Source organism: Pseudomonas sp. NFACC51 (genome assembly GCF_900103575.1).
In the GTDB taxonomy this organism is placed as follows: Bacteria; Pseudomonadota; Gammaproteobacteria; order Pseudomonadales; family Pseudomonadaceae; genus Aquipseudomonas; species Aquipseudomonas fluorescens_Q.
Map to the genome: position 1 here is coordinate 233,094 of NZ_FMXH01000001.1, position 57,345 is coordinate 290,438.

Below are 57,345 nucleotides of genomic sequence, written 5' to 3' on the forward strand. Positions count from 1 at the left end.
CACCCAAATCGCCGCCGCGTTTGCCCGAAGGGCAGGTGGAGTATTTCTTGGCCAGCACATCGAAGGCTTCGCCCTTGGCGATGCGTTGCTTGAGCTGTTCGGCTTCTTCGGCGGTTTTCACCAGGATATGGCGGGCTTGGGCTTTCATTGCTGCGGTGACCTGAACGGTGCGACGGGGCGGCGATTATGCCTCAAGTCAGTTGCCATGGTTGATCATCGTCCGGATCTTGTTGGCCAGCAGATCCAGGGTGAACGGCTTGGCGACCATGTCCATGCCTTGTTCGAGGAACCCCTGGCGTTCGGCGGCTTTCTGCGCGTAACCGGTCATGAACAGCACTTTCAGCCCCGGGCGGTGCTGGCGGGCGATTTCCGCCAGTTGCCGGCCATTCATGCCCGGTAGCCCGACGTCGGTCACCAGCAGGTCGATGCGCTGGTCCGATTCCAGCATGGGCAGGGCCGTCATGGCGTCCCGTGCTTCCAGGGCGGTGTAGCCCAAGGCTTGCAACAGGTCGAGCACCAGCATGCGCACGGCGGGTTCATCCTCTACCAGCAACACGGTCTCCCCGGCGATGGCCGGCGGTACGACGACCGTCTCTGGCGTCTCGGGTGGTTGGGCCGACGAAGCGTGCAAGCGCGGCAGGTACAGCTGCACCCGCGTACCTTGGCCCGGCACACTGTCCAGGTTGAGGTGTCCACCCGACTGCTGGGCAAAGCCGTAGATCATCGACAAGCCCAGGCCGGTGCCTTGGCCGATAGGCTTGGTGGTGAAGAACGGATCGAAAGCCTTGGCCAGCACGGCGGGGGTCATGCCGCTGCCGTTGTCACTGACGGCGATCATCACGTAATCCCCGGCCTTGACCGGCTCCAGGGTGTTGATGTCCGTACCGTCGAGATAGACATTGGCGGTTTCGATGATCAATTCGCCGCCCTCGGGCATGGCATCGCGGGCGTTGATCACCAGGTTGAGCAGGGCGTTTTCCAACTGGCTGGCGTCGGTGTTGACCGGCCACAGCTCGCTGGCCAGTTGCAGCCGCAGCACGATGTGATCGCCGGTGGTACGGCTCAGCAGGTCTTCGAGCGAATGCACCAGGTCATTGGCGTCCAGCGGTTTGCGGTCCAGGGACTGGCGCCGGGAAAAAGCCAGCAGCCGATGGGTCAGGGCCGCCGCGCGGTTGGCCGAGGAAACCGCCGCTTCGGTGAAGCGCCCGATCTCGGCGGCGCGGCCGGCGGCGATGTAGCGTTGCATCAGGTCGAGGCTGCCGAGGATGCCGGTGAGCATGTTGTTGAAGTCATGGGCAATGCCGCCCGTGAGCTGGCCGACGGCTTCCATTTTCTGCGCATGGCGCAAGGCTTCTTCGGCGCGCTCGCGTTCGAACATCTCGCTTTGCAGGCGGTGATTGGCTTCGGCCAATTGCTGGGTACGGGCGATGACGCGTTCTTCCAGTGTTTCGTTGAGGTTGCGCAGGGCCTCCTCGGTTTTTCGGCTCTCGGTTTCGTCGATCACGAAGATGTAGAAACCGTTCACCGCACCGTCCGCGCCATGGCGAGGCAGGTAGTTGATCAGCGAATGGCGCGGGCGCCCGTCGCGATGGTCCATCTGCACGGTGAAGCTGCACGGCTTGCCGGCCAGGGCATCGGCGATCTGCTGGGCGCGGGCGGCATAGGCCTCTTCGCCGAGCACTTCACGGATGGTCTTGCCGTAGAGCTCCTGCGGGGTCAGGCCGTACCAGTCCAGGTAAGCGCTATTGTTCAGACGGAAACGCTCTTCGCGGTCCACGTAGCTGATGAGGATCGGCATGGCATTGATGATCAACTGCAGCTCGGTCTGGCTCTGGCGCAGGGCTTGCTCGGTGCGCTTGCGTTCGGTCAGGTCCAGCGCCGCGCCAAGAAAACGCTTGGGTCGGCCGTGGCGATCCTTGTAGCAACGGCCGCGCACGTACACCCAGCGCAACTCATCGTCGGGCTGCAGCAGTCGGTACTCCTCGGCGTATTCGGTGCCATGGGTGATGCAGTGCTTGATGCTGCGGGCAACCATCGCCCGGTCCTCGGGGTGCACGCCTTCGAGGTAGGCACTGATAGGCAACTGGCGTGACAGGCTGGGGTCGACGCCATGCAACAGGGCGAAGTGTGCATCGGCAATAAAGCGGTCTTCGCTGATGTCCCAATCCCAGGTGCCCAGCGCATCGGCGGCGGCCAGGGCCAATTGCAGGCGTTCTTCGCTTTCGTGCTGGGCCTTGAGGCTGGCCTCGGAGCGGCGTTCGAACTCCATGGCCAGGCGGCGGCGTTCGCTGGTCTCGATGGCGGTGACCAGGATGCCGGCGACGCTGTTGCTTTCGTCACGCACCGGGCTGTAGGTCAGGTCCAGCCAGACATCACAGAGACGGCCGGCGAAGGGTACGCGCCATTGCTGGTCGCGGCAGGAGTGTGTCTGGCCTTGCAACACCCGGTGATAAATCCCTTCGGTCGTACTCTTGAGTTCGGGCCATGCTGTATGGGTCGGTTGGCCGAATGCCCGGGGGTGCTTGTCACCGGCCAGTCGGCCGAAGGCGTCGTTGTAGAGATGGGACAGCTGCGGTCCCCACAGCAAGGCCATCGCCATGGGCGAATGGAGCATGATGTCCACGGCGGTGCGCAGGCTCTGGGGCCAGTTCTGGGCAGCGCCCAGCGGGGTCAGGGTCCAGTCCACCTGGCTGATCAGGCGCTGTATATCGCTGCCGGCGGGTGTCGCGTGCATCAGGCGACCCCTGGCTGTCGTGTCTGTACCACGGCGTCTACTATCCTTTGAGGAACGTAAGTGCAGGTGGGTCTGAAGAGGTTCATGTTCGGCTCAGCTTGTTTCATTGGTGTCTCGCGGAAGTTTCAGTCCATGGAAATCGATCCGTTGTTGCGAATCCTGGCGAGCCAGAATGGTTCCGACCTTTACATGTCCACGGGGGCGCCGCCGTGCGCGCGTTTCGAGGGGGTGCTCAAACCCTTGGGTAACGAGGCGTTCAAGGTCGGCGACATTGCCAGGCTCGCCGGGTCTCTGATGGACGCCGAACAGCGCCTTGAGTTCGATCGGGAGTTGGAAATGAATCTGGCGATCTCCCTGGCCGGCGTCGGGCGGTTCCGGGTCAATATCTTCAAGCAGCGCAATGACGTGTCCATGGTGATTCGCAACGTCAAGCTGGACATCCCGCGCTTCGAAGACCTGAAACTGCCTCGAGTGCTTTTAGACACCATCATGCAGAAACAGGGGTTGATGCTGTTCGTCGGTGCGACGGGCTCGGGCAAGTCGACCTCCCTGGCGGCGCTGATCGATTACCGCAATCGCAACAGCAGCGGCCACATCATCACCATCGAGGACCCGGTGGAGTATATCCATCGGCACAAGAAATCCATCATCAATCAACGGGAAGTCGGTGTCGACACCCGCAGTTTCCATGCAGCCCTGAAAAACACGCTGCGCCAGGCGCCGGACGTGGTGCTGATCGGCGAAATCCGTGATCGGGAAACCATGGAGCATGCCTTGGCCTTCGCCGACACCGGGCACCTGGTGATTTCCACCTTGCATGCCCATAACGCCAACCAGGCCCTGGACCGGGTGATCAATTTCTTTCCGGAAGAACGCCGGCCGCAATTGCTCAATGACCTGGGCAACAACCTCAAGGCGTTTGTCTCCCAGCGCCTGGTGCGTACCCGCACCGGCCAGCGGCGGGCGGCGGTGGAGGTCATGCTGGGTTCGCCGACGGTGGCCGACCTGATCCGGCGCAACGAGCTTGGCGAGCTCAAGGGCATCATGGAAAAGTCAGAGGAACTGGGAATGCAAACCTTTGACCAGGCCTTGTTCAATCTGGTGGTCGAAGGTGCCATTGATGAGGAAGAAGCGCTGAAAAATGCCGACTCGGCGAACAACCTGCGGTTGCGGTTGAAGTTGCATACCGAGTCGGGCGCGGTGCCACCGGTCGATCCGGCGGCGGGAGAGTGGGGGCTTATGGACTGATCGTGTCGGGGACCACCCCTGTGGCGAGGGGATTTATCCCCGCTGGACTGCGTGAAGCAGTCCCGATACAGTTGGCTCAATCAGTCTGACATGCCGGGGTGTCAGATTCAGGGGCTGCTTCGCGCCCCAGCGGGGATAAATCCCCTCGCCACAAAACTGCCTGTTGCGCTCAGTCGGCAAGCTCCGGTCGATCCCGAAACTGCTCCAACGCCTCGGGGTTGGCCAGGGCATCGGTGTTCTTCACCGCCTCGCCATGCACCACGTTGCGCACCGCCAACTCCACCACCTTGCCGCTGATGGTTCGTGGAATATCACTGACCGCGAGGATCTTCGCCGGCACATGACGCGGTGTGGTGTTGGCCCGGATAACCTGGCGGATCTGTTGCGCCAAGGCTTCATCCAGCGTCACGCCATCGCGCAGGCGCACGAACAGCACCACCCGGACATCGGCCTGCCATCGCTGGCCGATGGCGACGCAGTCCAGCACTTGCTCGACTTTTTCCACCTGCCGATAAATTTCTGCCGTGCCGATGCGCACGCCGCCTGGGTTGAGCACGGCATCGGAGCGGCCATGGATCAGGAAACCGCCGTGGGGCAGTTCTTCGGCGTAGTCGCCTTGGGCCCACACGCCGGGAAACTGGGCGAAGTAGGAGGCGCGAAGCTTTTCCTGCCGAGGGTCGTTCCACAAACCAATGGGCATCGCCGGGAAATGCCGGGTGCACACCAACTCACCTTTTTCACCGATGACCGGATTGCCGGCCTCGTTCCAGACCTGCACGGCCATGCCCAGGCTCTTGCCCTGCATTTCGCCCCGGCGCACCGGTGACAGCGGGTTGCCGTTGACGAAGCAGGACACAATGTCGGTGCCGCCGGACATCGAGGCCAGGCAGACATCGGCCTTGATGTCGCGGTACACATAATCGTAGCTATGGGGCGCCAGTGCCGAACCGGTGGAGAGCAGGGCTCTCAGGCTGTCCAAACGGTGCGTCTGGCGGGGCTTGAGGCCCTCGCTTTCCAGGGCGGCGAGGAACTTGGGGCTGGTGCCGAATACGCTGATGCGCTGCTGGTCGATCAGGTCCAGCAAGCGCTCGGGACCGGGGTGGAACGGCGAACCATCGTAGAGCACCACCGTGCTGCCCACGGCGAGGGCCGACACCAGCCAGTTCCACATCATCCAACCGCAGGTGGTGTAGTAGAACAGCCGATCCTCGGGCCCGAGGTCGACGTGCAGGCCATGTTCCTTGACGTGTTGCAGCAGCACGCCCCCGGTGCCATGGACGATGCATTTCGGCACGCCGGTCGTGCCGCTGGAATACAGGATGTACAGCGGGTGGTCGAAGGGCACGCTGACGAACGCCGGTTCGCCACCGCTTTGATAGAAGTCGTTCCACAACGCGACCGCGGCCGGGGTCTTGAAGTCCTCGACGCGGGCGTCAGGCTGGGCATAAGGCAGTACGATCAATTGCTGCAATGACGGCAAACGTTCAAGGATTTCGTTGACCTTGGTTCGCTGGTCGATGACCTTGCCCGCGTAGCGATAACCGCCGCAGGTGATCAGCACCTTGGGTTCGATCTGGCCGAACCGGTCGATGACCCCTTGGGTGCCGAAGTCCGGTGACGAGCACGACCAGATAGCCCCCAGGCTGGTGGTGGCGAGCATGCCCACCAGGGTTTGCCAGGTGTTGGGCATGCACGCGGCCACCCGGTCGCCCTGGCTGACGCCAGCGGCTTGCAGGCTTTTTTGCAGGCCAGCGACATGGGCGGCGAGTTCGGCCCAGGTCAGTTGTTCCTGGCCGCCGTTTTCGTCGAGCGCCACCACCGCGACGGCGTCATCGCGGCGGCGCAGCAGGTGCTCGGCGAAGTTCAGGGTGGCCCCAGGGAACCACTGGGCGCTGGGCATCTGCGAACCTTCCACCAACACCGCGTCGGGCGCGTGGTGAAAGCGAATCTCGAAAAAATCGACAATGGCCTGCCAGAAGGCTTCGCGCTGGTCGATGCTCCAGGCGTGCAGGGCGGGGTAATCATTCAGTTGCAGGTGATGCCGCGCGTTGACGAACTGGCGAAAGGCGTTCATGCGCGACTGGGCGATGCGTTCGGGGCTGGGTTGCCAGAGGATGTCGGACATGGGGTGCCTCTTGTTTTTTCGGGCTTATAAACATTGCAGCACAAGGCGTTATTTATGGCGAGAACCGCTTCTGTGGCGAGGGAGCTTGCTCCCGCTCGGTTGCGTAGCGGCCGCCTAATGGGCCTGCTGCGCAGTCCAGCGGGAGCAAGCTCCCTCGCCACAAAACCGCGTTTGCCAGAGGATAGTGGGGTTATTGAGCCAGCCACCCACCATCAATATTCCACGCCGCGCCGCGCACCTGGCTGCCGGCTTCGCTGCATAGGAAAAGCACCAGTTCCCCCAGTTGCGGCGGGGTGACGAATTCCAGGGACGGCTGTTTCTCGGCCAACAGGTCATGCTGGGCCTGTTGCGGATCGACGCCGGCGGCAATGCGATCATCGATTTGCTTTTGCACCAGTGGCGTCAGCACCCAGCCCGGGCAGATGGCGTTGCAGGTCACGTTGCTGGTGGCGGTTTCCAGGCCGACCACCTTGGTCAGGCCAATCACCCCATGCTTGGCCGCGACATACGCCGCCTTGCCCACCGAGCCGACCTGGCCATGCACCGAGGCGACGTTGATGATCCGCCCCCAGCCCTTGGCCCGCATGCCCGGCAGGCTCAGGCGGGTGGCGTGGAACACCGAGGACAGGTTGATGGCGATGATCGAGTCCCAGCGCTCCACGGGGAAATCTTCCACGGCGGCCACGTGCTGGATCCCGGCGTTGTTCACCAGAATGTCAACGCCGCCGAACTCGCGCTCGGCGTAGGCGAGCATGTCGGCGATCTGCGCCGGGTCGCTGACATCGGCCGGATGATGACCGACCTTGCCGCCGAACTGTTTCACCTCGGCGATCACCGCCGAGGCATCGCCAAAGCCGTTGAGGATCAGGTGGGCGCCGGCCTTGGCCAGGCTCAGGGCGATGCCCAGGCCGATGCCGCTGGTAGAACCGGTGACCAGGGCGGTCTTGCCCGAAAGAGGGGATGTCATAGGAACCTCACACAATGCCAGTGGCGTAGAACACACCGATCACGAAGAACACCGCGAGGGTCTTGATCAGCGTAATGCAGAAAATGTCTTTGTAGGCTTCGCGGTGGGTCAGCCCGGTCACCGCCAGCAGGGTAATCACCGCGCCGTTGTGGGGCAGGGTGTCCATGCCGCCGCTGGCCATGGCGGCCACCCGGTGCAGCACTTCCAGGGGAATGTTGGCGGCGTGGGCGGCGCTGATGAAACTTTCCGACATCGCCGCCAAAGCGATGCTCATGCCGCCCGAGGCGGAACCGGTGATGCCCGCCAGCAGCGTGACGGTCACCGCTTCGTTGACCAGTGGGTTGGGAATACTCTTGAGCCAGTCGGCCAATACCAGGAAGCCCGGCAAGGAGGCGATGACCGCGCCGAAACCGTATTCCGAAGCGGTGTTCATTGCCGCCAGCAATGCACCGCCCACGGCGCTCTTGCTGCCTTCGGCCAGCTTGCTGCGAATGGCCCGGAAACCGAATATCAGGACCATGATGATGCCCACCAGCAACGCCGCCTGCACTGCCCAGATTGCGGTGAGCTTGGCGATGTCGCTGGTCACTGGCGTCGCCATGCCCGGCAGCGCCAGGCTGTGGGTCTTGCCGTACCACTGTGGGATCCACTGGGTGAACAGCAGGTTCATGATGCCCACCGCCAGCAGTGGCGAAACGGCGATCCAAGGGTTCGGCAGCTTGATGTCTTCGGCGGTTTCCGGCTCGTTGCGCAGTTCGGTGCCGTAACCTTCGCCCATACGCTGGGCCTTGTTGCGCTGGCGCTGCAGGAACAGCATGCCGAGGCTGAACACGAAGATCGTACCGATCACACCCAGCCAAGGTGCGGCCCAGGCGGTGGTGTTGAAGAACGTGCTGGGGATGATGTTCTGGATCTGCGGCGTGCCGGGCAGGGCGTCCATGGTGAACGAGAACGCGCCCAGGGCAATGGTGGCCGGGATCAAGCGCTTGGGAATATTGCTCTGGCGGAACATCTCGGCGGCGAACGGGTACACCGCGAACACCACCACGAACAGCGACACGCCGCCATAGGTCAGCAGGGCGCAGACCAGCACGATCACCAACATGGCCTGGCGCGTACCCAGCAGGCGAATCGCCGCGGCGACGATGGAGCGGGAGAAGCCCGACAGCTCGATCAGCTTGCCAAACACCGCGCCGAGCAGGAACACCGGGAAATACAGTTTGATGAAGCCGACCATTTTCTCCATGAACACCCCGGTGAATGCGGGGGCGACGGCGGACGGGTCGGTGAGCAGGACGGCACCGAGGGCGGCGATGGGGGCAAAGAGGATAACGCTGTAGCCACGGTAGGCGGCGACCATCAGCAGCGCGAGGGCTGCCAAGGCAATGATCACACTCATGGTGTGTCTCCTGGATTGTTATTGTTGTGATGAAGCTGTGGGAGGGGCTTTAGCGAGTTTTGTGCCAGGTATGTAACTGACTGAAATATAAGGAAATTAATTGAGATTGTAGGGCGCGAATGAGAGGTATGTCTCTGTTTTGAGAATTTTGTGGAGTGTGCAGGCCTCATCGCGAGCAAGCTCGCTCCCACAGTTGACCGCGTACTTCAGAAGAACTCCTATCCCTGTGGGAGCGAGCTTGCTCGCGATGAGTGCAAAGCGCTCCAAAACCACAAGTCTATATTTTGAGAATGAAGTCTCTCTATTGAGACTCTGCAATTCCCAGAGCCACCATCTTCTTGTACAACGTCGACCTCCCCAACCCCAACCGCTCGGCCGCTTCCACCACCTTGCCCCCGCATTGCGCGAGGGTGGTTTCGATCAACTGTCGGTCGAAGCGTGCCCGGGCCTGGCTGAAAGTTTCTTGCGGCAACGGCTCCAGGCTCGGACTCGCCGGGCGGGTTACCGGTATGAACGTGCCGATGGCCGCGCGGATGTCCGCCGCCGTGAGCATCAGGTCGTCGCTGAGCAACGCGGCGCGTTCCAGCACGTTGCGCAGTTCGCGGATGTTGCCCGGCCAGGCGTGTTGGCGTAGCAGGGCGAGGGCGGTGGGGTTCAGTTCGTGCTGGCTGCGCAACTCTTCCAGGATCGCTTCGCTCAGGGCCGGCAAATCATCCAGGCGTTCACGCAAGGGCGGAACGTGGATCGGCAGCACGTTGAGGCGGTAATACAGGTCGGCGCGAAACTCTCCGCGCTTGATCGCCGCCTCCAGGTCCATGGAGGTGGCGGCGATCACCCGCACGTCGCTTTGCAGCACCTCGTTGGAACCCACCGGTTCGTATTCCTTTTCCTGAAGCACCCGCAGCAGCTTGCTTTGCAGCGGCAGCGGCATGTCGCCGATCTCGTCGAGGAAAAGCGTACCGCCCTGGGCGATCTGCAGTTTACCGGCGCGGCCCTTGCGGTCGGCCCCGGTAAACGCCCCTGGCGCGGTGCCGAAGAATTCGGCTTCCAGCAGCGATTCAGGAATCGCCGCGCTGTTGATGCTGACGAACGCCTTGTGCGCCCGCGGCGAAGCACTGTGGACGGCCTGGGCCAGCAGTTCCTTGCCGGTGCCGGTTTCGCCGAGCAGCAGCACCGGCGAATCGGCGCTGGCGCTGCGCCGGGCACGACGCTTGACCTCAAGGCCGGCGTTGCTGGTGCCAATGAAATGGGCAAAGTTGTACTTGGTCTGCCGCGCCCGCAGCAGCGAGCGGGTGGAGGCCAGTTCTTCCTGCATGCTCAGGTAGCGCTTGAGCATCGGCGACAGGCTGCGCAACTCATCGAACAAGGCAAAGCCGATGGCACCGATCACCGCACCCGCGCTGTCGTGGATCGGTAGGCGCATCACCACCAACGGCTCCTTGGGCGTGTCTTGCATGTCCAGCAGGATCGGGCGCCCGGTGCGCACAACCTCCCGCAACAGGCTGCCGGGAATCACGCTTTCGCACGCCCGGCCAATCGCCTCATGCGCCGAGTTCAGGCCGAAGCGCCGGGCGTAGCGTTCGTTCATCCAGACAATGTTCGCGTCACGGTCGACAATCACCGTGCCTTCGCTGGACTGCTCGATGATCTCGAATAACGAACGGATCGCCAGCGTGCGTACGCGCTTGTAGTCCTTGAGGCTTTCGGTGGGGTTCATCGGGCATTTCCAGAGAGGAGGGATTTGCCGGCAGCCATGGACGGGTGCCAAGAGCCGCATTATGCCGGGGGAAATTCCAGGATCGAAGCGCCGCTGTTGCTTTCTAGCTAACTTGTACGGTTAGAAGCTCTCCAAATGGACGGCCCCGGCCAAGCCGCCCGGAGCAATCAAATACTTATCCGCCCGCGTGGTCGTTACCACCGTGCGCGGCGATGAACATGGCAACGGCCGACCGGCAATAGGATTCGATTTCGTTGTCGTCCTCTGCTCTGGCCTCATCGAAGCGCGCGATCATCAGGAGATCGGATCCTTTGAAAAGCGCGGCAAACAAGCGGGCGGACCCCAGAGGATCGGGCACGTTCAGCACCGCCTTCGCGTGCAACTGACGCAACAGGGCCTCGATCTGGGCGATGACATAGGCGGGGCCGGCTTCGTAATGGCGCTTGCTTAACGATTTTTGATTCGTCTTGTCGGCCATGATCATGGCTTCGACACTGCGCACGTCGGGGCTCAACAACGTGCGCAGCAGGGATGTTCCCACCGCCATGAGCTGATCTGCCGCCGAACCGCCGACGCCTTCAATAAGGGCCTGCGGTGCAAATTGATGGCAGTGGGCCGCGATGGCCGCACTGAACAGCGCCTCCTTGTTCTCGAAGTGCCGATAGATGCTGAGCTTGGAGATCTTCGCCCGCTGGGCGACCTTGTCCATGGTCGTCGCTTGAAAACCCAACTCCACAAAAAGTTCGCCCGCAGCGTCGACTATAGTTTGGCCAAGCGCCTCGTTGGCAGGACGGCCGCGCCGGGTCTGGTTGTTTTCGGTCATAAAAAATTCCAGTACTTGACAGTATTCTAATTCTTGAATTACGGTACTTCAAAGTATCTTAAAGTTGCAAGCCAATCTCCCTTCATCCACAGCGCGGAGCCCATCACCATGAATGACGTCATCATCATCGGCGGTAGTTTTGCCGGCCTCGCCGCCGCCTTGCAGCTCGGCCGTGCCCGCCGCAAGGTCATCGTTCTCGACACCGGCCTGCCGCGCAATCGCTTCGCCGACCACTCCCATGGCGTGCTCGGCCACGACCACAAGCCACCGCTGGAGATCCTGGTCGAGGCGCGGCAGCAGTTGGCACGCTATCCCACGATCCAACTGGTCAATGCCCGGGCCGAGAGCGTCTCCGGCGCCATCGATGATTTCTCCGTCCTCACGAGCGAGGGCGAAACCCTCAGGGCGCGCCGCCTGATCCTGAGCTATGGCGTTGCCGACCAGATGCCTGAAGTTCCCGGCTTTGCCGAAGGCTGGGGCTCCTCCATCGTGCCTTGCCCTTATTGCGACGGCTTTGAAGTTGCCGGCCGGCACTGGGGCCTTGTCTGGTCCGGCCCAATGTCGCATAACTACGTCAGGCTGTACCACGATTGGACTGACACGTTGACGGTCTTCGCCAATGGTCACGACATTTCACCCGACATCCGGGCCGATCTGGCGCGCCGTGGCATCCCTGTCGTCGATGGCCGGATCACCGAAATCGACCATGACGAGACCCATAACGCCACCGTCAGGCTCGACGTCGGCCCCTCTGTCGCGGTCGACATCCTGTTCGCGCATCCGCGCAACAAGCCGTCCGCACGCCTGCATGAATCGCTGGGTCTCGCCACGGTCGAAACGCCCCAGGGCATCGTCCTCAAGGTCGACGAGCGCCGCGAAACCAGCGTGCCCGGCATCTACGCTGCCGGCGACCTCGCCAACCCCGCAATGCCCTCGGTCACCACGGCATCATGGCAAGGCGCGACGGCGGGCATCTCCGCTCAGCAGTCGATGCTGGTTTGAGGGCAAGCAGCATCGATCTCCCCAGTTTCAATTGCACAATAGACAGGAGCGCCGCCATGCCCGCCATAAAACCATTCAAACCTCTAGACGAGAAATTTCCATTTGACCGCCAACTCGGTATCGCGGCCGCTCCTCTCGTGCTTATCAACCTCTTCATGGTCGTCGATCCCGCCGATGAAGCGGGCTTCCTGGATGCTTTCAAGGCAGCTGCCGAAGTCATAACGAAGCAACCGGGCTTCATTTCCATGCAACTGCATCGAGCGATCGGCGATAGCCCGACTTACCTGAACTATGTGGTGTGGGAATCCACCGAGGCGGTCCGCGCCGCCTTCACTGATCCCGCGTTCCTCGCGAAACTTCCTGCATATCCGTCATCCGTTGTAGCCAGCCCGCACCTGTTCCAGAAGGTCGCCGTCCCCGGCTTTTGCGTGGCCTGAAGAACGACTCAAGACGAGGAGATGTCATGACAGAGCAAAATGCCCATCAAGTCGCCGACTGGAATGGCCAAAGCGGTGAGTACTGGGCCGCCAACCAGGCCCGGCTCGACGCCATGTTTGCGGTATTCGGCCAGGCCGCGATCGAAGCCGCCGCGCCCGCCATGGGCGAACGCGTGCTGGACGTCGGCTGCGGCGCGGGCGCGTCGAGTCTGGAACTGGCTGGCCGCGTCGGTGCGGGCGGCCATGTGCTGGGCGTGGACATATCCGAACCGTTGATCGGCCGAGCGCGCGCACTGGCGCCACAGGATACGCCGGCCCAGTTCCGGGTAGCCGACGCCAGCAGCACCGAGCTGCCCGAGGGTGCGTTCGACATCCTGTTCTCGCGCTTCGGAGTCATGTTCTTCGACGATCCCACAGGGGCCTTCACCCATATGCGACGCGCGCTCCGGCCCGGCGGGCGAGTCGCTTTCGTCTGCTGGCGCGGCGTGGCCGAGAACGATTGGCTACGCCTGCCGATGGGCGCGATCAAGGACATCGTCCCGCTACCCGCGCCGCCCGGTCCCGAAGCACCCGGTCCGTTCTCGTTCGGCGACCGTGGGCGGGTGACACGCGTCCTGACGGCAGCCGGCTTCACCGATATCGCTCTCACGCCCTTCGATGCTGCCATCCCGTTCGGCGAGGGTGGGACGCGGGACGCGGCGATCGACGACGCGGTGAAGATGGCGTTCGAGGGCGGCCCGCTGTCGCTTGTGTTAGCTGATCAGTCCGACGACATCCGCACCTGCGCCTGGGCCGCGGTTCGTGCCGCCTTCGCGGGCCTCCCTGGTGAGCGGTCGGTGATGATGGACGGCGCGGCGTGGATCGTCACGGCACGCAATCCTGCAAGCTGACAGGATTACCCCGGATGCGCCGCCGCCAACAACTCCTTGGTATAGGGATGCTGGGGTGAGTCGAACACGTCATGACTGGCGCCTTGCTCGACCACCTTGCCGTCCTTGATCACGATCATGTCGTGGGCCAGGGCGCGGACCACCGCCAGGTCGTGGCTGATGAACAGGTAGGTCAAGTCGTACTTCTGCTGGAGCTGACGGAGCAGGGCGACGACTTGTTTCTGCACGGTGCGATCCAATGCCGAGGTGGGTTCGTCCAGCAAAATCAACGCTGGCTTGAGCACCAGGGCCCGGGCAATGGCGATGCGCTGGCGCTGGCCGCCGGAGAACTCGTGGGGGTAGCGATGACGGGTCGAAGGGTCAAGTCCGACCTCCTTGAGGGCCTGGATCACTCGGGCTTCACATTGTTCGGGGCTGGAAGGCTGGTGGACCTCCAGGCCCTCGCTGATGATCTGCTGCACCGACATCCGTGGGCTGAGGCTGCCGAACGGGTCCTGGAACACCACCTGCATCTGCTTGCGCCACGGCCGCAGGGCTTTTTGCGACAGGTGATCGAGGGCCTGGCCCTGGAAACGAATGCTGCCTTCGGACTCGATCAGGCGCAGGATCGCCTGGCCGAGGGTGGACTTGCCGGAGCCGGATTCGCCGACGATGCCCAGGGTCTTGCCGCGCTGGATGCTCAGGCTGATACCGTCTACGGCGTGCAGGTATTCCTTGCGCCGGAACAGCCCACCGCCCAGGGGAAAACTCACGCGCAGGTCTTGCACTTGCAACACTTCCTCGCGGTCGTCCCGGGGCAGGGCCTCGCCTTCCGGTTCGGCGTGCAGCAGCTCACAGCTGTAGGGATGTTTTGGTGCGCTGAACAGGGTTTCGCACGGCGCCTGCTCGACGATTTCCCCGGCCTTCATCACACACACCCGTTGGGCAATGCTGCGCACCAGATTGAGGTCGTGACTGATCAGCAGCAAGGACATGCCGAGCCGTTGCTGCAAGGACTTGAGCAGCAGCAGGATCTTGCGCTGCACGGTCACGTCCAGCGCGGTGGTCGGTTCGTCGGCGATCAACAGTTCCGGCTCGCAGGCCAGGGCCATGGCGATGATGACCCGCTGTCGCTGACCGCCGGACAGTTGATGCGGATAGGCCTTGAGTCGCTCGACAGGGTTTTGAATGCCAACCAGGGTCAGCAGTTCCAGAATCCGCTGGCGCGCGGCTTTGCCCCCCAGGCCCTTGTGCAGCATCAGCGTTTCGCCGATCTGCTTTTCGACGCTGTGCAGCGGGTTCAGCGAAGTCATTGGCTCCTGGAAGATCATCGCGATGCGATTGCCGCGCAACTCCCGCAGGGTCGTGGGATCGGCCCCCAGCAGTTCCTGGCCGTGGTAGCGAATGCTGCCGGTGGTGCGGGCTTCTGTCTCGGGCAGCAATTGCAGGATCGAGTGGGCCGTCACTGACTTGCCGGAGCCGGACTCGCCCACCAGCGCCAGGCACTCGCCGGGGCGGATGTCCAGGCACAGGTTGCGCACCACCGTCTGGTCGTTGAAGGCCACGCTCAGGTTACGGATTTCGATCAGGTTGTCGCTCATCTCAAGGTTTCGCTTCATGGCTGTTTTCAAGAGCGTGGGTCGAACGCGTCTCGCAACGCCTCGCCGATAAACACCAGCAGGGAAAGAATCAGGGCCAGGGTGAAAAATGCCGTCAGCCCCAGCCACGGCGCTTGCAGGTTTTGCTTGCCTTGGGCGATCAGTTCCCCCAGCGACGCGCTGCCGGCCGGCATGCCGAAGCCGAGGAAATCCAGGGCGGTGAGGGTCGAGATCGCCCCGGTGAGGATGAAGGGCAAGTAACTCAGGGTGGCGTTCATCGCGTTGGGCAGGATATGCCGCATGATCACCTTGCGATCACTGAGCCCCAGGGCCCTGGCCGCCTTGACGTATTCCAGGTTGCGCCCGCGCAGGAACTCGGCACGGACCACGTCCACCAGGGCCAGCCAGGAAAACAGCGCCATGATCCCCAGCAGCCACCAGAAGTTCGGCTCCACGAAGCCGGACAAGATGATCAGCAAGTAGAGCACCGGAAGCCCGGACCAGACTTCCAGCAAGCGTTGCCCGAGCAAATCCACCCAACCACCGTAATAGCCCTGCAACGCACCGGCGGCGATACCGATCAGCGTGCTGATGGCGGTCAGTGCCAGGGCGAACAGGATCGACACTCGCGCACCGAAGATCACCCGGGCCAGCACGTCCCGGGATTGGTCATCGGTGCCCAGCCAGTTCACGGTCGAGGGTGGGCTCGGGGCCGGCTGATTGAGGTCGTAATTGGGTGTATCGTCGCTGAACGGGATCGGTGGGAACCACAGCCAGCCGCCGTCCTTGTGGATCAGGTTCTGCACGTAGCTGCTGCGGTAGTCGGCCTGGAACGGCAACTGCCCACCAAATTCCTGCTCGGTATGGCGTTTGAACACCGGGAAATACAGCGAGCCCTGGTAGCTCACCACCAGCGGTTTGTCATTGGCGATCAGTTCACCGCCCAACGTCAGGATGAACAAGCCGATGAACAGCCACAGCGACCACCAGCCCCGACGGTTTTTCTTGAAACGCTCGAAGCGCCGACGGCCCAAGGGGGAAAACTTGAACATCAGGCGTTCCTCGCGGCGAAGTCGATGCGCGGGTCCACCAGGGTGTAGCAGAGGTCGCCGACGAGTTTGATCAGCAGGCCGAACAGCGTAAAGATGAACAACGAGCCGAACACCACCGGATAATCCCGGGAGACTGCGGCCTCGTAGCTCATGCGTCCCAGGCCGTCGAGGGAAAAAATCACCTCGATCAGCAGCGAGCCGGCGAAGAACACGCTGATGAACGCCTGGGGAATACCCGATACCACCAGCAGCATCGCGTTGCGGAACACGTGGCCGTACAGCACCCGGCGTTCGCTCATGCCCTTGGCTCGCGCGGTGACCACGTACTGGCGGGTGATTTCATTGAGGAACGAGTTCTTGGTCAGGATCGTCAGGGTGGCGAAGCCGCCGATCACCAGCGACGTGACCGGCAGCACCAAGTGCCAGAAGTAGTCGGCGATCTTGCCCAGTGTCGACAGCGACTCGAAGTTATCCGACACCAGCCCGCGCACCGGAAACCAGTTCAGCGAAGTGCCGCCGGCGAACACCACGATCAGGAACATCGCGAAGAGGAACGCCGGCATCGCATAGCCAATGATGATCGCCGTGCTGCTCCACACATCGAATGCCGAGCCGTGATGCACCGCCTTGCGGATGCCCAGGGGGATCGACACCAGATAGGTGATCAATGTTGCCCAGAGCCCAAGGGAAATGGTCACTGGCATCTTTTCCAGGATCAGGTCGGTAACCGTCGCGCCGCGGAAGAAACTCTTGCCGAAGTCGAGGCGGGCATAGCTGCTGAGCATCAGCCACAGACGTTCATGGGCCGGTTTATCGAAGCCGTATTGTTTCTCGATGTCCTTGATCAGTTGCGGATCCAGGCCGCGACTGGCGCGGGAGCTGTTGGTCATGGTATTGCCTGAACCGCCGACGCTGGCGCCGCCGATGCCTTGCAGGTGGGCGATGGCTTGTTCCACCGGCCCGCCGGGTGCGGCCTGCACGATGACGAAGTTCACCAGCAGGATAATCACCAGCGTGGGGATGATCAGCAGCAGGCGCCGCGCAATATAGGCCCACATCAATGCCGCCCTCCGGGTGTGCCGCGCTTGATGAGTTCGGCGCGCATCTGCTCGTTGGTCAACGGTGTGCTGCTCACTTCCCACCAGCTCTCGATGGCTTCGTCATTGCTGGCCTGTACTTTCGGGATGCCGAAGCGGTTCCACCACACGGTCGAGCTGCCCGGCGGGTAATAGTTGGGAATCCAGTAGTAATTCCATTGCAGCACCCGGTCCAGGGCGTGGGCATGGCGCAGCATGTCGGCTTGGGTGCTGGCCTTGACCAAGCCGTCGATCAGCGCGTCCACCGCCGGGTCCTTCAAGGCCATGTAGTTGTTGGCCCCTGGATCATTGGCGGCCGCTGAACCGAAGTAATTGTAGAGTTCCATGCCCGGCGAGGTGCTGACGGGGTAGCCGGTGATGATCATGTCGTAGTCGCGACTCATCAGGCGATTGACGTACTGGGAGGCGTCGATGCGGCGAATGCTCATGTCGATGCCGATTTGCGCCAGGGTACGTTTGTAGGGCAGCAGCAGGCGGTCGATACCGTTCTGGCTGTTCAGGAAGGTGAAGCTCAGCGGCTCGCCCTCGGCATTCACCAGGCGGTCGCCGTCGGGTTTCCAGCCGGCCTGTTCCAACAAGGCGAGGGCTTGCAGTTGTTTGTCGCGGATCACGCCACTGCCGTCGGTTTTCGGGGCCTGGAAGACTTGGGTGAAGACTTCGTCGGGAATCTTGCCGCGCAACGGCTCGAGGATCGCCAGTTCGCCGGCATCGGGCAGTTCTCGAGCGGCGAGGTCAGTGTTGGAAAAGTAACTCTGCTGACGCACATAGACGTTGCGCATCATCTGGCGATTGCTCCATTCGAAATCCCAGAGCATCGCCAGGGCCTGGCGCACACGACGGTCCTGGAACTGCGGTTTTTGCAGGTTGAAGACGAAACCCTGGGCGGTCTGGGGAGCCTGGGTGGCCAGGTGAGCCTTTTGCAGGCGACCGTCGTGCAGGGCCGGGCTGTCATAGCCGATGGCATAGCCGGTGGCGGAGAACTCGCGATTGTAGTCATAGGCGCCACCGCGCAGCACCTGGCGGGCCACATCGGTGTCGCCAAAATACTCGATGCTGAAATGGTCGAAATTGTAGAGGCCGCGACTGACCGGCAGATCCTTGCCCCACCAATCGGCATTACGTTTGAAGGTAATGCTGCGCCCGGAATCGACTTTGCTTACCCGGTAGGGGCCACTGCCCAGCGGGGGCTCGTAGCCGCCGCCGTTAGCGAAATCGCGGGTCTTCCACCAATGTTCGGGAAAGACCGGTAAGGTGGCGATGTCCAGGGGCAGGGTGCGGCTTTCGTTGTTCTTGAAGTTGAAGCGCACGGTGCGTTCGTCCTCGATCACGACGTCCTTGACCGCCGCGAACTGGGTGCGATAGCGCAGGCTGCCTTGGGTCATCAACAGCTCGAAGCTGAAGCGCACGTCCTGGGCGGTGATGGGCTTGCCATCGGCGAAGCGGGCCTTGGGGTTCAGGTAGAAGCGCAGCGACAGGCCATCGTCGGCCCGCTCCATTTTCTGCGCCACCAGGCCATAGACGGTATAGGGCTCATCCAGCGAGCGTTGGGCCAGTGGCGAGTAGAGCAGCCCGTCGATCTGGCTGACGCCGATGCCTTTGTCGATATAGGGCAAGATATGGTCGAAGTGGCCGATCTCGATGGCCGAGCGGCGCATGGTCCCGCCTTTGGGGGCCTGGGGATTGGTGTAGGCGAAGTGGCCGAAACCTTCGGCATATTTGGCCGGTTCGCCATAGACGGTCAGGGCATGTTGCGGTGCTGCATCGACTCCGACGGCGCCTGTCAGCAGGACCACGGCAGTCAATAGCAGGGAAGGGAACGCCAGTCGCATTGTCAGCCTTAAAGCCGGGTGATCGATGACACGAGTTGTACGCGAGCGGCGCCTGGATCGCCAGCCCCGTGTGACCCAAACACAACGGCCCACCGAAGGGCGGGCCGTCATGTCGATAAATCGGGATCAGTCCTGGCGGCTGGTGACTTCCAGCAGGTGGTAGCCGAACTGGGTCTTGACCGGGCCCTGGACCACATTGATCGGGGCACTGAATACCACGGTGTCGAATTCCTTGACCATCTGGCCCGGGCCGAACGAACCCAGGTCGCCGCCCTGACGGCTGGACGGGCAGGAGGAGTTGGCCTTGGCAACTTCGGCGAAATCGGCGCCGGCTTCGATCTGGGCCTTGAGTTCGTTGCACTTGTCTTCGGTGGAAACCAGGATGTGGCGGGCAGTGGCTTTGGCCATGGGGGAAATTCCTTTCGATATTTTTAAAGGTGTTGAGCCTACCGGATTCATTGACCGGTTGTTGTCAAAATTGCGTCAAAACCTTGAACCGGACGATCAAAGGCCGGCTTTGCGCAGGCGTTCGGCGTGGCGCAGGTAGAGCTCCGTCGGGTCGGTACCTCGGCGTACTGGGTCGGTCGCCGGGTTGAGGGTACTCATGTGGTGCAGGGGATAGTTGGAGCGAATGACCTTGCCCAGGTGCGAGCTGAAGCGTCCGACCATGCCATCGTTCTGCCCGGCTTCGGTAATGAAGTATTCGGAAAAGGCGCGGCAGAAGGCGTGCACAGGGTCCATGGCCGGGCGTCCTTCTTCCTGTGCATCTGGCAACGTGCCGCTCCAGGAGTAGTAGCGCACACCGTTGACCTTGTTCGGGCCACTTTCCCCCCAATGCCTTGGCAGGCCTTGGGGGTATTTGTCATTGAACGCGCCGACGCCTTCGGTGGTCAGCGCAGCCAGCGCGGCAACGGCGGCTGGCGGGAGCTGAGGCTGGCCATCGAGCAAGGAGATGAAGTCGGCGAACAGCGTGGCGACTTTACTGGCGACGGGGCCCGGCAGCCGCCCCGGGGTGAGGGCCTTGTGCAGGAAGTCGGCCAGTTCGGAACCATGGTTGGGGCCGCTGACCGATGTCACTGAGGCAACCCGGCCGGGCGCCAGGGCGGCGGCATAGCGGGCGGCCAGCGCACCCTGGCTGTGGCCGATCAGGTTGACCTTGGTGGTGTCGGTACCGCTCAGGATCAGGTCCATCTGCGCCAGCAACTGCTCGCCGCGGGCCTCATTGGAATGGGTGGCCGACAGGTAGGGGATAAACACCCGGGCACCGGCGAGGCGCAGTGCCTGTTTGATGCCATGGAAAAGTTCGAAGCCGCCGATCCTGTCAAACCCGAACAACCCATGGACCAGCAGGATGGGGAATTGAGTGGTTGCATTCCGTTGCATGTTCGTACCTTTTTCGAAGAGGTTCACGTTGAGATTGCGACCTCACTCTAATGCAGGCTTTTGTTGGGCGGTGTAGGAAGAAACCGCAGTGACTTACTGAAACTGGAATAAAAAAAGTGGGAAGAATCGGACAAGAAGCCCGGCGGCGCCAAAGGTGCCTGGATACTTCCGATGGCCCTTGTGGGCTTGCAGCTACAGCTTCAAGCGCCAAGGACCACTGATGCCGTTGTCTTGTCTGACTGCGGGGGGCGAGGCGGTCGGGTTTTAATGGCTGTGTCGGGCGCCGTCGTGTGGCGGAGCCTTCATCCAAGGACTGGAACCACGCATGACTACTTACCGATCCGCCCAACCACCCCAGCTCAGATCGCCAGCGAGGCTGTTGGCGCCTTCTCTGCCTGCCGCCAAGGGCGGGGTGATCAACCCCGCCTGGAGGAAAGCGGTCATCACCGTGAAGCCTTATCCGCTGATGGCGTGTGGGGATGAGGTGTCGCTGTGTTGGCTAGGGCTCAATTCAGACGCCCAGCCCTACTGGCATGAAGAAAGCCGGTTCGTGACGGAGCGCCAGGTTGGGCGAGACGTCGTTTTCGTCGTACGAGAGCGGCATATCGCCGAGCTGGATGGCGGCTCGCTGGAGATTTCCTACCGAGTGACTGGCAAGCAATTGCCGGCCGCGCTGGACTCGGAGCCCCTTCAACTGCAAATTGGTGATGCACCCTTGCAACTGCTGGCCGCCGTTGCCGACGATGCGGTGGGTGGCAGCCTTGATCCGGCCCGGGTGCCAGAAGGCACGCGTTTGACCATCCGGCCTTATCCCAGAATGGCCGTAGGAGACCGCCTGATCCTGATCGCCAGCCGGGAGGATAAGGCGCTCTGGCGCGATGTGCTGGAGATAGAGGCCCACGCCATCGGTCGCGAGGTATCGTTCTGGATCGATCATTCGCAAATCGCGCCCCATTTCGGCCACGGACTGAGCTTGGCTTATGTCGTCCGCCACGGACATACGGTACGCCGCGCCGAGCCCTTGTCGTTGCACATCGGCCCTCTGGTGCGCCCAGCGCTGAAGGCGCCTCGGATCCTGGGGGTGGCGGAGGGGGTGGTGGATGTCGATGAGCTCCAGGGTGGGCTGACGGTCGTCATTGACGGTGCTGGACTTGAGGCGGGCGAGCTGGTCTGGTTCCAGTGCAATGGCAACTATGCCCATGTCGAAGAGCGGGAACTCACCGAGGACACGACCGGTCAGCCGGTCAGCTTCGTCGTGCCGGCGGCGTATTGGCAGGAGCAGCGCGACCGATCGGTGCGTCTGTTTTATCAGGTCGAGCGCCTGGATGACGTCAGCCAGCAATCCGACTGGGTCACGGTCCAGGTGCGTTCCAAGGCGCAGAGTTGAGTAGATGAAAAAAACGTGGCGAGGGAGCTTGCTCCCGCTGGCTGCGCAGTAGCCCTTTTGTGTGAGCGCTTCGCACTCAAGCGGAAGCAAACTCTTGTAGAACAAAATTTATCTAATTGATTTTAAAGATAAATTATTTGCCGATTTACCGGCATGTGTTCTGCGCGACAGCGCAGCCTCATCGCAGGCTGCGGGGGCTCCCTCGCCACATAACCCAGGAAAGTCTTAAGTGGACAGCCATTTCCCATGGGCCTGGCGCAACAACTGCTCGGTGGATTCCCAGCCCAGGCAACCGTCGGTGACCGAGACGCCGTAGCGCATCGATGGGCCCAGCGGTTGGCAGCCTTCGAACAGATGGCTTTCGAGCATCATGCCGATCAGGGCGCGGTTGCCTTGCAGGCGTTGTTCCAGCACGTCATTGAACACCTGCGGTTGGCGCAACGGGTCTTTGCCACTGTTGGCGTGGCTGCAGTCCACCATGATCCGGGCCGGTATCTTGAGGCGGGTCAGGTCGTGGTGTATCTGCGTGACGCTCTGTTGGTCGTAGTTCGGCCCGCGGTGACCACCGCGCAGCACCAGGTGAGTGTCGGGGTTGCCCGGCGTCTGGACGATCGCCGGATGCCCCTGGCTGTCTACGCCGAAATGCCGATGGGGATGGGCGGCAGAACGCATGGCATCGCAGGCGATGCCGACCCCGCCGTCGGTGCCGTTCTTGAACCCCACGGGCATGCCCAGGCCACTGGCCATTTCCCGATGGATCTGCGATTCGGTGGTGCGTGCGCCGATGGCGACCCAACTGAGCAGGTCATCGAAGTAGTTGGCGGCCATAGGTTGCAGCAGTTCGGTGGCGACAGGTAAACCAAGCTGTAACATCTCTCGCATCAGTTCCCGGGACAAGGTCAGGCCCGCGGCCATGTCATCGCTGCCATCCAGGCCAGGATCGTAGGCCAGGCCTTTCCAGCCTACGGTCGTGCGGGGCTTTTCCACGTAGGCGCGCATGACCAGCAGCATGCTGTCGCTCACTTCATGGGCCACGCGAGCCAGGTTGGCGGCGTATTCAAGGGCGGACTTCGGGTCGTGGATCGAGCAGGGGCCGACGATGACCAGCAGGCGGGAGTCCTCACCGTCGAGGATCGCGCGGATGGCCTGGCGATGGGCGCTGACTTGCTGGCTCAACGCGGTGCTGAGCGGCAATTGGTGCTTGAGTTGCAACGAGCTCGGCAGACGCAGGGTCAGGGTTTCGTTGGCAGGGTTGAGCGTGGACAGCGGCAAAGCGGAGACGGACGAATTCATGATCTGGCTTCCTGGACGGGCGGCGGGTTCGTTCCCGCGCGCCGGTCCTAGTGGGGTGTTCGACAATTGGCCGGATTGGCCCGCAATTGAGGCTTGCCACCGGTAGGTGACCGATCGGAGGCGGCAGGCTGTCCCGAGCGGTGGCTGGTAAATCGCCAGGCGGAAAAACTGTCGTAACGGTAATAGGTGGCGTAGTTCATGGCTCAATCCTCAAGTTGTCTGGTGTTGCAAATGTGTGGGGCCTGAAAAAACAAAACCCCCGGTCGGGAGGCCGACCGGGGGTTTGGAAAACTCTGGAAGGCGACCCGTTTAAAGTGGGCGCCGGTTGGGTATCAGGCGCGCCAGTGGCTAAACCAATACCCAAAATAAAAGCTGACCGGAGTTTGAACACTGTTCGCCCAGGCAGCCGCAACCGAGCGCGGGGCGCTGGCGGTTTGAAGCGATGAGAGGGCGTTGAACATGGTCTGTCTCCGATGAATGGCCCTGAGCTTACTAGAGGGCGGGGCGCCGGTTCAATCAGAAAATTCTATCGAGGGCATGCAATTGTTCGTCCCGGCTTGAGTCCGCTGGGCTTTATGACAAACTTCAGGTTTGCAGCGCCTCCCAAGGATGATCCATGACCGCTCCAGCCTTCGCCGCCGCCCAGTCGATCTCCATCGCGGGGGATGTTCGCGCCAACCTCCAGCATTCCATGCAGGTGGCTGCTGAACAGGGTGTGCAGTTGCTAGTGTTTCCTGAGCTGTCACTCACCGGCTACGAAGGCGGCCTGGCGGCGGATCTGGCCATCCTGCCAGAGAATGCCATATTGCAACCGCTGCGCGACTTGGCCCGCGAGCTCGGCCTGACAGCGGTGGTGGGCATGCCGATTCGCCTGTCGGCGGACGCCCCGGTGTTGATCGGCGCGCTGGTCCTCGGTGCCGACGGCTCCCTCGGCGTCTACAGCAAGCAGCATCTGCACCCTGGGGGAAGAAGTCACCTTCGCCCCGGGGCATGGCGGCTCGATACTGGCGATGGGGCAGGATTGCATCGCCCTGGCGGTATGCGCCGATTTTTCCCACGCCAGCCATTCTGCCGCGGCAGCTGGGCAGGGCGCTACGCTCTATGCGGCGGGGGTGTTGATCACCGAGGCTGGCTACGTGTCCGATACGGCATTGCTGCAAGGATATGCCCGGCAGCATGCCATGACCGTGCTGATGGCCAATCATGGCGGCGCCACCGGAGGCTGGGAATCGGCTGGTCGCAGTGCCATCTGGGGGCCGGACGGTTCGCTGCTCGCGGCAGCGCCCGGCGCGGGCGAGCTGTTGGTGATCGCCCGCCGCGAAGTCAACGGCTGGGCAGGACAAGTCGTGCCGGTGGCAGTGCTTGGATGAGGTGTCCATGAGCTTCGAGTGGCGTGCGGCAACGGCAGGGGACATTGACTTCGCCCGGCAGCTGACCTGCGACAACATGCTTGCTTATTACCTCAAGCATGATTTGCTCTGGCAGGACGAAGCGTTCGACTTGGCCTGGATCATTCGCCAGAACTGGATAATCAGTCGTGCCGGTCAGGTTTTGGGCTTTGTCAGTCTCAGTCGTGACGCCCGGGCGTTGTATATCCGGGAGCTGCAGATCGACGAGGCGTTTCGTGGGCAGGGCGCCGGGACTTGGGCGATCGGACAGGTTTGGGGCTTGGTGGGCCTGGAGCGTCGCCCGGCGCTGCGCCTGACGGTGTTCAAGGAAAATCCGGCCAGGGCGTTGTACGAACGCATGGGCCTGCGCGTCGTGGGCGAAGACGAATATTTCCTGAGGATGCAGCGAGACGCCGGTGCTTGAAGCCTCGGACGTTGTGCCAATAAAGATGTGTTGTAACTTTTATCTGTTCCTTTGCGCTAGGTCTGCTGGACGCTTTTTGCTAAGGTGTTGTGCAACCCAAATAAGACCAAATCGTGAGGTGTCTGCTTGATTAGGGTGTTAGTGGTCGATGACCATGATCTCGTCCGTACGGGCATTACACGAATGCTGGCTGACATCGATGGCCTGCAGGTAGTTGGCCAAGCTGAATCCGGGGAAGAATCCCTGATCAAAGCGCGCGAATTGAAGCCCGACGTGGTGTTGATGGACGTCAAGATGCCTGGCATCGGCGGCCTTGAGGCCACGCGCAAACTGCTGCGCAGTCACCCTGACATCAAGGTGGTCGCGGTGACCGTATGCGAGGAGGATCCGTTTCCCACCCGGCTGTTGCAGGCGGGCGCGGCAGGCTACCTCACCAAGGGCGCTGGCTTGAACGAGATGGTCCAGGCCATTCGTCTGGTTTTTGCCGGGCAACGCTACATCAGCCCGCAAATCGCCCAGCAATTGGCGATCAAGTCGTTCCAGCCAACCAACGATTCTCCCTTCGATGCACTGTCGGAGCGGGAAATCCAGATTGCGCTGATGATTGTCGGTTGCCAGAAGGTGCAGATCATCTCAGACAAGCTGTGCCTGTCGCCAAAAACCGTCAACACCTACCGCTATCGTATTTTCGAGAAGCTTTCGATCAGCAGTGACGTCGAATTGACACTGTTGGCGGTGCGCCACGGCATGGTCGATGCCAGCGCCTGAAAATGACTGATTTGTTTGATCCAAGCGCGTTCCTGTCCACTTGCAGCGGTCGCCCCGGCGTGTACCGCATGTTCGATGGCGACGCACGCCTGCTTTATGTCGGCAAGGCCAAGAATCTCAAGAAACGCCTGGCCAGTTACTTTCGCAAGACCGGCCTCGCCCCGAAGACCTCTGCCCTGGTGGGGCGCATCGCGCAAATCGAAACGACGATCACCGCCAATGAAACCGAGGCCCTGCTGCTCGAGCAGACGCTGATCAAGGAATGGCGCCCGCCGTACAACATCCTGTTGCGTGACGACAAATCCTACCCCTACGTGTTTCTGTCCGACGGGGCGTTTCCGCGCCTGAGCATTCATCGGGGTGCCAAGAAGGCCAAGGGCAGGTATTTCGGCCCTTATCCCAGCGCCGGGGCGATTCGTGAAAGCCTCAGCCTGCTGCAGAAGACCTTCTTCGTTCGCCAATGTGAAGACAGCTACTACAAGAACCGCACCCGGCCCTGCCTGCAGTACCAGATCAAGCGCTGCAAGGCGCCTTGCGTGGGCTTTGTCGAGCCGCAGGTCTACGCCGAGGATGTGCGTCACTCGGTGATGTTCCTGGAGGGGCGCAGCAATGCGCTGACCGATGAGCTGTCGGCAGCCATGGAGGACGCGGCGGTCAACCTTGAATTCGAACGGGCCGCCGAGCTGCGCGACCAGATCGGCCTGCTGCGCCGCGTGCAAGACCAGCAAAGCATGGAAGGCGGCAGTGGCGATGTCGATGTGGTTGCCGCGTTCATCAACCCAGGCGGCGCCTGCGTGCACTTGATCAGTGTGCGCGGCGGTCGGGTGCTGGGCAGCAAGAACTTCTTTCCTCAAGTGGGCATCGAGGAAGACGTGTCCGAGGTCATGGCGGCGTTTCTGGGCCAGTACTACATCAGCAGTCCGGAACGCGACCTGCCTGCCGAGCTGATCGTCAACGTGGTCCATGAGGACTTCCCGGCCCTGATCGAAGCCATCGACAAGCTCCGTGGTCGTGAACTGACCATCAGCCACCGTGTTCGCGGTACCCGAGCCCGTTGGCAGCAACTGGCCGTGACCAACGCCGAACAGGCCCTGGGCGCACGCTTGGCCAACCGCCAACACGTGGCGGCGCGGTTCGATGCCTTGGCCGAAGTGCTGAACCTGGACGAGCCGCCGCAGCGGCTGGAGTGCTATGACATCAGCCATTCCAGCGGCGAGGCGACCGTGGCGTCCTGCGTGGTGTTCGGTCCGGAAGGCCCGATCAAGTCCGACTACCGCCGTTACAACATCGAAGGCGTCACGCCGGGCGATGACTATGCGGCGATGCATCAGGCGTTGATGCGGCGCTTCGGCAAGCTGAAGGACGGGGAGGGCAAGTTGCCGGACATCCTCCTGGTGGACGGCGGCAAAGGCCAGTTGTCCATGGCCCGCGATGTGCTCAATGAGTTGATGGTCCCGGACCTGATCCTGCTAGGCGTGGCCAAGGGCGCGACGCGCAAGGCTGGTTTCGAGACCTTGTACCTGAACGATGCCGCCCATGAATTCACTCTCAAGGGCGATTCGCCAGCGCTGCACCTGATCCAACAGATTCGCGACGAAGCCCACCGTTTCGCCATCACCGGACACCGTGCCCGCCGTGGCAAGACGCGCCGGACGTCTACACTGGAAGGTGTGGCAGGCGTCGGCCCGACGCGACGCCGCGACTTGTTGAAACATTTTGGTGGATTGCAGGAACTGTCTCGTGCCAGCATCGAGGAGATAGCCAAAGCACCCGGTATCAGTAAAAAGCTCGCAGAGTCGATTTATGCAAACCTGCATAGCGAGTAGAATGCCCGTCAACCTCGTAGCCAGTTGTGCCGATGAATATCCCAAACCTGATTACCGTTCTACGCGTCCTGCTCATCCCGATCTTCATATTGCTGTTCTATTTGCCGTACCACTGGAGCTACGTGGCCTCCGCCTCGGTCTTCGCCTTCGCCGCCGCGACGGACTGGCTGGACGGCTACCTGGCCCGACGCCTGGAGCAGAGCACGCCCTTTGGCGCGTTCCTCGATCCGGTGGCCGACAAGCTGATGGTCGCGGTCGCCCTGGTACTGCTGGTGCAGGAACATGGCAACCTCTGGCTGACCTTGCCGGCGGCGGTGATCATTGGTCGCGAAATCGTCGTCTCGGCGCTCCGTGAATGGATGGCCGAGCTGGGCGCCCGTGCCCAGGTCGCCGTGTCGAACCTCGGCAAATGGAAAACCGCGGCGCAGATGCTCGCGCTGGTGATTCTGCTGGCCAACCCGTCGGATTTCAGCTTCTGGGTGCTGCTGGGTTACGCGTTGCTGCTGGTTTCCGCTGGGCTGACGTTGTGGTCAATGGTCCAGTACCTGCGCGCCGCCTGGCCGCATCTGCGGACGGATGTAGAGCCGAAATAAAACTTTTTTGAATCAAAGGGTTGACGGCGTAATCTGAATCTATAGAATGCGCCACACCAAGACGCGGGAATAGCTCAGTTGGTAGAGCACGACCTTGCCAAGGTCGGGGTCGCGAGTTCGAGTCTCGTTTCCCGCTCCAATTATTGTTCTACAGGCTTCTATTGAAGTTTGCAGAAACTGAAAAAAGAGGCTTCGGCCTCTTTTTTTCGTTCCAGTAAGTTCCACTCGAAAACACTACCATCCAAGTTTTCTTAATGCATTTTGTAATACATTAATCCGGCGCTCGGTAGATCAATTTTTCATCGGACTCGCCTCTCGGGAAATCGTACAAATCTCCTCTATTCAAACGAGACGGAGTTTGTACAATGGCTCTCACCGACACTGCAGTCCGGCATGCTAAACCCCGTGCGAAGGACTACACCCTCCCTGACTACAATGGCCTCGCTCTTTTCGTGAATATGAAAGGCGCCAAGTACTGGCACTTCCGCTTTTCCTGGGCGGATAAGCAACCCCGTATTTCTCTCGGTACCTATCCTGAAATTAGCTTACGAGATGCTCGCGCTCTGCGTGACGTTGCCAGAGCGCTGGTCGCCAGGGGCATCGATCCGCGTGTCTATCGGCAGCTGGAGCGTAATGCTAGACGCCTGGCCACGGAAAACGCCTGAAAAACGGTTGTTCAGCATTGAAAGTGATACGCAAGTTGAGCTGGTCGAGACCAACAACTCCGCCATCAGTGTGTCCGGCCTGACCAACCGCTTCGCCTTGCTCGCCCGCTCCGAGCAGGCTGTACCGGGCCTGTGGCAGCCGGCAGCGCAAGGCTCGGGTGACGTGCGACATGGCTAACAACAGCCGGGTAATCGTCGTATGCTCTTTTTATGGCCTCGCCGTCATTGGCTTGTGCACAGATGCCACTGTGGCGTACTGACGCCTCGGCCTGGACGAGGCGAGTTTGTACCGAAATTTGAGTGATATGTTCAGCTCTGGAGGGTACTTTGAACGTGAATTGGGAAGGGTTACAGCCAATTCGAGGGGAGGTTATCGTCATCGAAGATGACCCCATCTTACAATCGCTGCTCACCAACATCATGGTAGAGATTGGCGCTAGAACTATCGCATTTGACACGGCTGATGATGCCTTAACCTACCTGCTCGAAGGACAGGGCCGGTGCGCCATCGTTATTGCAGATCATGGTGTTCCTGGTCAGGTAAAAGGTATCGAATTCATAGAAATGGTTAAAGGTCGTTGGCCTCACATTGCCGCAATTCTTACCTCCGGGTACCAAATTGAATTAGGCGCTGTTCCGGCAGACACCATTTACCTGCATAAGCCTTGGTCATTGGATGAGATGGTTGTCGCTGTGGCTACGCTCCTTCAGCCGGAGACCCCGATACAGAAACCCTGAGTCACGCCACCCTCACATTTAAGCTGAAGTCCGATCCACACGAGTAGAATGAACAGTTCTCGGGTGTTCCGTTCCAGATAGGTCGACATGTACAGGTCTGCCGATGGGCCTAATCAGCTATCGGAGTAATCACCGGCAAACCGCTCAAACAACCGCCGGCCAGCATGGAGAGTGTAAATGCAGCACCTGGATCATTTCTCCTTGCACCTGTTCATTCTGGTTTGCGAGGAAGGCACAATCGCGCGGGCCAGTCAGCGGGCTTTCATTGCTCCGTCGGCGGTAAGCAAACGAATCTCAGACATCGAAGCACGTTTCGGCACGCCATTGTTCAAACGCAGCAAGCGCGGGGTAGAGCCCACACCGGCGGGGCAAGCCTTGCTTCGGCATGCGCGTTCGCTCACGCGGGCGATGGAAAGGCTGGACAGTGAACTCAGTGAATACGCCGAAGGCGCTCGCGGGCATGTTCGGGTCTTGGCGAATGTGTCATCGATCATGGAGTTTTTGCCGGAAGAGCTGTCGGATTTCATGTTGAACAACCCCAGAATCCAGGCCGATATCGAAGAGCGCTTCAGCCCGGAGGTGGTCCGTGGGGTGGCTGAAGGCAATGCCGATCTAGGTATTTGTCGGCAGTCAATGGCAGTGGGAGATCTGGAGTTCCTGCCTTACCGCCAGGACCATCTGGCGGTTGTGGTCAGCGCAACTCACCCCTTGGCGGATCACACTCGCATAACCTTCGAAGAAACGCTGGCCTTTGATCACCTGGGGCTGTCCGCCTTCGCCACACTCAATACCTTCATGCGTGAAGAGGCGAAAAAGCAGGGCAGGGAGTTGCGCTTCCGATCTTATGTATCGTCGTTTGATGCTGCATTCCGCCTGCTTCAGTTCGGTCTGGGTCTGGCCGTGTTTCCGCTTGAAGCGGTGGCGCGATATGCGCAGTTGTTCGACCTACGCGTTATCCCGTTGGCTGACGATTGGGCACTGGGTGAGTTCGTGATTTGCGTGCGTGACCGCGAAGCGCTGTCACTTTCAGCCCGCCGGCTATTGGATCATCTGCTGTTACGTGCGCCACCGCGACAAACTGCCCGCTGAGGGATGAGCCTATCCATCGTGGCTGACGATGGATCAGGCCGTAAATGAAGTCTTTTCGAGGGGATGACGTCTCTCTAGTCTGAGGGTGTGCTCCAGCCTATGAGAGACCTTCATGACAACAATAACGATCAATGAAGTCGGCATGCGCGATGGCTTGCAAAGTCTTCAAGCCATCATGCCGACCGCTGCCAAATGCCAATGGATCGATGAAGCCTATGCCGCTGGTATGCGCCATATGGAAGTCGCGTCCTTCGTGCCGGCTAAACTGCTGCCGCAAATGGCCGATGCCAGGGAAGTCGTTGCCCACGCCTTGAGTTTTCCGAATCTGGTCGTGTCGGTCCTGGCCCCGAACCTGCGTGGCTGTCGTGATGCGCTTGAGTCCGGTGCCCATCGAATCATAGCCCCCGTTTCCGTCAGCGCCGCTCACAGTCTGGCCAATGTGCGGCGCACGCCATTGGAAATGGTCGAAGAGCTCTCGCGGATGTGCCAGTTGCGCGATGAGTTGGGGCTGCACCAGGTTCAGATCATCGCCGGCATGTCCGTCGCGTTCGGCTGCACCCGCCAGGGGGATGTGCCATTGAATGATCTTTGCGAACTAACCGGCCATGTACTGGAGGCTGGTTGCGATCTGGTGTCGCTCGGCGATACGACGGGCTATGCCCACCCAGGCCAGGTGGCGCGCACGCTGCAGGCGGTCCGGGCCATCGCCGGCGAAAAGCTCAGGGCCGCGCATTTCCACGATACCCGTGGTCTGGCCCTCGCCAATAGCCTGGTCGCGGTGCAGCAAGGCATTACCGAGTTGGACTCTTCACTGGCGGGCCTGGGCGGCTGTCCGTTCGCACCGGGAGCATCCGGCAATACCGTGACCGAAGACTTGGTGTTCATGCTGCAAAGCATGGGTTATGACACGGGCATCGATCTGGTTGCATTGATCGCATCACGGGAGGTGCTGCGCGCCGCCTTGCCGGATGAAACTCTTTACGGCTGCGTCGCCCGCGCCGGATTACCACTCAACTACAAGCCATCTGCCTATCGCGCTTGAGCCTGTTGCGATCAAGGAAAACGCTAATGTCCAGACTTCCATTGGACGGCATTCGTGTCGTCGAAATTTCTCATATGGTGATGGGACCGACCTGCGGAATGATCCTGGGAGACCTCGGCGCAGAGGTCATCAAGATCGAGCCAATTCGTGGCGACGGTACGCGCCGTCTGCTGGGGGCCGGTGCCGGTTTCTTTCGTACCTTCAACCGTAACAAGCAGTGCATCGCTGTCGACGTCAATACCCCACAAGGGCGAGATGCGGTGCTGGAACTGATCGACACCGCCGACGTGTTCATCGAAAACTTCAAGCCCGGGCGGATGCAAGAACTTGGATTCGGTTACGCAGCGATTCGTGAACGCAACCCGCGCATCATCTACGCCTCGCATAAAGGTTTTCTCAACGGACCTTACGACAATCGCCTGGCGCTGGATGAGGTGGTGCAGATGATGGCGGGGCTGGCCTACATGACAGGGCCTGTCGGCAGGCCATTGCGCGCTGGCAGTTCAGTGAACGACATCATGGGCGGTATGTTCGGTGCAATCGGCGTGCTTGCGGCACTGAACGAGCGCAACATCACCGGCGCCGGCCGTGAAGTCCAGAGTGCACTGTACGAGAACTGCGTATTGCTCGCGGCCCAGCACATGCAGCAATACGTCGTCACCGGCCAGGCGGCCGCCCCGATGCCGAACCGTATCAGTGCCTGGGCCATCTACGATGTATTCCAGTTTGCCGGAGGCGAGCAGATGTTCGTCGCCGCCACGGGCGAAGGTCAGTGGAGCGCCTTGTGTCAGTTGCTGGGCCAGACGGCCTTGCTCGACGACCAAAGCCTCGCCACCAATAACGACCGGGTGCTGCAGCGCCCCCGGCTATTGGCCGACCTGGCAGAAGTATTCGCGACCATGGATGCCAAGGCGCTGGCTCTTGAGTTGGAAGCGAACGGTATCCCCTTTGCACCGATTCGTCGTCCCGAGGAATTGTTCGCGGATCCTCATCTGCTGCAAAGCGGCGGCCTGGCGGATCTGCAGCTTGAGGACGGGTCCCTGACTGCCATGCCCCTGCTGCCGTTGTCTCTGGATGGCGAGCGGCTGCAACCCCGTCGATCGATACCTCGTATCGGTGAACATACCCACAAGGTTATGCGGGAGCTGGGTTACAGCGACGAGCATATAGCCCAGCTGTGTGCGGCCGGTGTCCTGAAAACCGACGATCAGCCTGAGGAGGCGTTGCCATGGCTATCTATCAGTACGACACGTTTATCCCCGCGATCCACGCCGAAACCTTCGTTGCCGATGAGGCCACAGTCATTGGTGCTGTCACGCTGGAACAAGGAGTAAGTATCTGGCCCCAGGCCGTTTTGCGCGGCGACAACGAACCGATTCGAATCGGCCAATGCAGCAACGTACAGGAAGGCGCCGTGCTGCATGCTGACCCTGGATTCCTGCTGACCGTGGGGGCGGGGGTCACCATCGGCCACCAGGCCATGCTGCACGGTTGCACGATCGGCGATGGCGCGTTGATCGGGATTCAAGCGGTTGTGCTCAACGGTGCGGTCATCGGCAAACACTGCCTGGTTGGCGCCGGGGCGATTGTGACCGAGGGCAAGGTATTTCCGGACAACTCCCTGATTCTGGGGGCACCGGCCAAAGTCGTGCGCGAACTGAGCTCTGAAGCGATTGCCGACATGCAACGTAATGCCTCGGGCTACGTCACCAAGGGGCTTGCCTTCAAGGACAGATTGACTCGAATCGGTTAATCCCGGAGGACACCCGTCCGGAAGCATTTCCTCTCCAATAACTACAAGAATGGAGAAACACTATGGTAGCCATGACTGGCGCGATGACGCTTGCGCGCAGTGAAGAAATCAATGAACTGCTGCTCTATCGACGTGTGGCCTGGCGCATCATGCCCCTGGCGATAATCTGCTTTCTTTTTTCCTATTTCGACCGGATCAACATCAGCTTTGCCAAGACCCAGATGCAGCATGAGTTGGGCTTGACCGACGCTGCGTACGGCCTGGCCGCGAGTATGTTTTTCATCGGCTATGTGCTTTTCGAAGTCCCCAGCAGTATCGGCCTCAAACGGTACGGAGCGCCCGCCTGGATCTGCCGAATCATGGTTTCCTGGGGGCTGGCCACGGCCGCACTGATGTTCGCCTATACCCAATACACACTTTATTTCCTTCGGTTTCTGATTGGTGTCATGGAGGCCGGCTTCGGCCCGGCGATCCTGTTCTACCTGGCTTGCTGGTTTCCGAAAAAGCACCTGGCCAAGATGAATGGTCTGTGGTTCCTGTCGGTCCCCCTGGCGGGCGCCGTCGGCGGCCCCGCTGCGGGTATTTTGCTTGGGACGATGGATGGCGTGTTCGGCCTTGCCGGATGGCATTGGTTGTTCCTGATGTCCGGGCTGCCGTGTGTCGGACTGGGTGTGCTGGTCCTGTGGAAACTTGACCGCGACATCGAGTCGGCCAAATGGCTGACCCGGGGCGAGAAAGATCTGCTTGTCGCCAACCTGGAGCAGGACAAAGCCAACCAGAAGCCGGTACTGGGATCACTGTGGCGAGTGTTGTTCACGCGGGAAGTAGCGATCATGGCGTTCATCTACTTTGTGATCAAGACGGCTTCCTATGGACTTAATTTCTGGATGCCGCATCTGATCAAATCTTCGGGTATTCAAAGCCTCTTCTGGGTGGGGATGCTCTCGGCATTGCCATATATCGTCGCGTGTGTCGGTATGATTCTGCTGACCCGCCGCTCCGATCGTACAGGCGAGCGTAAAGGCTATCTTGTCCTGTGTCTGATGGCGGCCGCCGTCGGCTATGTGTTGGCCTGCCTGTTCTCTGAATCATCCTGGGCGATGATGGCGGCGCTGGTCCTCGCAACGGCGGGCACCTTTATAGCCATCCCGATTTTCTGGACGATTCCGCAATCTACGTTTTCTGGACTGGCCATTGCCACGGGAACTGCAGCGATCAATTCCATTGGTCAGCTCAGTGGCATGATTGCGCCTGTCATGGTGGGCAAGATTAACGATGTTTCTGGCACCACCTATATGGGCATGCTTTCCATCGCTCCGCTGATTGTGATCGCCAGCTTCGTTGTCCTGCGCTACGTCAAGAATCCCAAGTCCTGACAGCGTGTCCACAGCAGATGCCCTTCGCATGGAGGGCCGCTCTCTGTCATGCTTGCCGATGTTCGCCTGGCAGCATTCCCGACCAACGTTTAAAAGCGCGCCTGAAACTATGCGCATCGCTGAAGCCTATGGCGTGGCCGATATCGGCGATCTTCATATCCGTATGGCGGAGTAAATCGCGGGCCCGCTCGTGCCGTATCTGGTCGAAAAGCTCGCTGTAGGTTATCCCTAACTCAGTCAGTTTTCGGCGTAGCGTGCGTTCACTCATATTCAGTTGGTTCGAAATCACCTGCAGCGCCTCTGGGTTCTGCAGGTTGAGGCGGATCTGGCTTAAAACGGTTTCAATGAGCTCGTTGCGAATGACATGTCGAATCAGCATCTTGTCCAGGTGGGCGCGCAGGGGACCACAGGTAATATCGTCATAGTCTGGAAGCTGTGTATTCAACCAATGGATTCCGCTCACCAGACGGTTGCCACCGGCCATGAATTTGACGGGGCAACGGAAAGATCGCCTGTAGGCATCGGCATAGGCTGGGCGAGCATAAGACAACTCCACCCGCAGGGGATTGAAGGACGGACCCACGAGCCGTCGCACGATGGCCACGGCACTGGAGAACGCTTCCTCGACCAGAAAAGGTTCGATTTCAATATCAAAAACCTTCGACTTGACCGCGATGACCAATTCACTGGCGTTAAACTTGGCTCGGTGCTCCAACAAGGCGCCGGTGTCGCCCTGGTGTTCCAGGCCATAGGTGATCGCCTCTCCGAGCGTCTTGCACGTTAGCATCGCCAAGCCAGCCAATCCCCAGGACACGGTCGTCTGGCGACTGCCGGTGGAAAGACCCAGTGCAGGATCGCGTAACGCTCGCTGCGTTCGGGTGATCAGCGACCGTGTTTGCCGGTAGGACAAGCGCATCTCAAGATCGAGCAGTTCATCGTACCCGAAGCCCAAGCCACGGCAGACCCGTTCCGTCGAAAGTCCGCTTTCACTCAATAGGCCGAGGAGGGCACGCGCAACGTTGGGGACTACAACCGCTTCGTTATGCTGAGGATTGTCTGTCCAATGAGTGGTTCCGGCCTTGATCTTTAGCATGGTCACACGAGCTCTCTTGGCATCGGGCATCTTGCGGGGCGGGTATTTTTCCTCTGTATCGCATTATCATCTGCCTCCAACGTTCTTGATGACGTCGTGCGGCTTTATTGTAAGCGCACGGGCAAACCGTCTTGCACGACTAAGCCGGACGCCACCTATGTGGTAGCAGCGCTGCAATCTCACTCGCCCGCTGCGTAGGCAGGCGCGTCAGCACATCCTTCAGGTAGGCATACGGATCGCGCCCATTGTTTCGGGCCGACTGGACCAAACTCATGATCGTAGCGGCGCGTTTGCCGCTGCGTAGCGACCCAGCAAAGAGCCAATTCTTGCGCCCCAGCGCCCAAGGCCGTATCTGGTTTTCACACTAATTATTGTCAATGGGCACAGCCCCGTCATCGAGGTAGCGCGACAGCGCCGTCCAGCGTTTCAAGCTGTAATCCAGGGCTTTGCCAATGGCTCGAACCTTTGTGCACTATGTCGCGCGGGGGCGGGCATTGGCAGTTTCTAGTGTGGGGGCTTGCGTTCAAGGATAGAACATGCGGATTGACGCGGTTCGCGGTGCACTTGGCAGACCGCAGTCTCTGTGGGAGCGAGCTCTGCTCGCGATAGCGGTCTGCCTGAACCGGTGATGTTGGATGTGCCACGCTATCGACCCCAGAAGCGTGCCTTGGATTACCGGATCTTTGGTTTGCTCTGGCTCATCCTTACTGGCTGCTACGTTCGCCCTCCGGCATTTGGCGTGCTTTTCCGGTCAATGGCAATCGCCAGCTGGTCTTGAGGCGTTTCACGCAGCTTGGGACGCAGCCCATTGCCCACCGGTGCATCTGCTAGCAAAGTGGTCATGCGGGTGGCCAACTTGATAGAAAAGCGCCGCAGCTCGGGTACTGCCGTGGCCTCCCAATACTGGGCTTTGAGCATGGGCCCCACGTAACTAAGCCAGGGTATCGGTTGATAGTGCTGATCCAGTACGCACAATTGCTCGTCCACCAAGATCCCGAAACCACAAGGGGCGGCGCTGATAAGTCCTTGCTCCAGCAAGTTATTGACCAAGGGAGACTCGACTCGCTGGATATCGAGATTGGGACCGGTGCAATTGATAATTCTGCTGACCTTGAGCGATTCAGTTGCCTGGTCGCTGCGCCGTCGAAAGTCAACAATCAGGCCTTCGCCCAGCAGCGCCACGTTAATCAGCCTGCCGGCATGAATAGCCAACTGGCCAGTGTTCAGATAGTGCTGAAAGTGTTCGAAAGTCGCTGGTGCCAAACGGTGACGGTGGACGTCCCACCAAGGCTGGACATGTCGCAGGAATTGTCGCTGCTGCGTGGTATCCATCGCCGACCAGAGTTTTTGTACCCAGGGGCGTAGGCTGTCAACCACGGCTCGCCAGTCGCCGCCTTGGTGCTGGTGCGCTTTGACCCGCTTGCGCAGCGTCGCCATCAATTGTCGAGGTGAACCGCGTCCCAGGTGCAAGGGAGCGGAAAGAGGCGCAACGGCCTCCTGGAGATGACCCAAGGGCAAAAGTCCGCGCCGCGAGAGTAGATGGATAGGACCTCGATGGCCCTTTTGGACCAGCTGCAGCGCCATGTCCACCGCCGTCAGGCCAGTGCCGATCAACAGTACCGCGGCGGCTGGATCAGACGCCAAGCAAGTAGGTGGTTCCCAGGGATCGTGCACATAAGTTTCCGGGCGCAAGGTCTTGTTCAAGTTGCAGCAGTCGGCGGGAGGGAAGTTGCCAAAGGCGAGGATCACATGATCCGCCTCAAGGATACGCCCGTCCGACAGCTTGAGCTGGGCGCCGTCGCCGTAGGGTTGCACCTGTGTGACCTGCGCGACAATCCGTGACAGTTGTACGCCAGGATTGAATCGTTCAGCGCTGTCGAGGACATCGTTCAAGTAGCTGCCATAGAGGCTGCGACTGACGTACGAGGTGGGCTCGACATGGTAGTGCCGGCTTTTGCAGAACCTCAGAAAGTCTTCCGGAACGTCGTCCAGCGCGCTCATTTTTCCAATGCTGGCGTTCAATAAATGGAGGGGGCTGTTGGTGCCGTAGGCCAGCCCCCGGGCCATAGCCCGCGTGCGGTTGATCAATATGATGCGCAGGTTGGTGAAACCGCTGCGTAGGATCTGTGCCGCGGTGGCCACACCGCTGAAGCCAGCACCGACGATAACAAGCGTCTTCATGATGGTTGTCCTGTGGTGATGTAATGGCTAGTTCCAGCACCGACGGTGGTGCAGGAATGTTTCGATAGCGTGTGCAGCCTGCTCGACAGAAGCCGCTGCGCTATCGATCACGATGTCGGGGGACAGAGGGCGCTCATAAGGGGAGTCGATACCGGTGAAATTCTTGATTAGGCCCTGACGTGCCTTGGCGTATAACCCTTTGGGGTCTCGTCGCTCCAGGACTGCCAGTGGCGCATCAATGAATATCTCAATGAAGTCGTCAGGGGCGAAGAGAGCCTTGGCCATGCGCCGCTCTTGTTCGAACGGCGAGATCAGGCACACCAAGGTGATCACGCCAGCGTCCACCATCAATCTGCCCACCTCGGCCGTACGCCTGATGTTTTCCTTGCGATCGTCATCGGCAAAGCCCAGGTCGGCGGTCAGACCCTGACGAAGCCGGTCGCCGTCCAACAGGCAGGTGTGTAGTCGATGCTTATGCAGGTTGGCCTGGACCCGGTTGGCAATGCATGACTTGCCCGCGCCGGACATGCCGGTGAACCACAACAGGAGAGAACGATGGCCTTTCAGGTCGGAGTGGTCCTGACGTCCGATTTCGAAGTCATGGAGGACCAGATCCGAATGTGAATGGACGGTTGACGGTAGTGCCAGCGAAGAGGGCATGAGGTATCTCCGTGGAGCTTGTATGATCAGAACTCAATGACCGCGCGATAACGCACCTGGTTGTTGCGCAGCGCATCCAGGGCATGGTTGATGCGTGTCGCCGGGAAGGTTTCGACCAACGGCCAGACGCGATGCTCGCTGGCAAATGCCAACATTTGCAGCATGTCGTGACGCCCGCCGACGTTGGCGGTGGAGACGGTCAGGGTTTTGTAGGTCATGGCTGCGATGTCTAAGGTGATCGGGTTGGGCATGCCGGCAAAACACAAGGTGCCGCGGGGGCGCAGCAAGGCGATGGCGCTGGCCCAGTCCTGATCGTTGGAGGCGGTCACCAGCAGGAAGTCCAGGGTGTTTTCCAGTGCGTGCAACGTGACAGGATCCAGGGTGTGGAAGTGGCGAGCACCCAGCTCCATGGCCTGGGCTTTCTTGTCTTCTGAGCTCGACAGCGCGGTCACGGTGCACCCGAACTTGGAGGCGAACTGAATGGCCAGGTGGCCCAGCCCTCCGATTCCCAGAACGCCGACCCGCATGTCCGGACGCGTACCATGCAGCAGTGCGGTGAATACGGTCTGTCCTGCGCAAAACAGAGGCGCTGCCATGGGGGAGGGCAGTGCATCGGGGATGGCGAATACGAACCGTGCGTCGCAGGTCAAAAAGTCCGCGAAGCCCCCTCGGTGTCCATCGCTGCAGGTAGGCACCACGTTTGGACAATGCTGCTCTTCACCCTTCAAGCACCACTCGCAGGCCAGGCATGCACCTTTGTACCAACCGACGCCGACCCGTTGTCCCAAGGGGAGCCCCACTACCAAAGATCCGGTGCGAACTACTTCCCCTACCACCTCATGACCACACACTTGTGGGTATTGAGATGCTTCGCCCCAATGACCTTCAATCAAATGCAAATCACTGGTACAGGCTCCACAATGGGTGACCCGGATCTCGACTTCATTGGGGCCCGGGTCCGAGCGTGGATAAGTAAAGGGCTCCAACGGCGAGCCCGGGCTATGTGCCGCCCATCCGGTGGTGGTATGCGTCATGGGGTCTCTCCTGTGTGTAGGTGGAGCGCCGTGAGGTATTGCTGCGTCCATTCGGCATCGATCACCGGGCATTTCAAATGCGCGAGTTGTAACGGGGCTGGATGGCTGAAGTGATCGAAGTCGGCAATGATCATCGGAAGAATCAGCAACGTGCGCTGGAGCACGGGGTTGCCGGGTGCCTGGGTCTTGAGTCTGGCTTGCCATTCGGCTAAAGGGAGGGCAGTGAACCGGTTCGTCCCCAAGAGTGTCTGGATCCAGGTGCAGATCTGTACCCAGCGGGTGTTCACTGGGTTGTAAAGGTGATGGATCGATGTCGAGTGCGTCATCGGCTGGCCGAGGGCGCAGTGCACGAAGATCCGGGCGACATAATCGACCGGCGTGAGATTCAGCGACCAGTCGCTTTGCGCTGGCCAGGCCTTGAGTGCGAGGCAGCTTCGAATCATCAGTCCGACATAGTCGTCGGGGTTGATGCGGTCGCAGGCAATGGCCTGGGCGGGGGCGCTGATGTCACCGCATCGCAGGATGTTCAGATCTATCCCTGTCCGTTTACAGAACGTTATCGCCACGCTTTCGGCAACCAGCTTGGCTCGGTTGTAGCCGGTCGTCGGGATCGTTTCCGGCAAGGTCGAGGCGAAGATGACGCCGGCACCGCCCAGGGCAGCCAGGCGCAGCATCTCCAGGACGCCGCCAACATTGGTCTCGGCTAGGCGTTCATAACGCTTGAGCCAGTTAACCTCGGCGCCGCAATGAATGATGCAGTCGACCTCCGAGGACAGTTGCCGGTAAGCCTCGGGTGACAGGCCTAGCCTGGGTTGGCCCAGGTTCGCAGCCACGACCTCTACTGGCCCCAGATCGGCTACCCGCTGCTGCGCGTGAGCCGGGCTATCGGCCCGCACCAGGCACAGAATGCGCTCCACGCCCGTCGTCTGTTGCAATTGGCGAACAATCACTCGTCCCAGGTACCCAGTAGCCCCTGTAACCAGCATTGTCCGCCGTGCTCGGCGTGGCGGCACATGCGCCCCAGATGCTTGCAGCCGGGACAGGTAAAGCTCGGTTTCGGCATCGACCGAGAAGGGGGCCTCCTGCACGGATTCCCCTTGGAGCCTAAGAGCGAGCAACTGAGTAATGCCTGCAAGGGTCGCATCGCGGGTGATGTCGGCAACAGACAGATCGGCGCGGAAAGTGCGGTTAATCAGGTTCATCAGTTCCAGCAGCAACAGGCTGCCGCCCATGTCGAGGAAGTCGCTGTCAGGGCCCAGGATGACATCCTGTAGGTGCAGGCAATCGCCCCACAAGGCGGCGACCCGGGATTGCAAGGGCGTGAGCGACGGTTTGTCATCCGGAAGAGAAACCAATGGCTGTTGCAACAATAGGTGCGCGCCCAGGCGCTTCTGGCTGGCTCCGGCCGGGATCGAGGGGCTCAGGTAATAGGCTACCGGAACGCTGAAAGCGGGCAGGTGTTGACTCGCCCATTGCCGCAGCACCGTGGCCAGGGGCGGATGTTCGGGGTCCGCCGGCGTGACGAAGGCGACCAGTTGCAGGTCAAGTCCGTCGCCTCGCGTGGTGACCAAGGCCGTGCGCACCTCAGGGTGAGCAACCAGGATACGTTCCACGTCGTTGCTGAATACCTTGAACCCCCGCAGTTTCAAATGCGTGGTGCTGCGGCCCAGCAAATGGATGTTTCCGGCCTCGGTGAGTCGCACCATATCACCGGTACGCAGCAGCCGTCGGGCCAGTTCCGGCTGGGTCAGCGCCAGCGGGTTGGTTACAAAGGCGGCCTGGTTGGCCGCATCGTCCTGGAGATAGCCCGGCGTGAGTCCCGGTGTGTGCACATAGAGTTCGCCAGGACTGCCCAGGCGAACGCATTCAAGTGTCGAGTCCAACACGTAGGCCTCGGTGCCGGGGGTGAGGTGCAAGCGGCCTCTGAGGCCGATCAGGGCGATGTCCCCGGCTTCGTTCGAACCATACAGATCGAGTATCCGGCAGTGGGGCAGGCAGCGTCCGAGCTGTTCGCGAATCGCGTCGGGCAGTTGCTCACCACTCAGCCAAAGGGTGTGCACGGTGCGAAATGCCTGTTGGAACGCCTGCTCGTTTTGCAGCAGGCCGGCCACCAGGCTGGGCGTTATCATAAGTTGAGAAAGACGGCTGTCCTGGATAAAGCCTGTGAGGGCGTGAGGATCCAGCACCATGGCGTCTGGAATCAGGCAGGCAACCGCACCGCTGAAGATAGGGTAATACACATAGCCGGTCATCCAGGCATTGAGCCCCACACGGTCACCGGGTCGGATGTGCTGTTGCCAGAATGCGAGGGAATCGAGACGACCGTCGTCAGCAATAGTGACCACCTTTGCCATGCCCGTGGTGCCGGAGGTCAGCAAGCCATAAGCGACATCACCGAACGGCTGCGACCGCAGCTCTCGTGCTTCGCAGCAGTGCTCCGGCAGATGATCCAGCAATAGCGACCGGTAGCGGCCTGCCAGGGGCTTGAGGGTGAGGGTATCTCCCACCACAGCCACTGGATCGAGTTTCGCCAGGATGTTCGCGGTCGCGTCGGTACCGTACCAGTGAGGGATGTCCAGGTATGGCCAGCGCAGTAGGCTGCAGGCGGTCATGGTCACCAGCGTGCGCAGGTCCTTGTCCAGGCGGATTGCGACCCAGCCCCCATGGGGACACATGTCGAGGAGGCGCTCAGCCAGATTGCAGGCCTGGGCATTCAGCTCGCGGGCGCTCAGGCTGTGTTGGGGGCTGACCGCGACAATGCTGTCAGGTGCATCGCACAACAACGTATGCAGGCGCGTGTGCCAAGAGGGGGCTGGTGCGCGGATTGAGGCGTTGAGACGTTGGGTCCTGATCTGCTGTTGGCGGCTATGTTGGGCTGCCGCCCATTGATGCTGGGCAATCCGTGAACTGATTTCATCCGTCGTGGGGTTAACTCGGTCGATGATGATCAGCGCAACCTCGGTCTGGCGTGCTTGCGGGCTGTCGGGGCCGATCAGGCAGAGCTGGCGATGGCCCAGGTGCCTTACGAATTCAAGCGACACGGGTTCTTTATCGGTTGTCAGTGTCACGAGGGGCAAGTCTTGCAGTTGTTCGACTTCGCGGGTAAGCGCATCGAAATGACTGCGCGCAGGGCTGCTCCATAACCAGACAGCGTAGTCGTCAGGCAATTGCGCTGCCCACTGCAAGGCACGTAGATGCTGCTGCCTTGTCGATGCCAGCAACAGCACACGTAGCCGTGCCGCTACCGGTTCATAAAGGCAATCGAGGTGATCCGCCGTGGATGGCGCGCGTTGCCAGGCGGCCGCCAAGTGGAAAAACCTGTAGAGGGGCTGTTTGTCCCGCGCCGTGGATTCGACGGCTTCCGGGAAGGTGATTTGCGGGTGCGCGACTTGGGCAAAGCCGCAGGAGCGCTCGGCATCGTCATGCCAGCCTTGGAAAAATTGCCACTGTTCGACTTTTTCCGGTTCCCAGCTCAAAAGGCGAGGCGAAAAGTCGATACCGGCAAAATCACAAAAGCGCGCCAGGGTGCCCCGCGTATCACCCATCAAGTCGGCATCACTGTCCAGATACAGCACCTGGCCGGCATCGCACTGTTCAAGTACCCGCTCATGGATGCGAGCCAGCTCATCGAAGCCGGATTCATCCGCGTCGAAATAGGTCGTGCCGCCGCTCTGGCTGACACGGTACAGCGACCGCATCACATCTAACGGTTGGCGGACCAGGAACACATGCCTGAACTGTGCCAGCCACGTGCTATCAACCGAGTCGAAGTCGACGAAGTAGGCAATTTCCTTGGAGAATTGCAAGCGGTGTGGTGGTGCTGGAGGTTCACCGAGCAATGCCATCGCATCGACGTAGTCGGTGATTCCGGGCGGCCCGTTATTGATCCGACGGGTTTGTTCAATCAACGCATGTTTTTCGGGAAAATGCTTGGCCAGAAAGGGCTCGGAGAGCCTTTCATGCAACACCCTGACGTCTGGGTGCTGCATTACGGCCCGCTCGAAAGCGGTAGAGCGGCTGCGAGACACCGCCCACAGGATCACATTGGGCAGGTAATGAGATGACGTCAGCATAAACAGCTCCTTGTTAAGGCCTGTGCATGTGAAGCGTTCAGCGAGTGGCGGTGGGCTTTTTCAGCAAGATGAAGCCTGAAATCAGGATCAGGGCCAGACCGGCCGCGGTGCGGCCATTGAGCACTTCGTTAAACAGCAAGGCCCCCCAGGCGATGGCGAAGATCAGGTAGGTGTAGTCGAATGCGCCGATGATCGCGGTCTCGCCGATTTGATAGGCCCGGGCAATGCCGGTGCTGACCAGTACCATCAGGACCGCTAGCAGCACCATCACGCCCCAGTCACTGATCGCCATCGGCGACCAACCGCCCACCAGGAAACGCAAGCCCTCGTTGCCCGGTAGGTGAGGCCCGGTTTGTGCGACGACAACGCTGCCGACCATGCCCATCAATAGCAGGACGATGTTGAGTGCCAAGGCCAGGTGCATCGGTACCTCCTTCGCGCACTTGCCCTTGGTCACGACCGCTGCGAGCGCATAGAAAATGGCCGCGAGCACGGGCAGCAGTGTCCATAGGTTGAAGTCACCCTGACTTGGCCCGAGTGTAACCACCACCCCGACGAACCCCACCAAGATGGCCAGCCACTTGCGCGGTGTGACATGCTCTTTCAGGGTGATTGCCGAGAACAAAGCGATAAACAGAGGTGTCGTATAGATTGCCAACGCGGCGATGGTCAGGCTGATAAAAGGCAGGGCGCTGTAAAAGGCGATCCACATCAAGGCAAGCAACAGGCTTCTCGTTCCTACCCATAAGGGGGAGAGCGGCCACTGTTGCGTTGTGTCGCGGCGGTACAGCAATAAGGCGGCGAGCATGCCAATGGCCAGGAGCGAGCGGATCACATAAAGCTGCCACATCGATGTCTCGGTACTGGTGGCCTTGATAAGCGCGTCTGACATTGACAACAGGAACACCGAACCCACGACGATGAGGATGCTTTGTCGGTTTTCGGCGGCCGTAACCGTTGTTGTTGCAGACATGACGGGTCCTTTATGTGATCGACCTCAAGGATTCTGATTGAGCTCGAATTGCAGTTAAAGTGACTTATGGTTACGCAGGAGGAATGAAAATTATGGATAACTTCAAACGCTCACTGCCCCCACTTTCCAGTTTGGTTCCCTTTGAAGCCGCGGCCCGTTTGGAAAGCTTTTCCAAGGCCTCGGACGAGTTGCATCTCACCCAGGCTGCGATCAGTAAACAGATTCGAGCCCTGGAAGAGTTTCTCGGTGTCGCGTTGTTTATCCGTAGAAATCGAGCCGTATTCCTGACCGAGGCGGGCGCCGAGTTTCGCGACGCAGTGCGCACAGCGTTCCTGGGAATTGCGTCGCGGGCCGAAGACCTGAAATCAGGACGACACAACAGCGAAATCGTCCTGGAGGTTCAATTGTGCGAAGCCTTCTACTGGTTGACGCCGAATATCTCTCCCTTGCACAGGAAGTACCCTGATCTGGAGGTTCGCCTCAATGCGTCCATCCAGCCCATTACCGAAGCTGCCGAAAAATTTGATATCGCCATCCAAACCTCAGGCCGGCCATCCGGCGATCACACTCTGCTGTTTACCTTAAGTGATGATGTGTTTCCGGTGTGCAGTCCCGGTTACCTGGCATCTTTGGGTAACCAGCCGCTGACCTTGCAGGCGTTAGCGGATTTGCCTTTGCTGCATCATGTCGCCACGCCCCAGTATTGGAGTACCTGGAGCGACTGGCTGGGGGAGTTCCACATCAGGGCCGGAGAACTCAAGGGCAAGTTCTACGACAGCTATCCGGTCATGATGCAGGCCTGTGTCGAAGGCCTGGGTTTCGCCCTTGGGTGGCGCCGGACCAGTGAGAAGATGCTCGCCAGTGGTGAACTGGTGCGTCCTTTCTCCGAATCGATTCATCTCCCAGAAGCCCTGAGTGTGTACAAGTGGCGTGATGAAAACCTGAGTCCGCCGGTTCGCCAGGTACTGGAATGGCTGACTTCATCCTTCGGGGAATGACCCCTCCCGGCCTGCGTGCAGCAGTCCCAACGCAGCCAGGGTTTTTTTCTGAATGTCGTGCACGGCATGTTCGCTGTTGGCTCCCAGTGCTGGGTCGACGATGAAGCGACCTTGTTGGTAGCCATCACTGTTCAGGCCGCGCTGTACACTGGCGCACAAGGGAATATCTTCTTCACGGATTACGGCGACGAAATCGATGACCTCCTGCTCTTCCTGGGAGGGTATTGCTTGTGTGCAGAACCATTCGACCACTTGAAGGGTCTTGTCGACGCTGATTGGCAGATGATGCAATACATTCATGTAGCCCCCGGGGTAGACCTCCAGGCAAAAGTTCGGCCACAGATACCATGCACCGAATTCGCGAGACCGGGCCGAGCTTTCCTTCATCGTATAGCCCTGGTTCGCACCACTGTCGCTACTGAGGTGGGCGTGATAGTGCTCGTGGATCGTCAGGTGATAACTCTTCAGGTCAAGGGTCGCCGTCGAGAGTGTGGGATGGCACATCGGGCAGTGGTAGCACTCCGAGTAGTTTTCCACGGAGACTTTCCAATTGGACTGCACGCCATATTCTTTGGAGTAGGCGTGAAAAAGCTTTTCCGGTGCTGGTGAGAAGGTTCGAATTGATGCTTCAAGGCCAGGCAGCAAGGCCTGCATAGGCCGCGCGTCCAAGTCGAAGTTGATGAATATGAAACCGCAGAATACGTCCAGGCGTACCGGTTTGAGTTGAACCTGATCCGTGCTGAAGTCTTTGAGGTGTTCGGATTTACGGGCGCTGATCAGCTGTCCACGGGTGCTGTAGGCCCAGGCATGATAGGGGCAGGCCAATAATCCAGGTACATGGCCGCTGCCTTCGACCAGTCGATGTGCGCGATGCTGGCAGACATTATGGAACGCCTGCAGCGTACCGTCCTTGTCCCGAACCACGAGAGCACTGCGCCGACCGAGATCGCGCACTCGATAGTCACCCGCGTTGGGTAGAGCGGAGATGTGACAGACGTATTGCCAGGTACGTGCAAAAATCGCTTCCATTTCCCGGTCGAACAACTGGCTGTCAGTGTAATGTTCGTTGGGTAAGGTAAAAGATGCAAAAGGGTCGATGTCGAACCCGCGAACCAAGTGCAAGGGTGAAGGGGCGCTGGTCATGGAACCTCCATGGATCAGTTTGAAAAAACGTGAAATTCATCCGTACTGTGCGACGGGATGCTCGAACTGCCGAGGGTCAAGGGCCAGTCCCAGACCTGGGCTGTCATGCAGGTAGGCACGACCCTGGCTGATTTCGAAATCCACCTCGGCCAGTCGTACCTCATGGTGTCGGCAGCAGTTCCAGCTGGCGCGATGCAGGCGGCTGGGAGTCGACGCGGCCAGGTGCATCACGGCACTGTCACTGATCTGTGTGCCGCCGACGTCTTCGATGTTCATCCGGATGCCGTGGTAGGCGCAGAAGTCCCGAAGTTGCCGGGCTTTGGTCAGGCCCCCGACGCGGCCAATCTTCAACCCTATCAACTGGGCGATGTTCTGGCGCTGGCCTTGCACCAGATCGCCAAGGGTAACGATGGATTCGTCAAGAATGATCGGGTTGCGTGTCAACTCACGCACGGCTCGGCACTGTTCCATTGATTCACAGGGCTGTTCGAAGCACACAGTTGGGTCCTTCACGCTGTTCATCACGGCGACCGCTTCCGCCACTGTCCAAGCACGGTTGACATCGAACGTGATGACCTCGCCGGGCAGTCGCTGCTCGAGCAGGTGCCGGATTTGGGCAACATCCTCATCCACCCCGATGCCGACCTTGCAAGAGTGGGTGCGATAGCCCTCACTGCGGGCGAGTGCCAGATAGTTCGCCATCTGCTCCGCGTCGTCGGTGGGGATGCTGCTTTGCAAGGCAATCGACTCTTGGAACCGGCCGCCGAGCAACGCATATATCGGCAATTGGCAATGTTTGCCCAGGATGTCCCAGCAGGCCAGATCAATTGCTGCTTTCACGTAGGGATGACCCGGTAGCATGACATCCATGCGTGCATTGATCTGATCCAGGTGCAAGGGGTTCTCCCCAAGCAGGTGTGGGGCCAATTCGTCGATGCCGGCTCGCACGCCTTTGGCGTAGGCCGGCAAGTAAGTGGCGCCCCATGGGCAACTCTCGCCGACGCCCACCAGACCGCTGTCCGTGGTGATCAGGACGATGGTGGCGTCGAGTGAGTCGTAGTGCAGTCGACCGCCGCTGAGGCTGTATTTGTTCTTGAGTGGTACATCCAGTTGGTAGACCTTGATAGAGGTGATCTTCATGGCGTGACCACTCCCTCTCGCAACCCATGCCCAACTGCCCGGGCAGGGGATGGGAAGCCCAGAATCGACTGATGAAAGATTTGTTCGATGACGGGCAGTTGCAATGCCTGCTGGAGTTCGTCAACGACTGCGATACTGTCCAGGCACGGTTCGTAGCTATCCAGGTGCTCGGCAACCCAGCTGGGGCCGCAACTCCAGTTCACCACCTGCTCGATCAGGGCGTCCGAGAGGCCCATTGCGCGGCCGATCTGACAGGCCTCGTCGAGGATGACCTTATTGATGCAGGCCAGAAACTCCACCAGGTGCGAGGCCAGTTTGATCTTGCTGTCGTCGGTGAATACGACGCCCGAATGGAACATCGGTGCGAGGGTTGGTGTGACACGGCCCAAGGCGTCTTCAACCACATCGCCGCTGTGGCGATAGTTGCGATCGGCTCCATAGGGCGAAGGGGCATGAAAATTGGGCAGGGTGAGGCACAGATCGTTTTCCCGCTCACTCAAGGCAGCCACTTTTACGTGATTGTCCTGGCTATCGAACAGCGTCCCCGCCTGGCAATAGCGCTGGGCGACGATGCGTCCCAGCGGCATTGCCACCCCCAGTTCATCGGCCAGTGCCTCGGTGAGGCTCGTGTCCTTGACGGTGATCTCCAACGTACAGGAATGATCGTAGCTGGCGTCGAATATGAACGGAGTCAGCTGGTTGCTGACAAAACAGTTTCCCCGCGAGACTTTCACGTAGTCCCACAGCCAATGCAGGGGAATATCGTTGGCCCTGGCTATGATCAGCAATTCGGCCCATACCACAGTGGCGGTGTAGAACAGCAGGTTGGTGAGCAGCTTGACCGATTGGCCGGCTCCAATTTCTCCCACATAGAAGGATTTGCGGCCCATGGTTTCAAGCATGACCTGGCTCAAGCGGTAACCGCGTTCATCACCGCCGATGTAGAAACACACATTGGCGAAATCCACGCCCATATGCGACAGGTTGCTGACGGGCGCTTCCAGGCTGAAGATGTTTTTTTGCCTGGCCAGTTCAGCGATATGACGGGTGTTGTGATAGTCGGTGGTGGATGTGTCAATCCAGACCGTCCCTTGCGCCATTCCTGCCAGGGCGCCGTGCTCGCCCGTCATGTTTTCCAGCACGTGGTGCGGTAGCGGTAGGCAGGTCACCACGATCTGGCATGTATTAGCGCACAGCGCAGGAGTGTCTTTCCAGGAGGCGCCCAACTCGATCACCGGGCGAGCATGCGTGGGGTCGATATCATGCACCTGGACCTCGTAACCCGCGTTCAGCAGACGTTCTATCAATGGACGGCCCATGTTCCCGGTACCGATGAAGCCGACTTTCGGCTTGGCAGCTTGCATATCGATTCCTCCTGATGGTGGGGTCAAGCGAGTTCGCGAGCCCTGCCAGCACCCTGGCCGGTTACCCAGATTGAGTTGAAGTTTTCAAGCATGACTTGCTGGCACGATACGACCTGGTCGCTGCCCAGAGGGTTGAACTCAGCGTCCACGTTCGGATATACAAAAAACGGCAGCGACACCCTGCCCCTGTTCGCACGGTGGATGACTTGGTGGGGTGTACTGGTAAAGAGGCCATTACTCCACTTCATCAGCATGTCCCCCAGGTTGACCACCACCTCCTGCCCGCGAGGCGGTACATGGATCCAGCGTCCTTGGGAAAAAGCGCGTAGCGCGCAGGCATCACCAGCTTCTTGGAACAACAAGGTGAATATGCCGTTGTCGGTATGTTTGCCCGCGCCACTGCGCTGGGGTGGGTAGTACAGGGCGCGCTGGATCAATACTGGGTCGGAAAAGAAGGGCTCGAAGAACCGCTTGTCCAAGCCAAGTGCAAGCGCCAGCCCTTGTAATAATCGAGGCACCACGTTGTGCATGACTTGATCCTGCAGGGCCAGCATCGTCTTGGCGAAACCGGGAGCCGTTTGCTCGTCGGGCAGCAGGTTTGGGCCGGTGAAGGGTTTTGCACAACTCACGGCCTCCCTTCCCATGTCGAAGTGCTGTTTACAATCGGGGCCGGTAGGAGCATGCAACGTCTCGCCAAAGGTATGTACATAACCCCGGCAGGTTCTTGGACTGACCTGTTGGTGGACTTGGGAAAACTGATTCTTAATTTCCAGCGGCAGGGCGAAAAACTGTCGCGTCGCAATAAACACCTGATCGATTAGATGCGGATTTATACCGTGATCAGTTAAATAAAAGAATCCGTCCTGAATACAGGTTTCCCGCAGGCGCCGCACTTCATGCGACGTATCGATAGACTCAAGCATCTCAAGTGAAATACGGTTCAAGGCTTCCATGCTCTGATCCCCTTATCGGGCAATTCTAAATGCCAGGTAGTGAGCGTGTACCTCATCTAAATAAGGAGCATTCATCAGTGACGGTAAGGGTGATATTTTTTTTGCCGCGACTAAACTATCCAGCATGCTCGCGAAGTTTTCTGCTTCATAGAACGTGCAGCGCGTGCTAAACAGTAAAAGTCCGCCTGGGGTGGTCATGCGGATAAGCTCGTGAATGGCTTCTATGGGCAGGTGCCCCTCGATGAACGCACCACAGCACAAGGTGGCGTCATACTGGTTGTCCGCAATCAATGTGTTGTGTTCGGTCAGGTCCACCCCACCGTACAGAGCCCTATACGCCTGGGTTTGACGCGCCAACCGGGTCATCGCCGGTGACAGATCGCAACCTTCTACGGCGCTAAAACCTCGCTGGACTAGCTCTTTACCCACGAGTCCGGTTCCGCAGCAGGCATCCATGATGCGCAAAGAGCTACGTAGTTGTCTGTTGTTTGCGTCCGCGTGGCCAAGAAGTGATGTCAGCAAGTCGCTGATCATAAGTGGGCCGCAATAGTTCTTTTCCGACACATCATTGTCGTAATCAACAGACCACGTTTCATAGTAGTCCCTCAGGCGAAAGTAGTCGCGATTGAAGTTCAGGGCGCGATTGACTGATGTTGGGGTGTTGACGTTGGAACTTCTAGTGACGTGATTTTCGCTGGCCATTCTGTATTCTCCGGAAAATTATTTTTCAGGTTGAATGAATCAGGGTGGTGGCGTAAGTGGGTGTTCATTCTTATTCGCCGGCCGCCGCACTGTAAAGGCCAAATAGATGACTTATCCTCCGGATTTTTCCTACATGGTTAACCAGATGTTATACATGCCGTGTATACGTGGGGCGTCAGGCAGGGATTTGACAAGGCATTTCGATTTCAAAGTACGCTTGGGTAGTCTGTCATATAATTGCACGAAATGGGCACAGCCCGAAGATTTGCCTCCGAGGGGCGATATTTCGAGGGTTGTGAGCTGACTGGTGAGCCGGGGAAGGTTGGAACGTCTATTCGGGAAGTTCATACGCTGTTGGTACTATGGGCATCACACTGCCAGCTTGATGATCGTGCATCCCCATCGGCTTTGGATAGAATCCAGAAACGTTGCTTGGAATTACCCCAGCTCTTGCCCTTGAAACACCCCGATAATAAGTCCAGAATTGAGTCTTTTCCTGCCCCGGCAAGAAAAGAAACCCCTTATATTTCAATGAGTCGGACGCCAGATACGAGTCTCGTTTCCCGCTCCAAGATTCAGAAAAAAGCCACTCAGATGAGTGGCTTTTTTTTGCCTGAGATTTATGTGCAGGAGCGTCAGCCTTTAGCGTTTGTGGTCAATCGTTGGGCAGATGCAACTGCACCTCCATGGCGTCATGGAGGAGTCGGACGATCTCAATCACGTCGCCGTCTCCCACACGATAGAACACGATATGTCGCGGACTTTTGACCACGCCATGAAGTAGTTTGGCCTGCTGGCGTGAATAGATGAGGTGATAGCTGCGAAGGCCCGGTGCAAGCTCATCACGGTCGTGGCTGCCAATGCGATAAGGCGTGTCGGCAATCGCTTGCAGCGCCGCGAGGATCAGCGCCTGGTAGCGCTGGCGTGCTTGATCGCCGAATTGCGTCTGGGAGAGCCTGAGGATGTCGACAATGTCGGCGCGCGCCGCGTTGGAAATCCGATACTGCGGCATGCTCAGTGTTTCTCCCTCGCCGGGGTGGTTGCCTCCTGGCTCAATCCCTCAAGGAAATGCTCCAGATCCCCTTCGTTCAACTGCGTGAAGCGCCCGTGCTCAAGGTCCATGATGCCGATCGAGGTCGCCTGACGCAGGGCCTCAATTTTGGCGGTGTCTTCGGCGATGCGCTGTTCCAATAGACGCAAACCTTCTCGCATCACTTCGCTGGCATTCTGATAACGGCCGGACTGCACCAGGTCATGGATAACCTGCTCCTGGTGAGGGGTGAGCACAACGTTTCGCGTCGCCATAATTAACTCCAGCTCAGGACAAGCAGGTTCTTTCGATCATTGGCATATTATGCCATTTTGCCTGCGAACACATAGTTTGGGATTTGTATCTGACGAACTGTGTCGTGCGGGCTCATCCTTGGCGCCGAACAGCGCGTGCTGACCCGGACTGCATGCGCACAAAGTCCAAAAAGGCTGTTTCCAGTCCAGCTCGAGCCAAATGCTGCACTGCCAGTGGAATGTCGACCTCGTGCAAGTTGACATGTACAGACTAAGGTGCGGAACACTCCTGCACAGCCCCCTTATCAGCCGCTCGACCAGGTGGGTATAAGTTTCATCAGTCAACGAGCGTTCCTCAAGCCAATCCGGCAGGCAGTTGAGTAGTCGCGTGATGATGGGCCCGGCTGCCGTAACTGTTTCGTGCGCGCTGAGCGTATCGCTGAACAACGTGCGCAGAAACGCATGCTCATATCTGCCGCGTTTGAGGATGATGTGTTGCTTCTGCGCGGTATCCAGATAGGCGAAACCCTGTAACGCCAGCCGAAAATGCAGGGGCCGCTCACGGTGCAGGCGCAGGTGGGCGGCAATCAGGTTCGACAGTGGTCGAGGTCCAGCGGTGCCTTGCCGCACAGGTTGCTGGACCAACAGGTGGAGTTCTTCGTAGAGCTCTTCGATCAGGTCGAACAACAGGGCTTGTTTGCTGGGGAAATGGTTGTACAGCGAGCCAGGGGCGATACCCACGTGGCGAGCCAGTTCGCGCATGCTGACCTGTCCGAATCCCTTGCTGACGAAAAGCTCCAGGGCCCGTTCTCGGATCGTGTCATACCCGCCGTGAGTTTCAGCTGTAGACATGAAAGCCACGTCCGGATTTTTTGCCTAGCAATCCTGCTGCGACCATCTCTTTGAGCAGCGGGGCAGGTCGGTATTTCGGATCGCCAAAACCTGTTTGCAGGTTATCCAGAATTCCCAGCACAGTATCCAGGCCAATGAGGTCAGCCAATGCGAGCGGCCCGATCGATTGGTTGCAGCCCAGACGCATGCTTGCGTCGATTGCTTGGGCATCGCCGTTTTCCTGAAGGACGAAAATCGCTTCATTGATCATCGGAATGAGGATTCGGTTGACCATGAAGCCCAGGCGATTCTGTGTGTGGATCGCGGTCTTGCCTAAGTGTTCGATCAGTGCCCCGGCGGTGGAACAGGTCGCGTCGCTGGTTTGTAAGCCACGGATCAGTTCCACCAGTACGACCGCCGAGCACTTCAGCCACCCAATCGGCGATGTACTGACCAGCATTGATACTGTTATCGAAACTCGAGTGCTGCACGCCGCCCTCACGTTCGGTGAAGACTTTCAGCTCGCGCTTTGGACTGTTGACCAACTGCTCGAAGGTGCGGTGTGCCCACTTCAGCGGAATCTGCGAATCCTTTTCACCGTGGGTGACCAGGAAAGGCACCTTGATGCGATCCAGGATGCCGTCCAGATGAACATTCTCGGCGATGGCCATGAACTCATCGGTGTCTTTGGCGCCCCATACCCAGGCCACATGAGACCAGTAATGCGGCACCGGGAAGCTGCCTTCCTTTTCCAGGCGACGCTTCTGTACATCACGCCAGTCATGGTTGGCACCCCACACGACGCCGCAAGCGAAGCGCGGCTCAAAGGCTACTGCGCGCGGGCAGTAGTAGCCGCCCAGTGACACACCTTCCAGGCCAATGCGTTTGGCGTCGACGTCGTCGCGGGTTTCCAGCCAGTCCACCACGCGGCTGGCCCAATGCTCACTGTCGAAACGCGCCGTCAGGTGATGCAGGCGCAGTGCTTCGCCTGTGCCCGGCTGGTCGATGATCAATGACGATACGCCTCGTTTGGCCAGCCAGGCGGGCAGGCCGACCCGGTATTTCATTTCTTTGGTGGAATCCAGTCCATTGATCTGCACCAGAATCGGCGCTGGGCCGTTGACGCCTTCGGCACGAACCAGCAGGCCGGAAATGTGTTTGCCTTCATAAGGGATTTCAACGCGCTCGCAGTTTTCTCGCGCCAGTTCGATACCGCGTTGGAAGGTGTGCAGAAAGCGCTGATACAGCTCCGTGCGACCAGGGGCACCATGGGCCTGCAGGCGTTCGCAGCTCAGGTAATAGGTCGCGGCGCGGTTGTATTTTTCACCGGCAGACAACATCCGCCCCTTACTTTCGTCTTCTTCAGCCAGGCCGCACAGCTTGTCGGCCATGTTCGCCCAAGTCTCACGGAAAGCCTTGCTGCCGGCGGCGTCCGGTTGCTTGGCGGCTTCCTGCAGCGGCGCGCACATTTCTTCGATTTCGCCGATACGGGCGCCCATTTCAATGGCCAGGTCGACGGAAAGATTCCACACGTAGTTGGTCGGGAAGTAGCGAAACATGATTGTTATTGTCCTTGTGCGAGCAATGGCAGGCGGCCAGGTCTGGCGCGGGGATGGCCAGGCGACGGTTCGAAGCAGGCTAAGGGGAGGCCAATGGTTTGGCCAATCGCGAGTCGGGATGGGAGGTATTGCGAACGCTGATAGAGCGTATGTGCGCCGTGGCCCAAGGGTTTTCTACTCACTGTTCAAGCCGCAAATCCGGATACCTATCATCGTACTTTGCGATTGCTCATAACGCGGGATGCGATTGGTGTCGTCGAGGTACGACTCATTAGAGTTGCTGCTACATCGCGCTATTGGTCGCAGTCCCGGGCGCGCACAACAACAAGAATAAGGTATCGGCAGATGAGTGAGTCCAAACCCGGCACAGCGATCAGTCTGGTCGCCAAGGGCAGGCTGTTTTTCCACGACCGTGCGAGGAGTTGGGCATGCCCGTACTGAGCCGTGTGTTTGGCAATCTATCGGTGGGGGCCAAGCTGTCGCTGGGTTTCGGCCTGGTGCTGCTGGTGACATTGGCGGTGGCAGTCACTGCTTTTCGTTCCCTGGGAGTGTTGCAGCAGCGCGGTGAACAATCGCGTCAGGAGTCGTCGATCCAAGCACTGATCCTGCGCGCGCGTATCGCCGAGAAAGCATTCGCCCTGGACCTTGCTCCACAGCGCCTGGAGCAGGTCCGCGAGTCGATCGACACACTGAACCGGCAACTCGATGCTGAGCCCGCCAATAGCGCAGTACGCACGGCCGCTGGCACGTATCTGGAGCAGTTTCTCGGCTATGCCGATTCGTTGCGTCGGGCTCGGGAGGCGCGCCTGCGCATGCAGGCACTGGCGCAGACGGCTGGTGACAGTTTTACCCTGCTGTTTCTCGATCAACTGGATGCGCTTAACACTCGGTTAGGGCAGGGGACACCACCGAGCAGCGATCAGATGGTGTTGCTTGAGCAGACGGCCGCATTGCGGGACAAGCTCGCCAAACTGCGTGACAGCGAGCTGTACTACTCGCTCGATGGCGAAGAGCGTTACCGCAGCGATTGGGAAATGAGCATGAGTGACCTGCTGGCCGCCATGCAGGCGCTCGCGCTGGATGAGCAGCAGGGCGAGTCGCTGCAGGAGGCGAGCAGGGCTTTGGGCGACTATCGCAAGGCCTTCCTCGAGTTCGTCGACAGCCGTCAGCAAAACGCGCAAAGCAGCGCGGCCATGAACGCGCAAACCGAGCAGGTAAGTCAGTTGCTGACCCAGGCCGATGAACAGCAAAGGCAGGCGGTACTGGACGATAACCGTGATGCCAATCGCCAATTGGGCTCGATCACGGTCCTGGCGCTCGTCTTGGGCATTGGCGCTAGCCTGCTGATCCGCCAGTTGATTGTGCAGCCGTTGTGCCAGGCTGTGCAGTTGGTCCAGCGCGTAGCGGCGGGGGACTTGAGCGATCCGCCGACAGACAGTGGCCGTCGCGATGAGCTGGGCCAACTGTTGGGCACTGTGGGTAGCATGCTGGGCAGTCTGCGGGGATTGGTCGGGCGCATCGACCGTGGTGTCGGCTCGCTTAATGGCATGGCCGGCAGCTTGGCCGAAGTGACCTTGAGCAACAGCCGTGGTGTCGAACACCAACGTCAGGAAACCGAGCTGGCCGCCGCCGCCATGCAACAGATGGCCGCCACAGCGCAGGAAGTCGCGCGCAACGCGGGTCAAGCCAGCGAAGCGGTGGCGCATGCCGACCAACAGGCGCGTGAAGGCGATGAGTGGGTGCGTCAGGCGAGTGACAAGATTGACCATTTGGCTGTGGAAATGGGCGGTTGTGCTGAAGCCATGCGGTCGCTATTGGTGGAGAGCGCGGCGATTGGAGGCGTGCTCGATGTGATCAAGGCGGTGGCCGAGCAGACCAACCTGTTGGCGCTCAACGCCGCCATTGAGGCCGCACGCGCGGGCGAGCAGGGGCGTGGCTTTGCCGTGGTCGCCGATGAGGTTCGCGGTCTGGCACGGCGCACCCAACGTTCGACCACGGAAATCGAAGGGTTGATCGTCCGCCTGAGCAATGTTGCCCAACAAGCCGCCAAGCGTTTGCAAGGCAGCCATGTGTTGAGTGATGAAACGGTGGTGCTTGCCGCGCAAGCCTCCCAGGCGCTGGCGCGGATTACCCGGGCGGTGTCCCGCATCGAGCAGATGAACCAGCAGATCGCTGCGGCGGCCGAACAGCAGAGCGTCGTGGCCGAGCAAGTCAGCCAGAGCATGACACGGGTGCGCGACGTGGCCGAAGGCAGTGCCAGGGAAAGCTTGCAACTGCAAGCATCAACGGCCGACTTGCAACAGATTGGCGGCGAGCTCAAAGCGGCCGTTGGGCACTTTCGCAGTTGATTCCGCCAGCGAGTAAAGGCCGCGACTACTGCTCCAGCTCGTTAATGATCTGACTGATTTTCGCCCGCAGCCAACGGTGCATCGGATCTCCCTCCATGGTCCGATGCCAGAGCATGAACTCACGCATCACCGGGATTTTCACCGGTGGTTGCACGATGCGCAGCGGCAGGTAATTGGCGTAGAGCCTGGCCATGCGCTGGAGCATCGTGGCTACACGTTGGGTGCCGACGATCAACTGCGGCAGGGTGTTGAAGTCATGGGTCACCACTTCCATGCGACGGGTGAAACCGTACTGGCTCATCAGCCATTCTTCGACGCTCAGTTGCCGGTTGCGGCCAAAAATCACCGAGACATGGCCCATCTCGATGTACTGATCGAGGCTGATGC

Annotated in this window: 48 protein-coding genes, 1 tRNA gene and 6 pseudogenes (2 of these 55 running past the window's edge); 22 read left to right on the top strand and 33 right to left on the bottom strand. The window is 59.9% G+C overall.

The window, feature by feature from the left end; all coding sequences use genetic code 11:
• Together BLT00_RS01100 and BLT00_RS01105 are read right to left on the bottom strand one after the other, a co-directional pair.
• Positions 1-148, bottom strand: partial view of a peptidylprolyl isomerase gene (locus BLT00_RS01100; protein ID WP_003182808.1) — the 5' portion only. 128 nt of this gene lie to the left of the window's left edge; 148 of the gene's 276 nt are visible here — the first part of the coding sequence; its start codon is at positions 146-148; the stop codon falls past the left edge of the window.
• A gap of 48 nt (positions 149-196) precedes the next feature.
• Positions 197-2,734 carry a hybrid sensor histidine kinase/response regulator gene (locus BLT00_RS01105; RefSeq protein ID WP_092145630.1) on the bottom strand — a complete coding sequence of 846 codons (2,538 nt, stop codon included), beginning with the start codon at positions 2,732-2,734 and terminating at the stop codon, positions 197-199.
• 132 nt (positions 2,735-2,866) lie between these two features.
• Between BLT00_RS01105 and BLT00_RS01110 the strand changes: the two genes are divergently transcribed.
• Complete coding sequence (locus BLT00_RS01110) at positions 2,867-3,982, top strand: PilT/PilU family type 4a pilus ATPase (RefSeq protein WP_092145633.1); 1,116 nt, start codon at positions 2,867-2,869, stop codon at positions 3,980-3,982.
• A gap of 169 nt (positions 3,983-4,151) precedes the next feature.
• Here BLT00_RS01110 and BLT00_RS01115 read toward each other — a convergent pair whose 3' ends face one another.
• From BLT00_RS01115 to BLT00_RS01135, 5 genes are all read right to left on the bottom strand, one after another.
• Entirely contained in the window at positions 4,152-6,107 is a 1,956-nt protein-coding gene (locus BLT00_RS01115) for an acetoacetate--CoA ligase (protein WP_092145635.1), read from the bottom strand.
• 190 nt (positions 6,108-6,297) lie between these two features.
• Positions 6,298-7,074, bottom strand: coding sequence for a 3-hydroxybutyrate dehydrogenase (locus BLT00_RS01120; protein WP_092145637.1), 777 nt, complete (start codon positions 7,072-7,074; stop codon positions 6,298-6,300).
• 7 nt (positions 7,075-7,081) lie between these two features.
• Positions 7,082-8,473, bottom strand: a complete 1,392-nt coding sequence (locus BLT00_RS01125) for a GntP family permease (RefSeq protein ID WP_092145639.1) — start codon at positions 8,471-8,473, stop codon at positions 7,082-7,084.
• Between the two features lie 301 nt (positions 8,474-8,774).
• Positions 8,775-10,190, bottom strand: coding sequence for a sigma-54 interaction domain-containing protein (locus BLT00_RS01130; protein ID WP_092145641.1), 1,416 nt, complete (start codon positions 10,188-10,190; stop codon positions 8,775-8,777).
• A 175-nt stretch (positions 10,191-10,365) separates the two neighbouring features.
• Positions 10,366-11,013: a TetR/AcrR family transcriptional regulator gene (locus BLT00_RS01135; RefSeq protein ID WP_092145643.1), complete on the bottom strand. Its 648-nt coding sequence runs from the start codon at positions 11,011-11,013 to the stop codon at positions 10,366-10,368.
• 108 nt (positions 11,014-11,121) lie between these two features.
• Here BLT00_RS01135 and BLT00_RS01140 point away from each other — a divergent pair, with 108 nt between their 5' ends.
• The 3 genes from BLT00_RS01140 to BLT00_RS01150 are packed head-to-tail and all read left to right on the top strand — an operon-like array spanning position 11,122 to position 13,342.
• Positions 11,122-12,015 (top strand): NAD(P)/FAD-dependent oxidoreductase, encoded by an 894-nt coding sequence (locus BLT00_RS01140; protein WP_092145645.1) that lies wholly within the window; start codon positions 11,122-11,124, stop codon positions 12,013-12,015.
• Positions 12,016-12,071: 56 nt separating this feature from the next.
• Positions 12,072-12,452: an antibiotic biosynthesis monooxygenase family protein gene (locus BLT00_RS01145; protein WP_092145647.1), complete on the top strand. Its 381-nt coding sequence runs from the start codon at positions 12,072-12,074 to the stop codon at positions 12,450-12,452.
• Positions 12,453-12,478: 26 nt separating this feature from the next.
• A complete protein-coding gene (locus BLT00_RS01150) occupies positions 12,479-13,342 on the top strand; it encodes a class I SAM-dependent methyltransferase (RefSeq protein ID WP_092145649.1) in 864 nt (287 codons plus the stop codon).
• Between the two features lie 5 nt (positions 13,343-13,347).
• Here the strand turns inward: BLT00_RS01150 and BLT00_RS01155 are convergent, their stop codons facing one another.
• The 6 genes from BLT00_RS01155 to BLT00_RS01180 all read right to left on the bottom strand — a co-directional run bounded on the left by BLT00_RS01155 (position 13,348) and on the right by BLT00_RS01180 (position 20,280).
• Positions 13,348-14,922, bottom strand: coding sequence for an ABC transporter ATP-binding protein (locus BLT00_RS01155; protein WP_092145717.1), 1,575 nt, complete (start codon positions 14,920-14,922; stop codon positions 13,348-13,350).
• A gap of 26 nt (positions 14,923-14,948) precedes the next feature.
• Complete coding sequence (locus BLT00_RS01160; RefSeq protein ID WP_063321976.1) at positions 14,949-15,971, bottom strand: ABC transporter permease; 1,023 nt, start codon at positions 15,969-15,971, stop codon at positions 14,949-14,951.
• A complete protein-coding gene (locus BLT00_RS01165) occupies positions 15,971-17,029 on the bottom strand; it encodes a microcin C ABC transporter permease YejB (protein ID WP_092145651.1) in 1,059 nt (352 codons plus the stop codon). The genes BLT00_RS01160 and BLT00_RS01165 overlap by 1 nt, the downstream gene beginning before the upstream one ends.
• Positions 17,029-18,897, bottom strand: coding sequence for an extracellular solute-binding protein (locus tag BLT00_RS01170; RefSeq protein ID WP_092145653.1), 1,869 nt, complete (start codon positions 18,895-18,897; stop codon positions 17,029-17,031). The genes BLT00_RS01165 and BLT00_RS01170 overlap by 1 nt, the downstream gene beginning before the upstream one ends.
• A 126-nt stretch (positions 18,898-19,023) precedes the next feature.
• The gene (locus BLT00_RS01175; protein WP_003200262.1) at positions 19,024-19,305 is read right to left on the bottom strand and encodes a peptidylprolyl isomerase; all 282 of its coding nucleotides are present in this window, start codon (positions 19,303-19,305) and stop codon (positions 19,024-19,026) included.
• A 96-nt stretch (positions 19,306-19,401) separates the two neighbouring features.
• On the bottom strand, positions 19,402-20,280 hold the full coding sequence (locus BLT00_RS01180) for an esterase/lipase family protein (RefSeq protein WP_092145655.1): 879 nt from the start codon (positions 20,278-20,280) through the stop codon (positions 19,402-19,404).
• Between the two features lie 325 nt (positions 20,281-20,605).
• On the opposite strand from BLT00_RS01180, the gene BLT00_RS01185 reads away from it, so the two are divergent.
• The gene (locus BLT00_RS01185) at positions 20,606-21,667 is read left to right on the top strand and encodes a hypothetical protein (protein ID WP_256572734.1); all 1,062 of its coding nucleotides are present in this window, start codon (positions 20,606-20,608) and stop codon (positions 21,665-21,667) included.
• Positions 21,668-21,892: 225 nt separating this feature from the next.
• On the opposite strand, the gene BLT00_RS01190 is transcribed toward BLT00_RS01185, so the two are convergent.
• The gene (locus tag BLT00_RS01190; protein WP_092145657.1) at positions 21,893-22,960 is read right to left on the bottom strand and encodes a 3-deoxy-7-phosphoheptulonate synthase; all 1,068 of its coding nucleotides are present in this window, start codon (positions 22,958-22,960) and stop codon (positions 21,893-21,895) included.
• Positions 22,961-23,576: 616 nt separating this feature from the next.
• Here BLT00_RS01190 and BLT00_RS01195 point away from each other — a divergent pair.
• The 14 genes and pseudogenes from BLT00_RS01195 to BLT00_RS01255 all read left to right on the top strand — a co-directional run bounded on the left by BLT00_RS01195 (position 23,577) and on the right by BLT00_RS01255 (position 34,622).
• Positions 23,577-24,330: pseudogene (locus BLT00_RS01195) on the top strand (carbon-nitrogen hydrolase family protein).
• Positions 24,331-24,337: 7 nt separating this feature from the next.
• Positions 24,338-24,772 (top strand): GNAT family N-acetyltransferase, encoded by a 435-nt coding sequence (locus BLT00_RS01200; protein WP_092145659.1) that lies wholly within the window; start codon positions 24,338-24,340, stop codon positions 24,770-24,772.
• A 126-nt stretch (positions 24,773-24,898) separates the two neighbouring features.
• Complete coding sequence (gene uvrY, locus BLT00_RS01205; RefSeq protein ID WP_003200277.1) at positions 24,899-25,540, top strand: response regulator transcription factor GacA; 642 nt, start codon at positions 24,899-24,901, stop codon at positions 25,538-25,540.
• Positions 25,541-25,542: 2 nt separating this feature from the next.
• Positions 25,543-27,366: an excinuclease ABC subunit UvrC gene (gene uvrC, locus BLT00_RS01210; RefSeq protein ID WP_092145661.1), complete on the top strand. Its 1,824-nt coding sequence runs from the start codon at positions 25,543-25,545 to the stop codon at positions 27,364-27,366.
• Between the two features lie 32 nt (positions 27,367-27,398).
• Positions 27,399-27,959 carry a CDP-diacylglycerol--glycerol-3-phosphate 3-phosphatidyltransferase gene (pgsA, locus tag BLT00_RS01215; RefSeq protein WP_018608070.1) on the top strand — a complete coding sequence of 187 codons (561 nt, stop codon included), beginning with the start codon at positions 27,399-27,401 and terminating at the stop codon, positions 27,957-27,959.
• Positions 27,960-28,022: 63 nt separating this feature from the next.
• Positions 28,023-28,098: transfer RNA gene (locus BLT00_RS01220), tRNA-Gly, on the top strand.
• Between the two features lie 226 nt (positions 28,099-28,324).
• The gene (locus BLT00_RS01225; protein WP_092145663.1) at positions 28,325-28,624 is read left to right on the top strand and encodes an Arm DNA-binding domain-containing protein; all 300 of its coding nucleotides are present in this window, start codon (positions 28,325-28,327) and stop codon (positions 28,622-28,624) included.
• Positions 28,625-28,631: 7 nt separating this feature from the next.
• On the top strand, positions 28,632-28,802 hold the full coding sequence (locus BLT00_RS31750) for a hypothetical protein (protein ID WP_170867308.1): 171 nt from the start codon (positions 28,632-28,634) through the stop codon (positions 28,800-28,802).
• A gap of 155 nt (positions 28,803-28,957) precedes the next feature.
• Entirely contained in the window at positions 28,958-29,362 is a 405-nt protein-coding gene (locus BLT00_RS01230; RefSeq protein ID WP_371856950.1) for a response regulator, read from the top strand.
• Between the two features lie 177 nt (positions 29,363-29,539).
• Positions 29,540-30,451 (top strand): LysR family transcriptional regulator, encoded by a 912-nt coding sequence (locus tag BLT00_RS01235; RefSeq protein ID WP_092145667.1) that lies wholly within the window; start codon positions 29,540-29,542, stop codon positions 30,449-30,451.
• Between the two features lie 112 nt (positions 30,452-30,563).
• On the top strand, positions 30,564-31,493 hold the full coding sequence (locus BLT00_RS01240; RefSeq protein WP_092145669.1) for a hydroxymethylglutaryl-CoA lyase: 930 nt from the start codon (positions 30,564-30,566) through the stop codon (positions 31,491-31,493).
• 26 nt (positions 31,494-31,519) lie between these two features.
• Positions 31,520-32,827, top strand: coding sequence for a CaiB/BaiF CoA transferase family protein (locus BLT00_RS01245; protein ID WP_256572684.1), 1,308 nt, complete (start codon positions 31,520-31,522; stop codon positions 32,825-32,827).
• Positions 32,722-33,246, top strand: coding sequence for a gamma carbonic anhydrase family protein (locus BLT00_RS01250; RefSeq protein ID WP_092145671.1), 525 nt, complete (start codon positions 32,722-32,724; stop codon positions 33,244-33,246). The genes BLT00_RS01245 and BLT00_RS01250 overlap by 106 nt, the downstream gene beginning before the upstream one ends.
• Positions 33,247-33,308: 62 nt before the next feature.
• A complete protein-coding gene (locus tag BLT00_RS01255) occupies positions 33,309-34,622 on the top strand; it encodes an MFS transporter (RefSeq protein ID WP_092145673.1) in 1,314 nt (437 codons plus the stop codon).
• 46 nt (positions 34,623-34,668) lie between these two features.
• Here the strand turns inward: BLT00_RS01255 and BLT00_RS01260 are convergent, their stop codons facing one another.
• From BLT00_RS01260 to BLT00_RS01290, 8 genes and pseudogenes are all read right to left on the bottom strand, one after another.
• Positions 34,669-35,715, bottom strand: coding sequence for an AraC family transcriptional regulator (locus BLT00_RS01260; RefSeq protein ID WP_092145721.1), 1,047 nt, complete (start codon positions 35,713-35,715; stop codon positions 34,669-34,671).
• Between the two features lie 139 nt (positions 35,716-35,854).
• Positions 35,855-36,172, bottom strand: a pseudogene (locus tag BLT00_RS01265) (transposase); the annotation flags it as partial.
• A 257-nt stretch (positions 36,173-36,429) separates the two neighbouring features.
• Positions 36,430-37,896: an FAD/NAD(P)-binding protein gene (locus BLT00_RS01270; protein ID WP_092145675.1), complete on the bottom strand. Its 1,467-nt coding sequence runs from the start codon at positions 37,894-37,896 to the stop codon at positions 36,430-36,432.
• Between the two features lie 27 nt (positions 37,897-37,923).
• Positions 37,924-38,556, bottom strand: a complete 633-nt coding sequence (cysC, locus tag BLT00_RS01275; protein WP_256572685.1) for an adenylyl-sulfate kinase — start codon at positions 38,554-38,556, stop codon at positions 37,924-37,926.
• Between the two features lie 26 nt (positions 38,557-38,582).
• The gene (locus tag BLT00_RS32010) at positions 38,583-39,152 is read right to left on the bottom strand and encodes a zinc-binding dehydrogenase (RefSeq protein WP_256572686.1); all 570 of its coding nucleotides are present in this window, start codon (positions 39,150-39,152) and stop codon (positions 38,583-38,585) included.
• A 27-nt stretch (positions 39,153-39,179) separates the two neighbouring features.
• Positions 39,180-39,662: pseudogene (locus BLT00_RS32360) on the bottom strand (alcohol dehydrogenase catalytic domain-containing protein); the annotation flags it as partial.
• Entirely contained in the window at positions 39,587-43,663 is a 4,077-nt protein-coding gene (locus BLT00_RS01285) for an SDR family oxidoreductase (protein WP_092145679.1), read from the bottom strand. The pseudogene BLT00_RS32360 and the gene BLT00_RS01285, both read right to left, overlap by 76 nt.
• 37 nt (positions 43,664-43,700) lie before the next feature.
• A complete protein-coding gene (locus BLT00_RS01290) occupies positions 43,701-44,579 on the bottom strand; it encodes a DMT family transporter (protein ID WP_256572735.1) in 879 nt (292 codons plus the stop codon).
• A gap of 149 nt (positions 44,580-44,728) precedes the next feature.
• Here BLT00_RS01290 and BLT00_RS01295 point away from each other — a divergent pair, with 149 nt between their 5' ends.
• Positions 44,729-45,634 (top strand): LysR substrate-binding domain-containing protein, encoded by a 906-nt coding sequence (locus BLT00_RS01295; RefSeq protein WP_092145683.1) that lies wholly within the window; start codon positions 44,729-44,731, stop codon positions 45,632-45,634.
• Here the strand turns inward: BLT00_RS01295 and BLT00_RS01300 are convergent.
• The 10 genes and pseudogenes from BLT00_RS01300 to BLT00_RS01345 all read right to left on the bottom strand — a co-directional run.
• Positions 45,617-46,777, bottom strand: coding sequence for an aromatic ring-hydroxylating oxygenase subunit alpha (locus BLT00_RS01300; RefSeq protein WP_092145684.1), 1,161 nt, complete (start codon positions 46,775-46,777; stop codon positions 45,617-45,619). The genes BLT00_RS01295 and BLT00_RS01300 overlap by 18 nt on opposite strands.
• Before the next feature lie 36 nt (positions 46,778-46,813).
• Positions 46,814-47,917: a mandelate racemase/muconate lactonizing enzyme family protein gene (locus tag BLT00_RS01305; protein WP_092145686.1), complete on the bottom strand. Its 1,104-nt coding sequence runs from the start codon at positions 47,915-47,917 to the stop codon at positions 46,814-46,816.
• Positions 47,914-49,281 carry an NAD(P)-dependent oxidoreductase gene (locus BLT00_RS01310; RefSeq protein ID WP_092145688.1) on the bottom strand — a complete coding sequence of 456 codons (1,368 nt, stop codon included), beginning with the start codon at positions 49,279-49,281 and terminating at the stop codon, positions 47,914-47,916. Before BLT00_RS01310 ends, BLT00_RS01305 begins: the two co-directional genes overlap by 4 nt.
• A 23-nt stretch (positions 49,282-49,304) precedes the next feature.
• On the bottom strand, positions 49,305-50,234 hold the full coding sequence (locus BLT00_RS01315) for a 2-oxoglutarate and iron-dependent oxygenase domain-containing protein (protein ID WP_175456227.1): 930 nt from the start codon (positions 50,232-50,234) through the stop codon (positions 49,305-49,307).
• Between the two features lie 12 nt (positions 50,235-50,246).
• Positions 50,247-50,936: a class I SAM-dependent DNA methyltransferase gene (locus tag BLT00_RS01320; protein WP_092145689.1), complete on the bottom strand. Its 690-nt coding sequence runs from the start codon at positions 50,934-50,936 to the stop codon at positions 50,247-50,249.
• Between the two features lie 655 nt (positions 50,937-51,591).
• Positions 51,592-51,948 carry a type II toxin-antitoxin system RelE/ParE family toxin gene (locus tag BLT00_RS01325; protein ID WP_092152508.1) on the bottom strand — a complete coding sequence of 119 codons (357 nt, stop codon included), beginning with the start codon at positions 51,946-51,948 and terminating at the stop codon, positions 51,592-51,594.
• 2 nt (positions 51,949-51,950) lie between these two features.
• A complete protein-coding gene (locus tag BLT00_RS01330; RefSeq protein WP_092142688.1) occupies positions 51,951-52,241 on the bottom strand; it encodes a type II toxin-antitoxin system ParD family antitoxin in 291 nt (96 codons plus the stop codon).
• A 36-nt stretch (positions 52,242-52,277) separates the two neighbouring features.
• Entirely contained in the window at positions 52,278-53,072 is a 795-nt protein-coding gene (locus BLT00_RS01335; protein ID WP_092142685.1) for a TetR/AcrR family transcriptional regulator, read from the bottom strand.
• Positions 53,059-53,460, bottom strand: a pseudogene (locus BLT00_RS32015) (3-hydroxyacyl-CoA dehydrogenase family protein); the annotation flags it as partial. The pseudogene BLT00_RS32015 and the gene BLT00_RS01335, both read right to left, overlap by 14 nt.
• Positions 53,459-54,610: pseudogene (locus tag BLT00_RS01345) on the bottom strand (alpha/beta hydrolase family protein); the annotation flags it as partial. The pseudogenes BLT00_RS32015 and BLT00_RS01345, both read right to left, overlap by 2 nt.
• Before the next feature lie 1,193 nt (positions 54,611-55,803).
• On the opposite strand from BLT00_RS01345, the pseudogene BLT00_RS32365 reads away from it, so the two are divergent.
• Positions 55,804-56,100 (top strand): annotated as a pseudogene (locus BLT00_RS32365) (HAMP domain-containing protein); the annotation flags it as partial.
• Positions 56,101-56,157: 57 nt separating this feature from the next.
• Positions 56,158-56,958, top strand: a complete 801-nt coding sequence (locus BLT00_RS32370) for a methyl-accepting chemotaxis protein (protein WP_371914682.1) — start codon at positions 56,158-56,160, stop codon at positions 56,956-56,958.
• A 25-nt stretch (positions 56,959-56,983) separates the two neighbouring features.
• On the opposite strand, the gene BLT00_RS01355 is transcribed toward BLT00_RS32370, so the two are convergent.
• Positions 56,984-57,345, bottom strand: the final stretch of a protein-coding gene (locus BLT00_RS01355) for a LysR family transcriptional regulator (protein WP_003200355.1). 550 nt of this gene lie beyond the right edge of the window; 362 of the gene's 912 nt are visible here — the last part of the coding sequence; its start codon lies beyond the right edge, outside the window; the stop codon is at positions 56,984-56,986.

Excerpts from the sequence above, each read along its gene's own strand:
- BLT00_RS01105 (WP_092145630.1), bottom strand. The coding sequence starts at position 2,734 with ATGCACGCGACACCCGCCGGCAGCGATATACAGCGCCTGATCAGCCAG.
- BLT00_RS01110 (WP_092145633.1), top strand. The coding sequence starts at position 2,867 with ATGGAAATCGATCCGTTGTTGCGAATCCTGGCGAGCCAGAATGGTTCC.
- BLT00_RS01115 (WP_092145635.1), bottom strand. The coding sequence starts at position 6,107 with ATGTCCGACATCCTCTGGCAACCCAGCCCCGAACGCATCGCCCAGTCG.
- BLT00_RS01120 (WP_092145637.1), bottom strand. The coding sequence starts at position 7,074 with ATGACATCCCCTCTTTCGGGCAAGACCGCCCTGGTCACCGGTTCTACC.
- BLT00_RS01125 (WP_092145639.1), bottom strand. The coding sequence starts at position 8,473 with ATGAGTGTGATCATTGCCTTGGCAGCCCTCGCGCTGCTGATGGTCGCC.
- BLT00_RS01130 (WP_092145641.1), bottom strand. The coding sequence starts at position 10,190 with ATGAACCCCACCGAAAGCCTCAAGGACTACAAGCGCGTACGCACGCTG.
- BLT00_RS01135 (WP_092145643.1), bottom strand. The coding sequence starts at position 11,013 with ATGACCGAAAACAACCAGACCCGGCGCGGCCGTCCTGCCAACGAGGCG.
- BLT00_RS01140 (WP_092145645.1), top strand. The coding sequence starts at position 11,122 with ATGAATGACGTCATCATCATCGGCGGTAGTTTTGCCGGCCTCGCCGCC.
- BLT00_RS01145 (WP_092145647.1), top strand. The coding sequence starts at position 12,072 with ATGCCCGCCATAAAACCATTCAAACCTCTAGACGAGAAATTTCCATTT.
- BLT00_RS01150 (WP_092145649.1), top strand. The coding sequence starts at position 12,479 with ATGACAGAGCAAAATGCCCATCAAGTCGCCGACTGGAATGGCCAAAGC.
- BLT00_RS01155 (WP_092145717.1), bottom strand. The coding sequence starts at position 14,922 with ATGAGCGACAACCTGATCGAAATCCGTAACCTGAGCGTGGCCTTCAAC.
- BLT00_RS01160 (WP_063321976.1), bottom strand. The coding sequence starts at position 15,971 with ATGTTCAAGTTTTCCCCCTTGGGCCGTCGGCGCTTCGAGCGTTTCAAG.
- BLT00_RS01165 (WP_092145651.1), bottom strand. The coding sequence starts at position 17,029 with ATGTGGGCCTATATTGCGCGGCGCCTGCTGCTGATCATCCCCACGCTG.
- BLT00_RS01170 (WP_092145653.1), bottom strand. The coding sequence starts at position 18,897 with ATGCGACTGGCGTTCCCTTCCCTGCTATTGACTGCCGTGGTCCTGCTG.
- BLT00_RS01175 (WP_003200262.1), bottom strand. The coding sequence starts at position 19,305 with ATGGCCAAAGCCACTGCCCGCCACATCCTGGTTTCCACCGAAGACAAG.
- BLT00_RS01180 (WP_092145655.1), bottom strand. The coding sequence starts at position 20,280 with ATGCAACGGAATGCAACCACTCAATTCCCCATCCTGCTGGTCCATGGG.
- BLT00_RS01185 (WP_256572734.1), top strand. The coding sequence starts at position 20,606 with ATGACTACTTACCGATCCGCCCAACCACCCCAGCTCAGATCGCCAGCG.
- BLT00_RS01190 (WP_092145657.1), bottom strand. The coding sequence starts at position 22,960 with ATGAATTCGTCCGTCTCCGCTTTGCCGCTGTCCACGCTCAACCCTGCC.
- BLT00_RS01200 (WP_092145659.1), top strand. The coding sequence starts at position 24,338 with ATGAGCTTCGAGTGGCGTGCGGCAACGGCAGGGGACATTGACTTCGCC.
- uvrC (WP_092145661.1), top strand. The coding sequence starts at position 25,543 with ATGACTGATTTGTTTGATCCAAGCGCGTTCCTGTCCACTTGCAGCGGT.
- pgsA (WP_018608070.1), top strand. The coding sequence starts at position 27,399 with ATGAATATCCCAAACCTGATTACCGTTCTACGCGTCCTGCTCATCCCG.
- BLT00_RS01225 (WP_092145663.1), top strand. The coding sequence starts at position 28,325 with ATGGCTCTCACCGACACTGCAGTCCGGCATGCTAAACCCCGTGCGAAG.
- BLT00_RS01235 (WP_092145667.1), top strand. The coding sequence starts at position 29,540 with ATGCAGCACCTGGATCATTTCTCCTTGCACCTGTTCATTCTGGTTTGC.
- BLT00_RS01240 (WP_092145669.1), top strand. The coding sequence starts at position 30,564 with ATGACAACAATAACGATCAATGAAGTCGGCATGCGCGATGGCTTGCAA.
- BLT00_RS01245 (WP_256572684.1), top strand. The coding sequence starts at position 31,520 with ATGTCCAGACTTCCATTGGACGGCATTCGTGTCGTCGAAATTTCTCAT.
- BLT00_RS01250 (WP_092145671.1), top strand. The coding sequence starts at position 32,722 with ATGGCTATCTATCAGTACGACACGTTTATCCCCGCGATCCACGCCGAA.
- BLT00_RS01255 (WP_092145673.1), top strand. The coding sequence starts at position 33,309 with ATGGTAGCCATGACTGGCGCGATGACGCTTGCGCGCAGTGAAGAAATC.
- BLT00_RS01260 (WP_092145721.1), bottom strand. The coding sequence starts at position 35,715 with ATGCTAAAGATCAAGGCCGGAACCACTCATTGGACAGACAATCCTCAG.
- BLT00_RS01270 (WP_092145675.1), bottom strand. The coding sequence starts at position 37,896 with ATGAAGACGCTTGTTATCGTCGGTGCTGGCTTCAGCGGTGTGGCCACC.
- cysC (WP_256572685.1), bottom strand. The coding sequence starts at position 38,556 with ATGCCCTCTTCGCTGGCACTACCGTCAACCGTCCATTCACATTCGGAT.
- BLT00_RS32010 (WP_256572686.1), bottom strand. The coding sequence starts at position 39,152 with ATGGCAGCGCCTCTGTTTTGCGCAGGACAGACCGTATTCACCGCACTG.
- BLT00_RS01285 (WP_092145679.1), bottom strand. The coding sequence starts at position 43,663 with ATGCTGACGTCATCTCATTACCTGCCCAATGTGATCCTGTGGGCGGTG.
- BLT00_RS01295 (WP_092145683.1), top strand. The coding sequence starts at position 44,729 with ATGGATAACTTCAAACGCTCACTGCCCCCACTTTCCAGTTTGGTTCCC.
- BLT00_RS01300 (WP_092145684.1), bottom strand. The coding sequence starts at position 46,777 with ATGACCAGCGCCCCTTCACCCTTGCACTTGGTTCGCGGGTTCGACATC.
- BLT00_RS01305 (WP_092145686.1), bottom strand. The coding sequence starts at position 47,917 with ATGAAGATCACCTCTATCAAGGTCTACCAACTGGATGTACCACTCAAG.
- BLT00_RS01310 (WP_092145688.1), bottom strand. The coding sequence starts at position 49,281 with ATGCAAGCTGCCAAGCCGAAAGTCGGCTTCATCGGTACCGGGAACATG.
- BLT00_RS01315 (WP_175456227.1), bottom strand. The coding sequence starts at position 50,234 with ATGGAAGCCTTGAACCGTATTTCACTTGAGATGCTTGAGTCTATCGAT.
- BLT00_RS01320 (WP_092145689.1), bottom strand. The coding sequence starts at position 50,936 with ATGGCCAGCGAAAATCACGTCACTAGAAGTTCCAACGTCAACACCCCA.
- BLT00_RS01325 (WP_092152508.1), bottom strand. The coding sequence starts at position 51,948 with ATGCCGCAGTATCGGATTTCCAACGCGGCGCGCGCCGACATTGTCGAC.
- BLT00_RS01330 (WP_092142688.1), bottom strand. The coding sequence starts at position 52,241 with ATGGCGACGCGAAACGTTGTGCTCACCCCTCACCAGGAGCAGGTTATC.
- BLT00_RS01335 (WP_092142685.1), bottom strand. The coding sequence starts at position 53,072 with ATGTCTACAGCTGAAACTCACGGCGGGTATGACACGATCCGAGAACGG.
- BLT00_RS32370 (WP_371914682.1), top strand. The coding sequence starts at position 56,158 with ATGGCCGGCAGCTTGGCCGAAGTGACCTTGAGCAACAGCCGTGGTGTC.